The 57671-nt window shown below is 56.9% G+C and carries 54 protein-coding genes (1 of these 54 running past the window's edge); 38 read left to right on the plus strand and 16 right to left on the minus strand.

Translation table 11 applies throughout. The features are described 5' to 3' along the window. Positions 1–300: 300 nt before the first annotated feature. Genes glgX through PH605_RS21560 form a run of 3 tightly spaced genes read left to right on the plus strand, consistent with a single transcriptional unit; the run spans position 301 to position 3867 of the window. Positions 301–2256, plus strand: a complete 1956-nt coding sequence (gene glgX, locus PH605_RS21550) for a glycogen debranching protein GlgX (protein ID WP_142846040.1) — start codon at positions 301–303, stop codon at positions 2254–2256. A gap of 55 nt (positions 2257–2311) precedes the next feature. Next, positions 2312–2800 (plus strand): MaoC family dehydratase, encoded by a 489-nt coding sequence (locus PH605_RS21555; RefSeq protein WP_020809754.1) that lies wholly within the window; start codon positions 2312–2314, stop codon positions 2798–2800. 23 nt (positions 2801–2823) lie between these two features. Beyond that, the gene (locus tag PH605_RS21560) at positions 2824–3867 is read left to right on the plus strand and encodes a DUF2332 domain-containing protein (RefSeq protein ID WP_142846038.1); all 1044 of its coding nucleotides are present in this window, start codon (positions 2824–2826) and stop codon (positions 3865–3867) included. Here PH605_RS21560 and PH605_RS21565 read toward each other — a convergent pair. Genes PH605_RS21565 through PH605_RS21585 form a run of 5 tightly spaced genes read right to left on the minus strand, consistent with a single transcriptional unit; the run spans position 3864 to position 9357 of the window. Further along, a complete protein-coding gene (locus PH605_RS21565; protein ID WP_065657378.1) occupies positions 3864–4418 on the minus strand; it encodes a sarcosine oxidase subunit gamma in 555 nt (184 codons plus the stop codon). The two genes, PH605_RS21560 and PH605_RS21565, sit on opposite strands and share 4 nt — an antisense overlap. Next, on the minus strand, positions 4411–7371 hold the full coding sequence (locus PH605_RS21570; RefSeq protein ID WP_142846036.1) for a sarcosine oxidase subunit alpha: 2961 nt from the start codon (positions 7369–7371) through the stop codon (positions 4411–4413). Before PH605_RS21570 ends, PH605_RS21565 begins: the two co-directional genes overlap by 8 nt. Further along, positions 7368–7682 carry a sarcosine oxidase subunit delta gene (locus tag PH605_RS21575; RefSeq protein WP_003508553.1) on the minus strand — a complete coding sequence of 105 codons (315 nt, stop codon included), beginning with the start codon at positions 7680–7682 and terminating at the stop codon, positions 7368–7370. The genes PH605_RS21570 and PH605_RS21575 overlap by 4 nt, the downstream gene beginning before the upstream one ends. An 11-nt stretch (positions 7683–7693) precedes the next feature. Continuing rightward, entirely contained in the window at positions 7694–8104 is a 411-nt protein-coding gene (locus PH605_RS21580) for a hypothetical protein (protein ID WP_161987979.1), read from the minus strand. Continuing rightward, entirely contained in the window at positions 8104–9357 is a 1254-nt protein-coding gene (locus PH605_RS21585; protein WP_059756984.1) for a sarcosine oxidase subunit beta family protein, read from the minus strand. The genes PH605_RS21580 and PH605_RS21585 overlap by 1 nt, the downstream gene beginning before the upstream one ends. A 316-nt stretch (positions 9358–9673) precedes the next feature. On the opposite strand from PH605_RS21585, the gene rpsU reads away from it, so the two are divergent. Continuing rightward, complete coding sequence (rpsU, locus tag PH605_RS21590) at positions 9674–9901, plus strand: 30S ribosomal protein S21 (RefSeq protein ID WP_003508541.1); 228 nt, start codon at positions 9674–9676, stop codon at positions 9899–9901. A gap of 133 nt (positions 9902–10034) precedes the next feature. Beyond that, on the plus strand, positions 10035–10931 hold the full coding sequence (locus PH605_RS21595) for a tetratricopeptide repeat protein (protein ID WP_003508539.1): 897 nt from the start codon (positions 10035–10037) through the stop codon (positions 10929–10931). 72 nt (positions 10932–11003) lie between these two features. On the opposite strand, the gene PH605_RS21600 is transcribed toward PH605_RS21595, so the two are convergent. Next, positions 11004–11270, minus strand: coding sequence for a DUF6074 family protein (locus PH605_RS21600; protein WP_035239160.1), 267 nt, complete (start codon positions 11268–11270; stop codon positions 11004–11006). A gap of 340 nt (positions 11271–11610) precedes the next feature. Here PH605_RS21600 and PH605_RS21605 point away from each other — a divergent pair, with 340 nt between their 5' ends. Both PH605_RS21605 and PH605_RS21610 read left to right on the plus strand, forming a co-directional pair. After that, on the plus strand, positions 11611–11889 hold the full coding sequence (locus PH605_RS21605; protein WP_065657382.1) for an exopolysaccharide production repressor protein: 279 nt from the start codon (positions 11611–11613) through the stop codon (positions 11887–11889). Positions 11890–11999: 110 nt separating this feature from the next. Beyond that, complete coding sequence (locus PH605_RS21610) at positions 12000–12989, plus strand: glycosyltransferase family 2 protein (protein WP_065657383.1); 990 nt, start codon at positions 12000–12002, stop codon at positions 12987–12989. A 194-nt stretch (positions 12990–13183) separates the two neighbouring features. On the opposite strand, the gene PH605_RS21615 is transcribed toward PH605_RS21610, so the two are convergent. Both PH605_RS21615 and PH605_RS21620 read right to left on the minus strand, forming a co-directional pair. Further along, entirely contained in the window at positions 13184–14152 is a 969-nt protein-coding gene (locus PH605_RS21615) for a polysaccharide pyruvyl transferase family protein (RefSeq protein WP_142846033.1), read from the minus strand. Positions 14153–14204: 52 nt separating this feature from the next. Beyond that, positions 14205–15170, minus strand: coding sequence for a glycosyltransferase family 2 protein (locus PH605_RS21620; RefSeq protein WP_078053654.1), 966 nt, complete (start codon positions 15168–15170; stop codon positions 14205–14207). A 118-nt stretch (positions 15171–15288) separates the two neighbouring features. Between PH605_RS21620 and PH605_RS21625 the strand changes: the two genes are divergently transcribed. From PH605_RS21625 to PH605_RS21670, 10 genes are all read left to right on the plus strand, one after another. Continuing rightward, a complete protein-coding gene (locus PH605_RS21625) occupies positions 15289–16767 on the plus strand; it encodes a lipopolysaccharide biosynthesis protein (protein ID WP_142846032.1) in 1479 nt (492 codons plus the stop codon). 371 nt (positions 16768–17138) lie between these two features. Beyond that, positions 17139–18287, plus strand: a complete 1149-nt coding sequence (locus tag PH605_RS21630; RefSeq protein WP_142846031.1) for an acyltransferase family protein — start codon at positions 17139–17141, stop codon at positions 18285–18287. 4 nt (positions 18288–18291) lie between these two features. Next, complete coding sequence (locus PH605_RS21635; protein ID WP_065657387.1) at positions 18292–19083, plus strand: glycoside hydrolase family 16 protein; 792 nt, start codon at positions 18292–18294, stop codon at positions 19081–19083. A 61-nt stretch (positions 19084–19144) separates the two neighbouring features. Further along, complete coding sequence (locus PH605_RS21640; RefSeq protein WP_142846030.1) at positions 19145–20326, plus strand: glycosyltransferase family 4 protein; 1182 nt, start codon at positions 19145–19147, stop codon at positions 20324–20326. 17 nt (positions 20327–20343) lie between these two features. Further along, on the plus strand, positions 20344–21342 hold the full coding sequence (locus tag PH605_RS21645; RefSeq protein ID WP_142846029.1) for a glycosyltransferase family 2 protein: 999 nt from the start codon (positions 20344–20346) through the stop codon (positions 21340–21342). Beyond that, positions 21339–22283 (plus strand): glycosyltransferase, encoded by a 945-nt coding sequence (locus PH605_RS21650; protein ID WP_142846028.1) that lies wholly within the window; start codon positions 21339–21341, stop codon positions 22281–22283. The genes PH605_RS21645 and PH605_RS21650 overlap by 4 nt, the downstream gene beginning before the upstream one ends. Then, complete coding sequence (locus tag PH605_RS21655) at positions 22283–23278, plus strand: glycosyltransferase family 2 protein (RefSeq protein ID WP_142846027.1); 996 nt, start codon at positions 22283–22285, stop codon at positions 23276–23278. Before PH605_RS21650 ends, PH605_RS21655 begins: the two co-directional genes overlap by 1 nt. 66 nt (positions 23279–23344) lie before the next feature. Next, on the plus strand, positions 23345–24250 hold the full coding sequence (locus PH605_RS21660; RefSeq protein WP_142846026.1) for a UTP--glucose-1-phosphate uridylyltransferase: 906 nt from the start codon (positions 23345–23347) through the stop codon (positions 24248–24250). A 108-nt stretch (positions 24251–24358) separates the two neighbouring features. Continuing rightward, entirely contained in the window at positions 24359–26707 is a 2349-nt protein-coding gene (locus PH605_RS21665) for a polysaccharide biosynthesis tyrosine autokinase (protein WP_065657393.1), read from the plus strand. 245 nt (positions 26708–26952) lie between these two features. After that, the gene (locus PH605_RS21670; protein WP_142846025.1) at positions 26953–27897 is read left to right on the plus strand and encodes a 2-hydroxyacid dehydrogenase; all 945 of its coding nucleotides are present in this window, start codon (positions 26953–26955) and stop codon (positions 27895–27897) included. 17 nt (positions 27898–27914) lie between these two features. Here the strand turns inward: PH605_RS21670 and PH605_RS21675 are convergent, their stop codons facing one another. Next, the gene (locus PH605_RS21675; protein ID WP_142846024.1) at positions 27915–30890 is read right to left on the minus strand and encodes a hybrid sensor histidine kinase/response regulator; all 2976 of its coding nucleotides are present in this window, start codon (positions 30888–30890) and stop codon (positions 27915–27917) included. Positions 30891–31254: 364 nt separating this feature from the next. Between PH605_RS21675 and PH605_RS21680 the strand changes: the two genes are divergently transcribed. The 3 genes from PH605_RS21680 to PH605_RS21690 all read left to right on the plus strand — a co-directional run bounded on the left by PH605_RS21680 (position 31255) and on the right by PH605_RS21690 (position 34415). Beyond that, a complete protein-coding gene (locus tag PH605_RS21680; RefSeq protein ID WP_065657396.1) occupies positions 31255–32253 on the plus strand; it encodes an ABC transporter substrate-binding protein in 999 nt (332 codons plus the stop codon). 220 nt (positions 32254–32473) lie between these two features. Continuing rightward, complete coding sequence (locus PH605_RS21685) at positions 32474–33361, plus strand: ABC transporter permease (protein WP_035263623.1); 888 nt, start codon at positions 32474–32476, stop codon at positions 33359–33361. Further along, entirely contained in the window at positions 33354–34415 is a 1062-nt protein-coding gene (locus tag PH605_RS21690) for a quaternary amine ABC transporter ATP-binding protein (RefSeq protein WP_065657397.1), read from the plus strand. Before PH605_RS21685 ends, PH605_RS21690 begins: the two co-directional genes overlap by 8 nt. Here PH605_RS21690 and PH605_RS21695 read toward each other — a convergent pair. Further along, a complete protein-coding gene (locus tag PH605_RS21695; RefSeq protein ID WP_142846023.1) occupies positions 34407–35651 on the minus strand; it encodes a TIGR03862 family flavoprotein in 1245 nt (414 codons plus the stop codon). The genes PH605_RS21690 and PH605_RS21695 overlap by 9 nt on opposite strands. A 53-nt stretch (positions 35652–35704) precedes the next feature. On the opposite strand from PH605_RS21695, the gene PH605_RS21700 reads away from it, so the two are divergent. The 3 genes from PH605_RS21700 to PH605_RS21710 all read left to right on the plus strand — a co-directional run bounded on the left by PH605_RS21700 (position 35705) and on the right by PH605_RS21710 (position 37735). Next, positions 35705–36292 carry an IMPACT family protein gene (locus PH605_RS21700; RefSeq protein ID WP_142846022.1) on the plus strand — a complete coding sequence of 196 codons (588 nt, stop codon included), beginning with the start codon at positions 35705–35707 and terminating at the stop codon, positions 36290–36292. Between the two features lie 139 nt (positions 36293–36431). Then, entirely contained in the window at positions 36432–37100 is a 669-nt protein-coding gene (locus PH605_RS21705; RefSeq protein WP_142846021.1) for a pseudouridine synthase, read from the plus strand. An 8-nt stretch (positions 37101–37108) separates the two neighbouring features. Continuing rightward, entirely contained in the window at positions 37109–37735 is a 627-nt protein-coding gene (locus PH605_RS21710; protein WP_142846020.1) for a class I SAM-dependent methyltransferase, read from the plus strand. Here PH605_RS21710 and PH605_RS21715 read toward each other — a convergent pair whose 3' ends face one another. Then, a complete protein-coding gene (locus PH605_RS21715) occupies positions 37736–37921 on the minus strand; it encodes a hypothetical protein (RefSeq protein ID WP_003508485.1) in 186 nt (61 codons plus the stop codon). A gap of 184 nt (positions 37922–38105) precedes the next feature. Between PH605_RS21715 and PH605_RS21720 the strand changes: the two genes are divergently transcribed. Next, positions 38106–39332 (plus strand): PQQ-dependent sugar dehydrogenase, encoded by a 1227-nt coding sequence (locus PH605_RS21720; RefSeq protein ID WP_065657403.1) that lies wholly within the window; start codon positions 38106–38108, stop codon positions 39330–39332. A 104-nt stretch (positions 39333–39436) separates the two neighbouring features. Further along, positions 39437–40453, plus strand: a complete 1017-nt coding sequence (locus PH605_RS21725; protein ID WP_065657404.1) for a DNA topoisomerase IB — start codon at positions 39437–39439, stop codon at positions 40451–40453. A gap of 3 nt (positions 40454–40456) precedes the next feature. Here PH605_RS21725 and PH605_RS21730 read toward each other — a convergent pair whose 3' ends face one another. Together PH605_RS21730 and PH605_RS21735 are read right to left on the minus strand one after the other, a co-directional pair. Further along, positions 40457–41179: a response regulator transcription factor gene (locus PH605_RS21730; protein ID WP_003522116.1), complete on the minus strand. Its 723-nt coding sequence runs from the start codon at positions 41177–41179 to the stop codon at positions 40457–40459. Between the two features lies 1 nt (position 41180). Continuing rightward, positions 41181–42377: a GAF domain-containing sensor histidine kinase gene (locus PH605_RS21735; RefSeq protein WP_142846042.1), complete on the minus strand. Its 1197-nt coding sequence runs from the start codon at positions 42375–42377 to the stop codon at positions 41181–41183. Positions 42378–42469: 92 nt separating this feature from the next. On the opposite strand from PH605_RS21735, the gene PH605_RS21740 reads away from it, so the two are divergent. Then, a complete protein-coding gene (locus tag PH605_RS21740) occupies positions 42470–44206 on the plus strand; it encodes a recombinase family protein (protein ID WP_142846019.1) in 1737 nt (578 codons plus the stop codon). A 12-nt stretch (positions 44207–44218) separates the two neighbouring features. Here the strand turns inward: PH605_RS21740 and PH605_RS21745 are convergent, their stop codons facing one another. Together PH605_RS21745 and PH605_RS21750 are read right to left on the minus strand one after the other, a co-directional pair. Continuing rightward, a complete protein-coding gene (locus tag PH605_RS21745) occupies positions 44219–44437 on the minus strand; it encodes a hypothetical protein (protein ID WP_142846018.1) in 219 nt (72 codons plus the stop codon). Positions 44438–44468: 31 nt separating this feature from the next. Next, entirely contained in the window at positions 44469–44834 is a 366-nt protein-coding gene (locus PH605_RS21750; RefSeq protein ID WP_271040161.1) for an endodeoxyribonuclease, read from the minus strand. A gap of 900 nt (positions 44835–45734) precedes the next feature. Here PH605_RS21750 and PH605_RS21755 point away from each other — a divergent pair. Beyond that, positions 45735–48068, plus strand: coding sequence for a DEAD/DEAH box helicase (locus tag PH605_RS21755; protein ID WP_142846016.1), 2334 nt, complete (start codon positions 45735–45737; stop codon positions 48066–48068). A 257-nt stretch (positions 48069–48325) separates the two neighbouring features. Here PH605_RS21755 and PH605_RS21760 read toward each other — a convergent pair whose 3' ends face one another. Continuing rightward, positions 48326–48721, minus strand: a complete 396-nt coding sequence (locus tag PH605_RS21760; RefSeq protein WP_142846015.1) for a hypothetical protein — start codon at positions 48719–48721, stop codon at positions 48326–48328. A 130-nt stretch (positions 48722–48851) separates the two neighbouring features. On the opposite strand from PH605_RS21760, the gene PH605_RS21765 reads away from it, so the two are divergent. From PH605_RS21765 to PH605_RS21815, 11 genes are all read left to right on the plus strand, one after another. Then, positions 48852–49064: a hypothetical protein gene (locus PH605_RS21765; protein WP_142846014.1), complete on the plus strand. Its 213-nt coding sequence runs from the start codon at positions 48852–48854 to the stop codon at positions 49062–49064. Beyond that, complete coding sequence (locus PH605_RS21770) at positions 49064–49516, plus strand: hypothetical protein (RefSeq protein ID WP_142846013.1); 453 nt, start codon at positions 49064–49066, stop codon at positions 49514–49516. The genes PH605_RS21765 and PH605_RS21770 overlap by 1 nt, the downstream gene beginning before the upstream one ends. Then, complete coding sequence (locus PH605_RS21775) at positions 49485–49976, plus strand: hypothetical protein (protein WP_142846012.1); 492 nt, start codon at positions 49485–49487, stop codon at positions 49974–49976. The genes PH605_RS21770 and PH605_RS21775 overlap by 32 nt, the downstream gene beginning before the upstream one ends. Further along, the gene (locus PH605_RS21780; protein WP_142846011.1) at positions 49936–51393 is read left to right on the plus strand and encodes a hypothetical protein; all 1458 of its coding nucleotides are present in this window, start codon (positions 49936–49938) and stop codon (positions 51391–51393) included. The genes PH605_RS21775 and PH605_RS21780 overlap by 41 nt, the downstream gene beginning before the upstream one ends. A 46-nt stretch (positions 51394–51439) precedes the next feature. Continuing rightward, the gene (locus PH605_RS21785) at positions 51440–53749 is read left to right on the plus strand and encodes a portal protein (RefSeq protein ID WP_142846010.1); all 2310 of its coding nucleotides are present in this window, start codon (positions 51440–51442) and stop codon (positions 53747–53749) included. A 3-nt stretch (positions 53750–53752) separates the two neighbouring features. Beyond that, positions 53753–54013, plus strand: a complete 261-nt coding sequence (locus PH605_RS21790; RefSeq protein ID WP_142846009.1) for a hypothetical protein — start codon at positions 53753–53755, stop codon at positions 54011–54013. A 58-nt stretch (positions 54014–54071) separates the two neighbouring features. Then, positions 54072–55055, plus strand: a complete 984-nt coding sequence (locus PH605_RS21795) for a hypothetical protein (protein ID WP_142846008.1) — start codon at positions 54072–54074, stop codon at positions 55053–55055. A 41-nt stretch (positions 55056–55096) separates the two neighbouring features. Then, complete coding sequence (locus PH605_RS21800; protein ID WP_142846007.1) at positions 55097–56032, plus strand: SU10 major capsid protein; 936 nt, start codon at positions 55097–55099, stop codon at positions 56030–56032. Between the two features lie 94 nt (positions 56033–56126). Further along, positions 56127–56468: a hypothetical protein gene (locus PH605_RS21805; protein ID WP_142846006.1), complete on the plus strand. Its 342-nt coding sequence runs from the start codon at positions 56127–56129 to the stop codon at positions 56466–56468. Next, positions 56468–57046, plus strand: a complete 579-nt coding sequence (locus PH605_RS21810) for a phage adaptor protein (protein WP_142846005.1) — start codon at positions 56468–56470, stop codon at positions 57044–57046. Before PH605_RS21805 ends, PH605_RS21810 begins: the two co-directional genes overlap by 1 nt. Continuing rightward, positions 57040–57671 carry the start of a hypothetical protein gene (locus PH605_RS21815; protein WP_142846004.1) on the plus strand. Its footprint extends 877 nt past the window's final position, so the window shows 632 of its 1509 coding nt (coding positions 1–632); the start codon lies at positions 57040–57042; its stop codon lies off the right edge, out of view. Before PH605_RS21810 ends, PH605_RS21815 begins: the two co-directional genes overlap by 7 nt.

Below are 57671 nucleotides of genomic sequence, written 5' to 3' on the forward strand. Positions count from 1 at the left end.
CTCATGCACCGGCGACGCACCGATCGGCTTCTCGACCCGCCACCAGACAAACCCAGAAACCAAATCCAGATGGCCTTCCAATGGCCGCAAATTTAAACCGGACAGTAGTGGCCTTGTGCCGAGGATCTGCCAACGCATCGTCCAATCAATGCGTAGCAGATGCTCGGGACAGGCCCGAGCATGACGGAGGAGAGGTTTTGGGTTCGCCATCGATCACAGGCGGACGCATACCCGCCTTCCATTAACGGCCACCTTCTACCCTTACGAAGAAGAAACAACTATCCCCCGGAGAGACAGACCATGCAGACACCTTCCGTTTTCCCCAAAGGCGCAATCCAGACGGAAAACGGAACGGAATTCACGGTCTATTCCCGGCACGCCTCGCAGGTCGATCTCTGCCTTTTCGATGCTAACGGCGAGAAAGAAACGGCGCGTTTGCCGATGGCGCGCGGTGAAGATGACGTTCACCGGTTGACCGTCTCCGATGCCGGCCCCGGCACGCGATATGGCTTTCGCGCTCACGGCATTTACGCTCCCGAACACGGCCTCTGGTTCGATCCTGCAAAGCTGCTGCTCGACCCCTATGCCACGGAGATCGACCGCCCCTTCCGGCACGATCCCGCACTTTACGCCTTTGGTGCGGAGACCGGCGGGATCATGCCGAAAGCGATTCTTTCTCAGCATGAGCCGATCAGGCGTCAACCGCCGCTTTTTGCCGAAGGCGGGCTGATTTACGAACTCGCCGTCAAATCCTTCACCCGGCTGCATCCTGAAGTGCCGGAAGAGATCGGGTGCACCGTTGCCGCACTTGCCCATCCCGCCATTATCGCGTACCTGAAAAAGATCGGCGTCGATGCGGTGGAGTTGATGCCGATCACCGCCTGGATCGATGAGCGCCACCTGCCGCCGCTCGGCCTTTCCAACGCCTGGGGTTATAATCCCGTCGGCTTCATGGCGCTCGATCCGCGCCTCTGCCCCGGCGGCGTGCGGGAATTGCGGGATACGATTGCGGCGCTGCATGCGGAGGGCATCGGCGTCATTCTCGATCTGGTCTTCAACCATACGGGCGAAAGCGATATCGAAGGTTCGATCCTGTCGTTGCGCGGGCTCGATAACCTCACCGCCTTCCGCCACCCGCCGGGAAAACCGGGCGTGCTGGTCAACGATACCGGCACCGGCAATACGGTTGCCTGCGACCATCCCTATATTCGCCAGCTCATCGTCGATTCCCTCCGACATTTCGTTCTGAATGCCGGCGTGGATGGCTTCCGTTTCGACCTCGCGCCCGTACTCGGGCGAACGGCCAATGGCTTCGACATGGCAAGCGAAACGCTCGCGGCCATGCATTCGGACCCGGCACTTTATGACCGCCTGCTGATCGCCGAACCATGGGATATCGGCCCCGGTGGATATCAGCTGGGCAATTTCCCCGAAAGCTTTCTGGAGTGGAACGACCGCGCCCGCGACGATATGCGCCGCTTCTGGCGCGGCGACGCCGGCACCATCGGGGCGCTGGCAGATGCGCTTTCCGGGTCTTCGCCGATCTTTTCCCGCCATGGCCGCTTGAACAGCCGCAGCGTCAACTTTCTCGCTGCCCATGACGGTTTCACCCTGTTCGATCTCGTCAGCCACGAACACAAGCACAATGAGAAAAACGGCGAGAACAATCGCGACGGCCACAATGAAAACCACTCCTGGAACAATGGTTTCGAAGGCCTGACGGATGATCCTGCCATTGTCGCCGCCCGCATTGCGGATGTGAAGGCGCTGCTTTCCACCCTGTTCGTCAGCCGCGGCGTCTTGATGCTGACCGCCGGCGATGAGGGCGGCCGCAGCCAGCATGGCAACAACAACGCCTATTGTCAGGACAATGACATCACCTGGGTCGACTGGTCTTCGCTTGTGCCCGAACTGATCGATCACACGGCATTTCTCGCAGCGCTTCGCAAACGCTTCGGCGTCTTTTCCGAGACCGGCTTCTTTTCCGGCAGCGGCGATGTGACATGGCTTGCCCCGGGCGGGGAGCCCATGACGATTGCGGACTGGGAAAGCCCGAATGGACCCGCCTTCGCCATGGTGCTTTCAACGTCGGACCGCGAAACGGGCGTCGAGGTCGAGCTTGCGGTTCTCATCAATCGCGGTCGCGAGATCGTTCCTTTCACGCTGCCCGGCGATGGCTGGCATGCGATCGGCACGGATTTCGGCAATCCCGCCTTCCTGCCCGCCCGTTCCGTGGTGTTTTATCTGCGCAGTTGATCCCTTCGCGTCGCCAGCCGTATAAGTCCCTGGAAACAATGCGGACGGAGGTAACATGACAAAAGAAATTGCGCTGGCGGAGATGAAAAATCTGGTCGGCACGGAAATGGGCGTCTCCGACTGGATTACTGTCGATCAGACAATGATTGACGCTTTCGGAAAGGCGACGCTGGACGAACAATTCATCCACACTGACCCGGAGCGCGCCAAAGCGGAAAGCCCCTTTGGCGGCACCATCGCGCATGGATTCCTGACGCTGTCTCTGCTTTCGGCGCTGAATTACGATGCTCTGCCCCGCATCCGCGAACAGACCATGGGCATCAATTACGGCTTCGATGCCGTTCGTTTCGTTACGCCGGTCAAAAGCGGTGCGCGGGTGCGCGGCCGCTTCACGCTGGCGGAGGCGCGTTTTCGCGGCGCGGCCATGTTGATGACGACCTATGACGTGACGGTGGACATCGAAAACGAGAAAAAGCCGGCGCTTACCGCGCGCTGGACCACCATCAGCCAGTTCAACCCGGAGGACAGGCCGGAAGACGCCTGAAACTGCCGCAAGGGAGAGACCGCATGCATGACGAAGCCGTAAGGAATGCGTTTCTCGTGCAGGCAAGAGCCTGCGACAGCCTCGGCTCGCCCTTTACCGCGCGGCTCTGCCGCACCATGGCAGCAAGGCTCGACCGCCATACCGAGGTGGGCGAGCGGATTTTATCCTGGCCGGGCGATGTCGGCCCCTCGGGCGATTCCGTTCCCCTCCGGCTGGCGGGCGCCCTGCATGCGCTCGCCATCGAGGAAAAGATCGCGCCGCTTGCCGATATCCCGCCGGAAGACGAAGAAGCGCTCTGGCAGGCCTGCGCCAGCGCCCTGCGTTTTCATTCCGCCTTCATCCTCGAAAGATTGAAATCACCGCCGCAGACCAACGAGGTTCGGCGTTCCGCCGTTCTGCTGCCGGGCTTTCTTTCGATTGCGGCACTGACCGGCAAGCCGCTGGTGCTTTCCGAAGTCGGAGCCAGCGCTGGCCTCAACCTGCAATTCGACCGTTACCGATATCGCCTCGGCGATCTCGCCTGGGGTGAGCAATCCGATGTTTTCCTGTCACCGGAATGGCGCGGCGACACGCCCGCCCATGAGCGGATCGAGGTTATCGAGCGCGCCGGCTGCGATCTCAACCCGCTCGACCCATCATCCGCCGAAGATCGCCTGCGGCTGATGTCCTATGTCTGGGCCGATCAGACAGACAGGCTGGAGCGAACCGCCGCCGCCCTGCGGATAGCCGTGGAACATGGTCTGCATGTGGAGAAGGCGGACGCGGTCGACTGGCTGAAATGCCGCCTTGCCACGCAATATGCGGGTGCTGTCCACGTCGTCTATCACTCAGTCGCCTGGCAATATCTGCCCGATGAACTGAAACAGGAAGGCGAGGCTGTGATTGCCGAAGCTGGAACCCGCGCCACGCCGGATGCCCCGTTTGCCCGGCTGCAAATGGAGGCGGATGCGACGCCGGGCGGTGCCGCCATTACCCTGCAGATCTGGCCGACCGGCGAGAAACAGGAAATCGGCCGAGCCGATTTCCATGGGCGGTGGGTGGAATGGCGGGGGTGGATGGCCGGTTAAACCGCCACGTCCTCAGCCGCTTCCTGCAACAGCCCGCCGACATATTCCGCAAAGGAACGCCAGCATTCCACCCGGAACGTATCGTCCGCCGTGCGCAGCAGCACCACTTCCGCCTTGCCGAAAACGGTGCGCGAGCACGCGCCGACCGGGAACTTTGCGAGAGAAAGATCCTGCGGGCAGCCGGCATTGAGTGCCGCTTCCGCACCGGCACCGGAGACGATGACGGCCGTATTGCGGTGGGAAATATCGGTTGCAGAAAACAGGCCGGAAACGCCGGCGAGAGCCGCCATCAGGTCGCTCTCGCCCTGATCAATCACCAGCCATTCATCCGGGCCGAGCCACAAAGCGGACCGCAGGCCCGAGGTGACGGAGCTTTTCGGGCGGGCCGGCAGGGCAAGACCGAGCGCTTCCGAAAGTGCCGGCAGGGCGCTTTCCCGGGCGCGCAGCGAGAGCCGCGAGGCGGAAGCAGCAGGTTTCAGCGAAACAAAGGGAGAGCCGCCGTGAAAATCCTCGAGCACGGATTTGCGTTTTGCGTGAAGTTTGTCAGCCATTGAGACGGGCTCCTTCCTTGTCGAGGAAGACCATGTCGGTCACTTCGACGGCAATGGTTTTATCGGCGAGCGGAATATAGAGCGTTTCGCCCATCCGCGCCCTGCCATCCGCCACCAGCGCAAAAGCGATGGAATGGCCGAGATTTTCCGACCAGTAGGCGGAGGTGACATGGCCGAGCATGGTCATGGGTTTCGGCTGGTTCGGATCGACAACGATCTGGCCGCCCTCGTCCGGAACGGTCAGCCGGTCTTTCGTCTTCAGGCCGACCAGCTGTTTGCGGCCGGAGCGCGTGAGATCGGTGCGTTTCAGCCCGCGAATGCCGACGAAATCCGTCTTCTTCTTGGAAACGGCCCAGGCAAGCCCGGCATCGTCAGGCGTCACCGTGCCGTCCGTATCCTGCCCGACGATGATATAGCCCTTTTCCGCACGCAGGATATGCATGGTCTCGGTGCCATAAAGGCAGCCGCCGACGGCTTCGGCCCTTTCGCGGATCGCCGACCAGACGGCCGCGCCGTAATCGGCCGGAACGTTGATTTCGAAACCGAGTTCGCCTGTGAAAGACACGCGGAAAAGCCGTGTCGGCACACCGCAGAAGGTGCCTTCGGCCACCGCCATATGCGGGAAGGCCTCCGGCGAGAGATCGATGCCCTCGACGAAGGGCGCGATAACCTCGCGCGCCTTTGGCCCCTGCACGGCAATCACGGCCCATTGTTCGGTAGCCGAGGTGAGCCAGACATTGAGATCGGGGAATTCGGTCTGGAGATAATCTTCCATGTGCTGGAGAACGCGCGGCGCGCCGCCCGTGGTGGTCGTCACATGGAAACGGTCTTCGGCAAGACGCCCGACGACGCCGTCGTCGTAAACGAAACCGTCTTCGCGGGTCATGATGCCGTAACGGCAACGGCCGGGTTTCAGCGTGTCCCAGGCATTGGTGTAGATGAGGTTCAGGAACTTCGCCGCATCCGGGCCGACCACTTCGATCTTGCCGAGTGTGGAGGCATCGAACACGCCGACGCTTGTCCGAACCGTCTTGCATTCGCGGTTGATCGCCTCATGCATGTCCTCGCCCGCCCGCGGGAAGAACCAGGCGCGTTTCCAGTTGCCGACATCCTCGAACACCGCGCCGGCAGCCAGCTCTTCCTCGTGCATCGGCGTCTTGCGGGCCGGGTCGAACAGCGCGCCGCGCGAATGGTTGATGAGCGTGCCGAAGGTGACCGGCGTATAGGGCTGGCGGAAGGTGGTGAGACCGACCTTGGGCAAATCCCGGCCAAGCGCCTCCGATGCGATGGCAAGGCCGTGCATATTGGACATCTTGCCCTGATCGGACGCCATGCCATTGGTGGTGAAGCGCTTGATATGCTCGACGGAATGCATGCCTTCGCGCACGGCAAGGCGGATATCCTTGGCGCAGACATCGTGCTGGAAATCGATGAAGGCCTTGACGCCGGTGCCCTCACCCGCGCCTTCGGCCGCACCGATCATGCCGCCTGTCCAAATCCTTGCATTCTCACCGGAAAACTCCACGCCGCCGCCACCGGCAGCCGCAGCCTCGGCGATCAACGCGGAAAGATCGTCCGTGCCGTTGCAGGCGCCGATGGAAACACCGTTCTGCACATGGATATCTGGCAGGAAACGCTGGTTAGCCGCGTCAAACTTCAGCTTGCCGCGCGATTGCGAGAAGAGATGCACTGATGGCGTCCATCCGGCCGAAACCACCAGCGCATCGATGGCGATCTTGCGCTTGTTGGAACCGCCATTGCGGCCAACTGTCATGGAAGACACACGCAGGCGGCCGGCGGTATTGTAAACGCTATGGCCCGCCAGCACTTCGATGCCGAGCGCCCGCGCCTCATCCAGCAGGCGCTGATGCGGGTTCTCGCGGCAATCGACGATGGCGGCGATTTTCACCCCGGCCTTCTTCAGATCGAAGGCCGTCTCATAGGCCGAATCATGGGCGGTGTAGACCCCGACATTTTGACCCACGGCGACGCCGTAATGGTTGAGATAGGTACGTGCGGCCGAGGCCAGCATGATGCCGGGGCGGTCATTATTGGCAAAGACCATGTGACGTTCGATCGCACCCGCCGCCAGCACGACCTTTTTGGCGCGCACCTGCCACAGCCGCTCGCGCGGCTGGTGTCTGGCGGGCGTGGCGAGATGATCGGTCACCCGCTCGGCCAGCGCCACGAAATTGTGGTTGTAATAACCAAAAGCGGTGGTGCGGGTGAGAACCCGCACATTGGGCAGGGACTTCAGTTCGGCAAAAACCTTCTGCGCCCATTCGTAACCGGGCAGACCGTCGATAACCGTGCCAGTGTCGAAACGCAGCGCGCCGCCGACTTCGGCATTTTCATCGACCATAATGACGCTGACGCCGGTTTTCGCGGCAGCAAGCGCCGCCGTCAGACCAGCGACGCCGGCACCGGCCACCAGCACATCGCAATGGGCATAACGACCGGAATAATGATCCGCATCCGGCTCGCTCGGCGCCTTGCCAAGACCGGCGGCGCGGCGGATCAGCGGTTCGTAAACCCTGTGCCAGGCGGCCTTCGGCCACATGAAGGTCTTATAATAAAAACCGGCCGCGAACATCGGCGACAGGAGATCGTTGATGGCGCTCAGATCGAAGGATAGCGACGGAAAGCGGTTCTGCGAGGCGATGATCGCGCCGTCGAACACTTCCTGCACCGTGGCACGCACATTGGGCTGCTTGCGCAGACTGTCGCGGGAAACGTCGATCAGCGCATTCGGCTCTTCCGGCCCGGCGGAAAGGAAGCCGCGCGGCCGGTGATATTTGAACGAGCGGCCGATCAGATGCACGCCATTGGCCAGAAGCGCGGAGGCGACCGTGTCCCCCTCCAGCGCCTGATAAATCTTGCCATCGAAGGTGAAGCGCGCGGTTCTGGCCGGGGTGAGACGACCGGCCCCCTTGATACGATAATCGCCGCTCATTGCCCGGCTCCCTTTTCTGCGGAAAGGACCGTCTCAGTATCGGGTTTCGGCTCACCCGCCTTGTAGGTCATCAGGAATTTGTCGCTGACCGAATCGCGGGCGGCGTTGAAGAAGCGGCCGCAGCCGTGAATGTGACGCCAGCGCTCGAAAACGAGGCCCTTGTCATTGTCGCGAATGAAGAAATATTCGGCGAAGGCCTCGTCGGAAATATCGGCGATGTTTTCCGGCCGGGCGATATGGGCTTCGCCCGCCCAGCGGAATTCCAGTTCGGAACGGTCTTCCCCGCAATAGGGGCAATGGATCAGAAGCATCGTCGCTCCACCTAGAGAGAATTTTCCGGAAGGATCGTTCCGGCGGGTTGGTCACACAGCCGCTTTCCCATGGCTACGAAAGGGGAAAGCCGCTTTAAAAGCTGCTCGAAATTATCGAAAGGGCGTAGCGCCGAGGCCCGGCCCATATTGACGATGGCAACCGCCATCATGTCGGTGTCGATCGCGAAGGGGTAATCCTGCCCGCCATCCTCCTTCTCACCGACAAAATAAACCATCTTGTTCGCGAGACTTGGAGCGCAGAGAAGCAGGCCTTTTTCCGCCATGAAGGGCCAGTCTTTCTCACCCTGCATCTTAGCAATCTTCTGGCTGCGAAAATCCCTGGCCTCGGGAATGACGCTGCCGACGGGCACGGGCACGGCCGCGCCTGATATGTTGATCGCAAGCATGGCCGCCGCCAGCATCAATGCGCCACCGCGGCAGCGGCAGCCTCATCAATAAGACGGCCGGTGCGGAACCGGTCGAGCGTCAGCCCCGCCGCCAGACGATGCGGTTCACCCCGCGCGATGAGATGCGCGAAAAGATTGGCCGAACCCGGCGTCGCCTTGAAGCCGCCCGTACCCCAGCCGCAATTGACGAAGAGGTTCTGCACCGGCGTCACGCTCTGGATCGCCGAGCGGTCGGGTGTGTTGTCGGTAATGCCGCCCCATTGGCGCATCATCTTGACGCGGCGGAAGATCGGGAACAGCTCGCAGATCGCGTCGAGCGTGTGGGTGATGATCTGCAGGCCGCCGGTCTGGGAATAGGAGTTATATTGATCGGTACCTGCGCCGATGACCAGCTCGCCCTTGTCGGATTGCGAAATATAGGCGTGGACCGTGTTGGACATCACCACGCAGGGGAAAATCGGCTTCAGCGGTTCCGAAACCAGCGCCTGCAGCGGGTTGGAATGCAGCGGAACGCGCACATCCGCCATTTTCATGATGACGGAGGAATGACCGGCGGCGGAAACGCCGATCTTCTTCGCACCGATGAAACCGCGATTGGTTTCCACACCCGTCACCGCCCCGTCCGGCCCGCGGCGAATGCCCGTAACCTCGCAGTTCTGGATGATGTGCACGCCGCGGTCGGAGGCCGCGCGGGCATAACCCCAGGCCACAGCATCGTGGCGCGCCGTGCCGCCGCGGCGCTGGAGGGCAGCGCCGTTGATCGGATAACGCGCATTGCCTGATATATCGAGCGGCGGGCAATAGGCTTTCGCCTGCTCCGGCGTCAGCCACTCATTGTCGATGCCGTAAAGACGGTTGGCATTGATATGGCGGCTGAAGGACTGCCGGTCATGAATATTGTGCGACAGCATCATCACGCCGCGCGCCGAATACATGACGTTGTAATTGAGATCCTGGCTCAGGCCTTCCCACAGTTTCAGGGAATGCTCGTAAATATCCATGCTCTCTTCATAGAGATAGTTGGAGCGGATGATGGTGGTGTTGCGGCCGGTATTGCCGCCGCCAAGCCAGCCTTTTTCCAGAACTGCAACATTGGTAATGCCGTGTTCCTTGGCAAGATAATAGGCAGCCCCCAGCCCATGGCCGCCGCCGCCAATGATGATGACATCGTAATCCTTGCGCGGCTCGGGCGAGGCCCATTGCGCATCCCACCCCTTATGACCCCTGAGCGCCTCACGCGCCACGGCAAAAACGGAATATTTGCGCATTCGCAATCTGCTCCTCAAGAACCGGCCAGAAGCCGGAAACATGGCTCCGGCCCTTATCATACACATGGCAAATCGGGATGGGAGGCAATATCCATTTTGCGACGCCGCAATGATTTTGTTTCGACATCACAGGCAGAATTCCGGGCAAGCCGCATTTTGCTGGGTGATTATGCGCTACCGGCTGGACTTGGCTCAAATGATCTGTTATTGCACGTCACCAATCGCCCGGCTCGACAGCCGAACGAACGATTTTTTATTTGCGTGCGAATGCCTTATTCACATAGCAAATTAACCAAACCAAAGGAACGGGTTTAACGTGCAGGTACTAGTCCGCGACAATAACGTTGATCAGGCGCTCCGCGCCCTGAAGAAAAAGATGCAGCGCGAAGGCATTTTCCGTGAAATGAAAATGCGCGATTACTACGAAAAGCCCTCCCAGAAGCGCGCTCGCGAAAAGGCTGAAGCCGTTCGCCGCGTTCGCAAGCTGGCACGCAAGCGTGCACAGCGCGAAGGTCTGGTTGCAGGCCCCCGCGCAGGCCGTTAATAGGCCGTCTTTTGGACGTTTTTGAATGCTTGTTGGGCGGGGGCGATCAATTCGCCGCCGCTCTTTGTGTTTGTGGCCGGAGAACGCTCTTGAAAACGACCGTGAGACCGGCCTGCGAGGGAACCCACACCGAATGATCGCTGTCGACGCCTGTGTTGTGAAAAACTCCGATGCCTCCACGCGCCGGGTGCCATTGAAAAACAACAGAGGGTTCCGCGCTTCTCTGGTCGTCTGTACCGTCCTTGCCGGTCTTTCCGGCTGCGCGACATCCAACCAGACGGAGGATGTGTTCAGGATCGACCGTGCCCAGGGTTCGCAGGAAAACATCGCCTCGCTTACCTCGGTCATCAACGCCAATCCCCAGGATCCCGAAGGCTATAACGTCCGTGGCTCGGCTTACGGCCGCGCCGGCGATTCGCGCCGCGCCATCGAGGATTTCAACAAGGCGCTGCAGCTCAACCCACGCTTTTATCAGGCCTATGCCAACCGCGCGCTGGTCTATCGCAACTCCGGGCAGCAGCAGCAGGCCCTGCAGGACTACAACGCCGCCCTGCAAATCAATCCGAGCTACGATGTGGCGCTGATCGGCCGCGGCAATCTTTACCGCCAGTCCGGACGTGTGAACGAAGCCTTCAACGATTTCTCCCGCGCCATCGAGCTTGAAACCACCGATGGACGTGCCTGGCACAATCGCGGCCTGATCTACCAGCTGCGCAACCAGCATGCCCAGGCCATCGAGGACTTCTCCAAGGCAATCTCGCTGTCGTCGACGTCGCCCGAGCCCTATAATGGTCGCGGCCTTTCCTATGTCGCCTTGAACGACGATGAGAACGCCTTTGCCGATTTCAACCACGCCATTTCGCTGGATGGCAATGTGGCGGAATCCTGGGCCAACCAGGCGCTTGTTTATGAGCGTCGCGGCGAGATGGCCAAGGCCGCCAAGTCCTATGGACATGCGGCCCGGCTCGACCCGAAATACAAGCCCGCACTCGATGGCGTTGCCCGCACACGCGGCGCCGGCGCTTCCTGATCAAACGGGCATGAACAAAAAAGCCGGCAGGTTTGACACCTGCCGGCTTTTTTTATGGAAAACGCTGAGGCCTCAATGGCTGTCGCGGCGCGCCTCTGGCGTGGCATCGCCCGCCCACAATTCAGCCTGCACAGCGTTTTGAAATTCCATGACCTCGCGCCGCATGGCAGCGTCCTCATAGCCAAGCGCCATCAGACGGGCGGCCAGCTCACGGCACTCCCTGCGCCAGAAATCATTCGCCTCCACACCATGCAGCCGGTCGAGCATGGTTGCACATCTTTTTACGTCGGCAATACGGTTCTTTGCCGGAAAGGCGATTACTTCTGAACTCGTTGTCACGCGGGCACCTTGCTCTTGCTGAGGAATCAATACCGACTTTTTAAAGGCGAGATGGTTAACGAAGTCTGCAGAGGGCGTAAGACAGCCGACAATGGCCGCAAGAGAACGATTTTATGTCTCTAAAAAGCAGGAAATCGCCTGGTAAGGCAGCCCCGATTGGGGGAAGTCATCGATTACCGAGGAATTTACCAATCAAGATTACCGAAATTTCATGCCGCAACCGTTAGAAGAAGTATATGTGTGTTGAAACAGCACCGGTCTCATCGTATATTTCTTGCAAAGAAGAAAAATGCCGCAGCGCAGTCAAAAATGGAGAAATCGTTCTCGGGAGGAGAGCACCATGTATGCACCTCGTGTTTTTTTCAGCATGATCGGTGCATTGCTTACCTTTGCGGTTGCGACATATTTCATCCACGGCTCGTTCTATACGGCATTCATCCAGACCCTCATCTGCGCGGTCATTCTGCAAGTCGGTTATTTCATTGGGATTGTCGTCCTGGTCGCCCGGGAAAAGCGGCGGCTGCGCGAAACCTTCGCGCGGGATCGTGGTGCCGAGGCAATGCAGGCGGACGCCGTAAAAAGCCCGCCGCCGCACGGTGCAAAACTGACCGATATGTGAGCTTTCACGCAGCTTCATTTACTGCGTCGCAAAAAAATCGCTTGCATCCATACCCGTGACACTTTCTGCTGGCCAAATCCTGACGGTTGGTCAAAGCAGAAGGACAATACATGGTGAGCGGTTCACAGCCCATTTGCGTCATCATCGCTGCGAAAAATGCATCCGAAACGATCGATATCGCCATACGTTCCGCCCTCGGGGAGCCCGAGGTCGGCGAAGTGGTGGTGATCGACGATGGTTCCACCGACACGACGAGCGATGTGGCGCATGCGGCGGATGACGGCACGGGCCGTCTGCGGGTCGTGCGATTCGAGGTCAACCGAGGCCCTTCGGCTGCGCGCAACCACGCGATCTCTATTTCATCGGCGCCGCTCATCAGCATTCTCGATGCGGACGACTTCTTTTTCCGCGGCCGTTTTGCCGCCATGCTGGCCGACGATGACTGGGATCTGGTGGCCGACAATATCGCCTTCATCCAGCAATCGGTCCCCGGCGCATCCTCCATGCAGCCGGCCCGATTCGAACCGCAGGCGCGGTTTCTGTCGCTGACGGAATTCGTGGAAGGCAATATTTCCAGGCCCGGCGTTGAACGCGGGGAAACCGGGTTTCTGAAGCCGGTCATACGCCGCGCTTTTCTTGACAAACATGCACTGCGTTACGATGACGGCCTGCGGCTCGGTGAAGATTACGAGCTTTACGTGCGGGCGCTGGCCGCCGGCGCGCGTTACAAGGTCATCCGTCATTGCGGTTACGGCGCGATCGTGCGCGGCAACTCGCTGAGCGGCCGCCATCGCACCGAAGATCTTCGCCGCTTATACGAGGCGGACAAGGCCATTCTCGCCGGCTGCCGGCTTTCGGCAGAGGAAACGGCGATCATGCGGGAACACGAAAAACACATCCGCGCCAAATTCGAGCTTCGCCATTTTCTCGATGCGAAAAAGCAGAAGGGAATGGGCGGCGCGCTGAGCCATGCCCTTGCGCGGCTCCCCGCCCTGCCCGCCATCACGCGCGGCATCTGGAGCGACAAGACCGCCCGATTCCGTAAATCGCCGCCGGTGCGGGACGTGCGTTATCTGCTGGACGGTACGCCGGTTTCGTAGGGGAAAAGACGACCTGCGCCAATTCCTCGCCGTCATCCTCGGGCTTGGCTTGTCCCGAGGATCTACTCACGTATCGTATGATCGGTCGGTTGCAGATGCTCGGGACAGGCCCGAGCATGACGATAGAGACCCTAGAGGATGGCATCCTCAAGCGAAGGCGGCAGAAAATTCTCTGCCGCATCCACTCTTCACCCTCAGAGATAATCCCGCTTCACCGTTTCCAGAACGGCGGCGAAACGCTCCTTGCGCTCTTCCAGCCGGCCATCCGGGCTGAGACGCGGCTCCGCGCGGCTTGCCTGCCAGAGCGCCAGCGTGGAAGGTGCTGCCAGCACCTGCTTGGCCAATTTGCGCAATGACCGAGGCTGCGTTTCCTGCGGCCGCACCAGCACGTCGCCCTCATGCGCCGGGCCTTCCTGTGCCGGAACGGAACCGGTCTCGGCAATGACGGGGCCGGGCGGCGGCGGGAAGCTCATGCCCCAGAAGCGCGAGCCCTTTTTCGCCGCCTCGGCGCGGGTTGAAACGGGCACATAGCGCGGCTGATATTCGACACCCACGCTGCCGGCCCAGTCGCTCCATTTGAAGCTGTTGATCGACGGCGAGGTGCTGACCGCGACCCATGGCACGCGGAAGGCATCGGCAAGAATTGCGCCATGCATGGATTCGGCCACGATGAATTCCGACTGGGCGATGGCGCGGATTACCGCTTTCGCCTCGCCGCGCGGGTCGAGATAGGTCAGCCCCGCCGGTTCGCAGACGGTTTCCCACATGCCGAATTCCGCCGATTCCCAGTGCGGAACGAAGGTTTTCTTGTAGAGCTTCGGCAGGCCTTTGAAATCGGGCATCTCGGTCACCATGACGGCCGGATCGACAATGCCCTTTTCGGGCGCGAGCCCCAGCTTCGCGGCGGTTTTTTCGCCGCGCACGCAGCGAATATCCCAGAACTCGGTGCTGGTATCCGGCACCGCGCCATAACCATAGCCGCTGCCGATCACCAGCTTGCGTTGCTTTGCGGGCAAAAGAACGTCGTTCAGCACGGTGCCGACGCCGACGAGCATGACGTCGTCATGCACATCGCGCAGGCCCGGAAGCAGAAAATCCCACAGCCACAGGTTGAGATCGTCACCGAAATTTCCGTGATGAGATTCCCAGTGGTAAGGTTTCATGAGGTCACTCCTGGGTGAAAAAACATATAAATTCTTGCGGGCGAGAATTCGCTCATCTGGAGCGGACGATTTTTCCAGCACCGAGCTCGAACGCGGCGCGCAGCAGTGCCGGATCGCGCATCGCCCATTTCAGGAGCAGTCCGAATTCGGGTGCCTTGCGCCGTTTCAGATTGCCCGCCTGGCTCCACAGCGCCTGTTTGCGCGCCGTGTTTTTATAGGAAGCGATGGAGGCGACATCGTCCGGCCGGCGTGAAAAACGCCCCTCCAGCGTATCGAGCGCCACCCAGGTATTGAACTGCTGGCGCAGGAATTCCGGCGAGGTATTGTCGATGCTGTGGAAGATATTGACCCCCATTCCGCGCATCGCGCCGGCGTCGTCACAGAGCAGTGTCCGCTTCGATGCGAGGATGGAATCGCAGAAAAACAGCACGTCTTCCGCCGCCAGACGAAGCGCCGGGTCAAAGCGGATTTTCTCAAAAAGAGGACGGCCGATCACCATGCAGGAGAGATGCAGGAAGCTCCAGTTGCGCAGCATCACACTTGCCAGATCCGGCAGTTCGATCAGCAGCGGCCTCTCGGAAAGCCTTGCCGCACCCTCATTCTTCTCCAGCTCGGAAATGGCGAAATGATAATAGAATTCGTCACTTGCCTGCATGGATGCCCAGTAGCACTCGCCGCCATAGGTCTGAAGCGCAAAGGCCGCATTCTGCAGATGATCGGGTGTCCAGATATCGTCGGAATCAAGAAAGGCGACATAGTCGGTGCCGTCAGGCACATTGTCCAGACCGGTGTTGCGGGCGCCACCCGGGCCGGCATTGGCCTGTTTAATGACGAGAATCCGGTCTTTCTCACCCTGCGAAAGTTCCGCAAGTTCCTGATCGATCGGGTATGGCGATTCGTCATCGACGATGACAAGATCGAAATCCTGGTAAGTCTGCGCAAAAACCGATGCGAGTGCACGTCCCAAGACACCGTGCTGCTTTTGGTAGTAGGGAATGACGACAGTAAATCTTGCCATTGTTTCGCCCCTTGCGTTGATCAAGAAGTGTCGGGCCCGATCCTAAAAGCGGCCCCGATGGTATCGGCAACTCCCAACCGGCTTTCCTCCCGCCGGCCTCCAGAAACAGGATGCTTGTATGCCCCCAGCGCCAAATGTAAAGACCATCACCACGAATGTCGGCTGGAGCGTTTTATCAAAAACAGGGACATTCGGGCTTAAATTTGTCACGGTCCCAATTCTCGCAAGACTGCTTTCCCCGGAGGAATTCGGGGTGGTGGCGGTAGGACTAACGGTTGTACAGTTTCTGACGATGATCGCCGGCGCGGGGCTGACCTCTGCCCTCATCGTCGAAAAGGAAGAGGATATGGAAACGATCCATACCGTCTTCTGGGCCAATCTCGCCATCTCCTGCACCATGGCCGCCGTCCTCTACATCTGGGCAGAATTTTTCGGCGGACTTCTGGGTGCTGTTGAAAGCGCCTATCTGCTGCGCATCATGGCATTCCTCATCCCGCTGCAGCTTGCCGGCGATGTCGCCTATTCGCTGCTGGCGCGACGGATGAATTTCAGCAAGGACGCGCTGTGGAGCATGGCGTCGGAAAGCATCGCGGCCATCGTCGCGGTCGCGCTCGCCTTCATGGGCTTCGGCGTCTGGGCGCTGATCATCCAGCTTTTTGCCGCAGCCCTCATCCGGCTTGTCGGGCTTTACGCCGTTTCCCGCTATTGCCCGCGTTTCGTCATGAAACCGCGCCGGCTGGTGCCGCTTCTCGGTTTCAGCTCGGGGTTGATGGGCTCGGAAATCGCCAATTTCGTTACCTTCCAGTCGCCTATGGTGGTCATTGCCCGACACCTGGGTCTGGCCGATGCCGGCGCCTATTCCGCCTCCAACCGCTTTGCCAGCATTCCCAATCAGGTGGTTCTGTCGGCCGTCATGGGTGTCCTGTTTCCCGCCTTCAGCCGCATGATGGACGACCCACAACGCCGGCGCGATGCGCTGATGTTCAGTACGCAGGTGCTGACCGTGCTCCTGGCGCCGATGATGTTCGGCCTCTGGGCCGTGGCGGAGCCGGCCATGCTTGTCATCTTCGGGCAGAACTGGGCCTATGCCTGGCCGGTCCTCGGTCTGCTCGCCCTGTCGAAGGCCATTCTGACGCCATGCAGCACCTTCATCCCCTATCTGAAGGGGGCAGGTTACGGCCGCGTGCTGTTCTGGTCGGCAACGATCCGCGCCATCGTCACCACCGTCGCGGTCTGGCTTGCCGCGCTTTATGGCACCCTGATCGACGCGATGGTGTGGCTCTGCATCGTCAATGCGGTAACGCTGGTCGCCTATTCATGGGCCGTCTTCAAGGCGAGCGATACGCCCTTCTTCCGAGGCCTTTATGTCAGCAGCCGGCCGATGATCGCGGCGCTGGTGATGGCCGTTGCGGTGCGTTATCTGCTTCACGTTCTGGCTGAGCGCGTTCCCAATGCCACGCTTCAGGTTCTCATCGGCGCTGCCGTCGGCGGCCTCATCTATGCGGTGCTGATCCTGCTGACAGAACGGGCGCTGCTCGGGAAAATTCTCGGAATGGTCAAATCGCGGCGCATGCGGGATGCCGCAACTCAGGGTTAGTTCAACCGCAGAAAAACGCGCCTCATTTCCGCCGTTAACCGGCCTTTTCCGCGGTGATTTCCTCACCGCGGCAGGGCGGGATGGCGGTTCTTTTTGCAGCGCAATATCACGACAAATGACAATTTCACACGCTTAGGCGATTTTTAACGATGGCGATATTTATAAAAATGCCAGTAATTTCAGATATTTGAATTTTTACAGCAACAGGAATGACCGGAACGCCAGACATTCACCCGCAAAATCTAAGCTTGTGTTTTTCCCGCGTCGCCACATTTTATCCCAAAGTCGAAACCAGACTTTCCAGTGCGGGCTTAAGTTCGCTCTGGTTGCAACGCGGCGTGGGTGGACGCCGCCCAATAGGGGTGACTGATGTGACTGTCGATCAGAACCTATCCTCCCGTATCAATTTGATGCGCATATTGCTGATCTCCGGGATCGTGTTCGTCCATGTGCCGCACGATGCCGAAACCAGCCCTTTTCTCGGCCTTTACGGTTTCTTCGACTGGCTGCGGGTTTTCCTCGGCGATGCGCTGTTTCGCATCGGCGTGCCCTGTCTCAGCGCCATTTCCGGTTATCTGCTGTTTCGCCGCGGCATGAGCGGTTTCGATTATCCGGCGACGATCCGTTCTAAGTCGAAAACCGTGCTGCTGCCCTTCCTTCTGTGGAACGGCGCGCTGTTTGCCGCGGTGCTGCTTATCCAGCTGTTCGACCTTGGCGTCGGCTATTTCCCTGATCTGTGGAATGCCAGCCCGCGGGAAATCATCAGTCACGGAACGGCGCTTGAAGAGCTGCCGGTCAACGTGCCGCTATATTTCCTGCGTGATCTCTTCGTCTGCATCCTGCTGTCGCCGGTGCTTGCCTTTCTGATGCGCCGTTTCGCGCTGCCGACGCTCGCGATCCTGCTCATCATCACCGCCATGCCTGATTTGACGATCTTCATCGTCCAGAAGAAATCCATCCTTTTCAGTTTTTCGCTCGGCATTGCACTTGCGCTGCACCGGGTCGACGTCAAGGCGCTCGATCCTTACGCCGTGCCAATCATGGCGCTGACCTTTGCCGCCTCGGCCATATTGGCGACGGGACTTTATTTCACCGGCCCGGAATTCACCTTCTGGCTCAACATGTCGCGCAATCTGCTTGCCGTTTTCGGCGCGCTCGGTTTCTGGGCGTCTTCCGCCCTGTTGATCCGCAGTCGGCTTGGCCAGCGGCTTGCCGAAACCGGCAGCCTGAGCTTCTGGATTTTCTGCGCCCATTATCCGCTGCTCGTCATCATGTGGATGGTATGGAACAAGGGCGGGCCGGATTTCTACCCCGCCTTTTATATCAGCGCGACGCTTTCCGCCTTCGTCATTCTGGTGATCAGCAATTCCCAGACCCGCAAATACCTGCCGACCGTCTATGCCGTGCTGACCGGAAGCCGCAGCGGCAAAGGCAAGACGAAGGCCGACTTTGCGGCAAAACGGGCCGCCATGATCGGCCCGCCGACATCCGAAACGCTTTATTCGCAACGACAGAGGTGAACCAATGACAACATTTGTCACCCGCGTTCAGACACGCATTCTTCTCGCCGCGGCCCTTCTGGCTGCTCCCTTTGCGACGCCGGGCCAGGCGCAGGAAGGCAATGGCGCATCCTTCATCGAGAACTTCGATTCCATGGACAGAAGCTTCTGGTACGTTTCCGACGGCTGGAACAATGGCGCGCATCAGAACTGCACCTGGTCGAAGAAACTGGCGACGGTGGAAAACGGCCAGCTGACACTCGGTTTTGAAGAAGCCAAGGCCGGCGACCGCAAATTCGCCTGCGGTGAAATCCAGACCAAGGGGCGCTATCGTTACGGCACCTATGAGGCACGCATGAAGGCTGCCACCGGCTCGGGCCTCAACTCCGCCTTCTTCACCTATATCGGCCCGACCGACAAGAAGCCGCACGATGAAATCGACTTTGAGGTGCTGGGCAGGAATACGGGCCAGGTGCAGCTAAACCAGTATATTTCCGCCAAGGGCGGCAATGAGAAGCTGGTGCCGGTGGAAGGCGGAGCCGATGCCGGCTTCAACGATTACGCCTTCGTCTGGGAGCCGCAGCGCCTGCGTTATTACGTCAACGGCAAGCTCGTCCATGAAGTGACGGATGAGACGAAAATCCCGCAAAACGCCCAGAAGATTTTCTTCAGCCTGTGGGGCACCGACACGCTGAAGGACTGGATGGGCAAGTTTTCCTATTCCGGCGCGACGCAGATGGTCGTTGATCGTTTTGCCTTCACGGCGCTCGGCGACAAATGTCAGTTCCCGGAATCCATTGCCTGCGCCCTCAACTGATTTTTTTGAACCAAACCGTCATCCGCGGCGTCTCTGACGCATGAACCAACCGGACCCTTGCATGACCCATGTTCTATATCTCGCGCATGATCTGTCGGACCCCGCGATTCGTCGGCGGGTGCTGAGCCTGCTTGCGGGTGGGGCGCGGGTGACGCTGGCGGGCTTCCGGCGCGGACAGAACCGACTGGCGGAGATCGAAGGCGTCGTACCCGTCGTGCTCGGGGAAACCGCCGACGGGCAGTTTCTGCAGCGCATGGCGGCGGTGGCTAAAGCCAGCCTCTCGCTCGGCAAAACATTGAGCGGCATCCCCGCCCCCGACGTCATTCTTGCCAGAAATCTGGAAATGCTGGCGCTGGCAAAGCGGGCCATGTCGATCTATGCCGGACAGCCGGCGCTGGTTTACGAGTGTCTCGACATTCACCGCCTGCTTCTCAACACGGGCAAGCCCGGACAGGTGCTGAATGCCGCGCAGCGTTATTTCGCACGCGACGCCAAGCTGCTGATCACCAGCTCTCCGGCCTTCATGGAGCATTATTTCAAGCCCGTGTCGGGCCTCGATCTTCCCGTCCTGCTGCAGGAAAACAAGGTGCTGGCGCTCGATGCGGCCGTTGCCGCCACGCCGCAACCACGCGCTCCCGCCCCAGGCGAACCATGGAAAATCGGCTGGTTCGGCGCGCTGCGCTGCCGCAAATCGCTGGAAATCCTTGCCGAATTTGCCCGTCGAATGGAGGGCAAGGTCGAAATCATCCTGCGCGGTCGGCCGGCCTATTCGGAATTTTCAGATTTCGACGGCTTCGTGGCCGCTGCCCCGCATGTGCATTTCCATGGGCCTTACAAAAACCCCGAAGACCTCGCCGCGATCTACAACGAGGTGCAGTTCACCTGGGCGATAGACTTTTTCGAGGAAGGCCAGAATTCCAGCTGGCTGCTGCCCAACCGGCTTTACGAGGGCTGCCTCTATGGCGCCCTGCCGATTGCGCTGGCCGGCACGGAAACCGCCCGTTTCATCGAAAAGCGCGATATTGGCTTCGTCCTGCAACATGCAGGCGCTGACGATCTTACCGCATTGTTTAACCGGATGAACCCGCAAACCTATGCGGACGCCTTCAACACCCTCGCGGCACTCGACAGGAAACAATGGCTGACGGACCGCGACGATTGCCGTCTGCTGGTGCAGCAACTGTCCTCTCTCGCCAAATCCGCTTCCGGCCATGCCCGTGAAGCGCAGTTTTCACCCGTGTAGTGCGTAGGGGGTAAATCATGGAAGGTCTTGGTCATTCCGGCATCAGAACGCTGATCGTCATTCCCTGCCTCAATGAGGCGAAGACGATCAAAGGGCTGCTTGTCAAATTCACCGGCGCGATGCAGGGGCGTCTTTTCCGCATCGTGGTTGCCGATGGCGGCAGCACGGATGGAACCCCCAATATCGTTTCCGCCTTTGCGGCGGCGGATGACCGCGTGACGCTTCTTCCCAATCCGAAGCGCATCCAGAGCGCCGGCATCAACCTTGCCGTCGCCACCTTCGGCGAGGATTTCGATTACCTCATCCGCATCGACGCCCATGGCGATTATCCCGATGATTATTGCCAGCGGCTGATCGAGGATGCCGAGCGCACAGGTGCTGATTCCGTCGTCGTCGCCATGGATACGGTCGGCCACGGCCTGTTCCAGAAGGCGACGGCCATCGCCCAGAATTCCAAGCTCGGCAATGGCGGCTCCAAGCACCGCGAAGGCGCGAAAGGCCACTGGATCGACCATGGCCACCACGCGCTGATGCGGATCGCCGCTTTCGATGCGGTGGGCGGTTATGACGAGAGCTTCAGCCATAATGAGGATGCCGAGCTGGATTTCCGCCTGCGCAAATCCGGTTTCCGCATCTGGATGACCGACAAAACCCGCATGACCTATTATCCGCGCGCCAGCGTCATGCCGCTCTTCAGGCAATATCTCGCCTATGGCCGTGGCCGGGCGAAGAACCTCCTGAAACATCGCTCGATCCCGAAAATCCGCCAGATGATCCCGCTCGCCGTGCTGCCGGTTTTCATCCTCGCGCTGCTGTCGCTTGTGCATTGGGCGGCACTTATTCCGCTCGGCCTCTGGATCGCCGCATGTGTGGGTTATGGCTTGTGGATGGCAATAGGTCAGAAAAACCCATACGGCCCGCTCGCCGCCTTTTCGGCAATGGTGATGCATCTGGCCTGGTCCACCGGCTTCTGGCTGGAACTCCTGAAATTCCGGGGAAGAAAGGCTGTCTCATGACCGACAACACCGTCACCCGCCCACATGATTCGAAAACCGTCGATATCGGCATCTGCACCTACAGACGTCCGGCGCTGGTTGCCACACTTCTGTCACTCTTCGAACTGGAGGTGCCGGAAGGCGTGAAAGTTCGGCTGATTGTTGCCGATAATGACGAGGAGCCGAGCGCCAGGGCGAGCGTCGATCGCCTGCGCGAAACAGCACCCTTCGAGATCACCTATGTGCATTGCCCGAAATCGAATATTTCGATTGCCCGCAATGCCTGCCTATCGGAATGCAAGGCGGATTATCTGGCCTTCATCGATGATGACGAGACCGCTCCGCCGAACTGGCTGGCTGCCCTTCTGGAAAAGGCCGATGAAACCGGTGCGGAAGCCGTTCTCGGCCCCGTAACGGCGGTTTACCGGGACAATGCGCCGGGCTGGATGAAACGCGGCGATTTCCACTCGACAGTTCCGGTCTGGGTCAATGGCGAGATCATCACCGGCTATACCTGCAACACATTGCTCAAGATGGATGCGCCCTCGGTGAAGGGCCGGCGCTTCGCGCTGGCGCTCGGCCAGAGCGGCGGTGAGGACACCCATTTCTTTTCGCATCTTCACGCCGCTGGCGGCCGCATCGTTTTTGCGGAAGACGCCATGCTGTCCGAACCGGTGCCGGAAAATCGCGCAAGCTTCATGTGGCTTGCCAAGCGCCGCTTCCGCTCCGGCCAGACCCATGGCCGCGTGCTGGCGGACAGGAAACCCGGTATACGCCGCGTGGTGCAGGTGCTGAAGGCAGGTTCGAAAGTGCTGTATTGCGCCGTCTTCGCCGCCTTGAACGGCTTCAACGCCGTGCGCCGCAACCGTTATGCGCTGCGTGGCGCACTGCATATGGGCTCGATGAGCGGCGCTTTCGGCGTGCGTGAAATCCGCCAGTATGGCGCGGTGGAGGCGACCTGATGGAGAACCTTGCCTCGCCGCCCGATATCAGCTTCGTCATCGCCGCCTATAATGCCGCCGATACGATTGAAGCCGCCCTTCAAAGCGCACTCGACCAGCAGGGTGTAACGCTGGAAGTGATCGTCGTCGACGACCGCTCCGCCGATGACACCATTGCGCTCGTGGAAGCTATCGCCATCATCGATCCGCGCGTCCGCCTGCTTGCTCTTGCCGAAAACCTCGGTCCGGGCGGGGCACGCAATGCCGGTATCGAAGCCGCGACCGGACGCTGGATCGCCGTGCTCGATTCCGACGATGTCATTCGCCCGGAGCGCTCCGCCTGCATGATGTGCCGGGCGGAAGCCGCCAATGCGGCGATTGCGGTCGATAATCTCGATGTGGTCTATACCGACGGCAGGCCCATGGAGACGATGTTTCCGGAAGAATTTCTGGAGGAACGGCCGGTTCTCACGCTTGAGGACTTCATTTCCTCCAACATCCTGTTCCGCGCCACCTTCAACTTCGGCTACATGAAACCGATGTTCCGGCGTGATTTCCTCAATAACGAGGGGCTGCGCTTCCGCGAGGACATCCGCATCGGCGAGGATTACATCCTGCTCGCCTCGGCGCTCGCCGCCGGCGGTCTCTGCGTCATCGAACCGAAGCCGGGTTACATCTACAATATCCGCGAAGGTTCGATTTCGCGCGTGCTCGAACTTCATCACATCGAAGCGATGATGCGGGCGGATCAGGAATTCCTGAGCCATTACACATTGCTGCCGGCCGCCATGGATGCGCAGCAGGCGAGAGCCCGCAGCCTGCGGCTGGCGCATAATTTTTTGACATTGGTGGAAAACATCAAGAGCCGCTCGGTACTCGGCGCCTTGAAGACCACGATAAGGGATCCTGCCGTGCTGGGACATTTGCGAATGCCGATTGCAGTGCGGCTGAGGAGGCTGCGGGACGCGATGTTTGCGCCCGCAGCGAATACAGGGGTGAAAAGACAGATTTCGTGAATTTACGCGTGGACGAAATCTGCGCGGGGACTGGGGACAGATCAAACCTTGATGAAGGAGAACGCGATGGACCTGAACAAAACTGTCAGAAAAGCCGTCATTCCCGTAGCTGGCAACGGCACACGGTTTTTGCCCGCCACCAAGGCGATGCCGAAGGAAATGCTGACGATCGTGGATCGTCCAGTCGTGCAATATGCCGTTGACGAGGCCATGCAGGCCGGCATCGAGCACATTATTTTCGTGACGAGCCGCAACAAGACCGCCATCGAAGACTATTTCGACAGCGCGCCGGAACTCATCAACACGCTCACCCGCTCCGGTAAGACCGTGCAAGTATTGCAGCTGGAAAAGATGCTGCCCGTTGCCGGCACCGTCAGCTATACGCGCCAGCAGGTGCCGCTCGGTCTCGGCCACGCCGTCTGGTGTGCACGCGAACTGGTGGGCAAGGAGCCTTTCGCCCTGCTGTTGCCTGATATGGTTTCCTATGGCGCACGCGGCTGCATTGCCGGGCTGATGGAACTTTACGATGAAGTCGGCGGCAATATTCTCGGTGTCGAGGAATGCCTGCCGGAAGAAGTCTCGTCCTATGGCGTCGTCGGCGTCGGCCAGAAGGTCAATCATGGCTTCGCCGTCACCGAAATGGTCGAAAAGCCGGAACCTTCCAAGGCGCCTTCGAATTATTACCTGAATGGCCGTTACATCCTGCAGCCGGAAATTTTCGATATTCTCGCCAGGCAGGAACGCGGCGCGGGCAATGAAATCCAGCTGACCGACGGTATGAAGCGGCTTGCCGAAAAGCAGTCTTTCCATGCGCAGAAATATAGCGGCCGTACTTTCGACTGCGGCAGCAAGCAGGGCTTCATCGCCGCCAACGTCGCCTTCTCGCTGCTGCGCGCGGACATGGAAGCCCAGGTTCTCGCTTCGGTGAAGGAACTGGTGGCGAACCACGAAAGCCGCGTCCAGGCGGCCTGACTTTAATCGCGCCGCCGGGGGAGGCGGCCGGCGCACCAATAACGGGAGGCGGGAAGGCGAGCATGTGTTCGGCTTCCCGCGTACCATTTTAATTCACAAGGTAGGTCCATGCACCACAAGACCTTTAAATCCAACATCGGTTTTCCGGAGTCCGGCAAGGATTCCGATACGTTCATCGACCTCGACCGCCTGTGGGCCGCCGTGGTGCGTCGCGCCAATGTCATTGCCGCTTCGGTCATCGCCGCCGTGGTTCTGGCCGGCCTTTATCTGGTGCTTGCGACCCCCGTTTACACCGCGATGACGCAGGTGCTCCTGGATGAAAGCCTTTCCCGTTATGCGGAAGAGGAATCGCCGGTGCCCGCCGCGCAGATCGTCGACAACCGCATCGCCAGCGCCGTGGAAATCTTGAAATCCAAGGAAATGGCGCTGACGGTGGTCGACAAGGCCAAGCTCGATGAGAACGACACCATCGTCAATCCGCCGATGTCGCCGGTCGAACTCGTCAAATCCTCCGTGCGCGGCATTCTCGATCTCGTCCTGCCGGGCGATCCGCCGGTCTCCGAAGCCGCAATCCGCGCCGGACGCCGCGAAAAGGCCGCCGCCGTGCTGCAGCAGTCGCTGACGGTGGAACGTGTCGGCCGCAGCTCGGTCATCGCCATTTCCACCCGCTCGACCGACCGCCAGCTCGCTGCGCAGATCGCCAAGACCTATGCGCAGGCTTATCTTACCGAACAGCTGAACGCCAATTTCGACGCCAGCGAACGCGCTTCGGTATGGTTGCAGGAACGCATGACGGACCTCAACCAGCGCGCCCAGGCGGCTGAACTGGCGGTGCAGAAATTCAAGTCGGACAACAATATCGTCTCCTCGCGCGGCGAGCTGATGTCCGAAGGCCAGCTTGCCGACCTGAACGGCCAGCTGATCGCCGCGCAGGCCGATGCCGCGACGGCCTCTGCCCGTTACAACCAGTATAAATCGATCATCGACCGGGGACCGGATGCGGCCGTCGACAATGCCGTCGTTTCGGCCCGTGACACCGATAATTCGGTCATTCAGGATCTGCGCAAACGCTACATCACCATTTCCGACCGGCAGCAGGGCATCGTCCAGCAATTCGGCGCCGACCATCCGCAGGCGGTTGCGCTGGACGCCGAGAAGAAAGAGGTTTCGCGGCAGATCTATCAGGAACTGCAGCAGCTTACCGGCAGCCTGAAGAACGAATACGACGTCACCAATTCCCGCGTGCAGTCGCTGCGCGACAATATCGACCGGGTGGCTGGCCGTAATTCCGAAGCCAACATCACCATGGTTCAGCTGCGCGAACTTGAGCAGCGGGCAACCGCGCTGCGCACCCTCTACCAGTCCTATCTCGGCCGCTTCGAGGAGGCTTCCCAGAAGCAGTCGCTGCCAATCGCCAAGGCCCGCATCATCTCCGAAGCCGGCCTGCCGACATCGCCTTCCAGCCCGAAAAAGACCATGACCATGGCGCTTTCGGTCGTTCTCGGCCTGATGCTGGGCGGCGGTATCGCAGCCCTTCTCGAATTCCGGGATCGCTTCTTCCACACCGGCAATGATGTGCGTGACAATCTGCGCATGCGTTTTCTCGGTTACCTGCCCTTCATCGGTGAACGGGGCGTGGAAAACGCCAAGCCGGGCAACAGCGCCGCCACCCCCGGCGGCGAGAATGCGACGCTTGACGAAAGCGGACAGGTCTCGTTCCAGAAAATGCTGCGCCTTGCCGTCGACAGCCCACGCTCCAGCTTTGCGGAGACGCTGCGTAACGTGAAACTGACGGCAGATGTCGTCATTCAGGAGCGCCAGTGCCGGGTCATCGGCGTCATTTCCTGCCTGCCGAACGAAGGCAAGTCGGTCGTCGCGCTCAATCTCGCCGGGCTGATCGCCTCCACCGGCAAGCGCACGCTGGTCGTGGATGCGGATATCCGCAATCCCGGCCTCAGCCGCATGCTGACGACACGGCAATCCGCCGGCCTCGTCGAAGTGGTGCTCGATGAAGTTCCATGGACGCAGGCGGTGAAGGTGGATACGCGCACGAAAATGGGCATCCTGCCGGTTTCCACCAGCAACCAGTTCGCCCATTCGAGCGAGCTGCTGTCTTCCTCCGGCATGCGCAAATTCATCGACTCCGCGCGCGAGGCCTGTGACTACATCATCGTCGACCTTGCACCCGTGGTTCCCGTCATCGACGCCAAGGCCTTTGCGCCGCAGGTGGACGGTTTCGTCTTCGTCACCGAATGGGGCAAGACGCCGATCCAGATGGTGCAGAACCTGATGGCCAACGAACCGCAGATCGCCAACAAGACGCTCGGCATCGTGCTGAACAAGACCGACATGACGGAATTGCAGCGTTATGCCGGCCCCGGCGGTTCGGAGCATTATCACGAGAAATTCTCGGCCTATTACGGCGATGCGAAGCCGCCGGTAAAGGAAGATGCGTAATGGTGAAGATTTAACAGGCCGGTTGCATCCACACTCCGTCACCCCGGCCCCGAGCCGGGGTCCAGCCAGCCCAAGTCCTTGGGCTGAAAAGAAGTCTTGACGCCGCGCAGACGCGCGGCGGCTGGATGCCGGATCTAGTCCGGCATGACGGAAGAATCACAAATTCCCCCATTCCACCCATGGCATTGCCCCCTGAAATTGCGCATTTATGGCATGAAGCTAAAATCGCAAGCAGGATCAGTCCCATGCCATCACCCATCGCCTTTGTTTCACGGATGAATGCGGAAACGGAAGCCGTCTGGAAAGAGGCGCTGCGCGCCGCAATGCCCCAGGAGGAAATCCTTTCCTTTTCCGAATTGACGGGCGAACAGCGCCGGGCAGTGGATTTCGCCATCGTCGCCAATCCCGATCCGGCCGATATCGCGGCACTTCCGGGCCTCAAATGGATCCACAGCCTGTGGGCGGGTGTCGAGCGACTGGTGCTGGAACTGGGCGATAAGGCACCCCCCATCGTTCGGCTGAAGGACCCGGAGCTTTCCCGCGTGATGGCCGAAGCCGTGCTGGCATGGACCTATTATCTGCAGCGCGACATGCCCGCCTATCGCGAAAACCAAAAAAAGGCGCTCTGGCAGGAGCTGGACTATCGCCACCCCGGCGAGATGACCGTCGGTCTCCTCGGCCTCGGAGCCCTCGGCACGGCTGCGGCGGAGCGCCTCATCCATGCCGGTTTCAACGTTGCAGGCTGGAGCCGTTCGGCCAAGGTGATAGAGGGCGTGGAAACGCTGACCGGCGATGCCGGGCTGCAGGCATTGCTGGAAAAGAGCGACATTCTCGTCTGCCTCGTGCCCCTTACCGATGCGACGCGCGGTCTTCTTGATGCCACCCGTCTCGCCGCAATGAAACAGGGCGCGGCACTCATCAATTTCGCCCGCGGCGCGGTCATCGTCGCCGATGACCTGATTGCGGCGCTTGATTCCTGCAGGCTTTCGCACGCTGTTCTCGATGTCTTCGAGCAGGAGCCGCTGCCCGCCGCTTCCGCCTTCTGGCAGCATCCCAAAGTTACGGTCCTGCCGCATATTTCCGCGCCGACAAGCCGGGAAAGTTCGGCCCGGATCGTGGCCGGCAATGTTCGCACATGGCGGGAAACGGGCGGGCTGCCGGAGACGGTCGACATGGCCCGCGGTTACTGAACCGGCGGCAAGGCGGCCTATTCGGCCGCCACCGACTTGCCCGTGTGGGCCTGTTCAACGGCGGAGACGATCTGCTGTTCGTCGTAAGGTTTGGTCAAGAGAACCGCGCTTGCCGGCGCTCCTTCCGGCAAATGGCTGTCGCCCGTCGCAAACACAATGGCAATCCCCGGCTTGCGGCGCAGGGCCTCCACCGCCAGTTGGCCGCCCTTCATGTCGGGCAGGCCGATATCGGTGACGAGAACGTCGATCTGATCCGCTTCGATAGCTTTCAGCGCCTGCGCCGCATTTCCGGCCTCCACGACGGCAAAGCCGCTCTCCGACAGCATCTCCGTCGAATTCATCCGGATCAACTCGTCATCCTCGACCAGAAGAACGCGTATGGACCGGTTTTGATTTTCGACCGCCCTGACCGGCTCGGAAAGCTTGGAAGAACCCGGAGCCGATGTCGGCCGCGCTCTCGACAGCGAAACCTGCTTGCGGTTGGCGATGACGTGGCGAATGCGCCGCGCCAGCGCTTCGCGCGTATAGGGTTTGGAGAGAAGCTCCACCCCGGCATCCAGCTTGCCGCCATGCACGATGGAGTTTTCGGTGTAACCCGAGGTGAAGAGAACGGCGAGATTGGGCAGCCGTTCCTGCGCGCGGCGCGCCATTTCCCGGCTTTTCAACGGTCCAGGCATCACCACGTCAGTGAAGATGACATCGATCGGAATGCCGCTTTCCACCACCGTCAAACCGGCCTGTGCATCGCGGGCGGTCAGCACGCGGTAGCCGAGATCGCTCAAGGTCTCGACGACGGTGTTGCGCACTTCCTCGTCATCTTCCACCACAAGAATGGTTTCCGTGCCGCCCTCCACGGGGCCGGTCGGCATCACCACTTCCCTGTCCTCATCGGCGGCGGAGCGCGGCAGATACATCTTCACCGTCGTTCCCTGCCCCACCTCGCTATAGATGTTGACGTGGCCGCTGGACTGTTTCGCGAAACCATAAACCATCGAAAGCCCGAGACCGGTGCCCTTGCCTTCCGGTTTGGTCGAGAAGAACGGCTCGAAGACCTTTTCGAGAATCTCCGGCGACATGCCAGAGCCGGTATCGGTGACGGCGAGCATCACATATTGCCCCGCCGAAACTTCCGAGTGCTTGCGGGCATAATCGCGGTCGAGAACCGCATTTCCGACCTCGATGGTCAGCTTGCCCTGCCCTTCCATGGCGTCGCGCGCATTGATGGCCAGATTGAGAAGAGCATTCTCCACCTGGTTGGGGTCGGCATAGGTGTTCCAGAGACCGCCCGAGGTGATGACCTCCACCTCGATCGCCTCGCCAAGCGAGCGGCGAAGCAGATCGTCCATACCGGTCACGAAACGGGCGATGTTGATGACACGCGGCTCCAGCGCCTGGCGGCGGCCGAAGGCCAGAAGCTGGCTGGCCAGCTTTGCGCCGCGATGAACGCCGGCAAGCGCGTTTTCCAGCCGCCGCTCCGCACGTTCATTGCCCATCACATCCTTTGACAGCAATTGCAGATTGCCGGCGATCACCTGCAGCAGATTGTTGAAATCATGCGCCACGCCGCCGGTGAGCTGGCCGATGGATTCCATTTTCTGCGCCTGCTGTAGCGCCTTTTCGGTCTGGCGACGCTCGGCCATTTCCGCCTCGACACGCGCCTCAAGGCTCTCGTTCAATTGCCGAAGCTGCTCTTCCGCCCGGATGCGGTGGCGAATTTCGCGCTCCAGATTGCTCGCATGTTCCTTGAGGGTATTTTCGGCCCGCCGCTGTTCGGTGACATCCGTATGGACACCGACCCATTCGGCAATGGCGCCGGCCTTGTCGAAAATCGGCACGCCACGGATCGCGAAAGTGCGGTAGACGCCGTCATGGCGGCGCACCCGATGTTCCCAGATATAGGTCGACTTTTCCGCGACCGCTTTGTTCCAGCTGTCGACAGACCCCTGCCTGTCGTCGGGATGAACCGCTTCCGCCCAGCCAAACCCCTGATATTCTTCCGGAGTCTGACCCGTCAAAGCGCTCCAGGCGGGTTGCTCGCCCAGCATCATTCCTTCGGCGCTGTTGGTCCACAGCACGCCGTGCACGGCATCCACCGCAGCGCGGAAGCGATTGTTGCTGATGAGAATTTCCCGCTCCGAGCGCTTGCGCTCCTCGATATCGATGATCAGCACATAGATGCCGTCGATGGAGCCATCGGCAATGTAACGCGGAACATAGCGGATTTCGGCGGCGCGCGTGCTGCCGTCCGGTCTGCTGATCACGGTATCCGAAACGATCTTTTCGCCGCCGAGTGCGCGGTCGAGATAGGCCCTGCGGGCCTCGAAAAACGCCTCGCCGACGATTTCGGGAACGCTGCGGCCGATCACTTCTTCGGCGCGGCGGCCGAACCATTCCAGATAGCCGTCATTGGCGAATTTATAAACGTAATCACGGTCGACATATCCGACCAGAATGGGCAGGGCATTGGTAAGCCGGCTCAGTTCCTCGCGGCTCTGTTCCAGCGCCTCCACGGCCTTCACCTTGTCGGTATTTTCAAGCACGGTGCATAAAACGCCGTCTACCGTGCCGCCCTCATTGTAGATCGGCGTGTAGAACAGATCGAAGATCACCTCTTCCGGCAGGCCATGCCGCATCAGCGTCATCGGCTGGTCGCGATAGGCCATGACCTCACCGCGAAAACCGGCTTCGAGAATGCGGCTGTTCCAGTCCCATATTTCCGGCCAGATGCCGGGCACGGTTCCGCCCAGCGCCTGCGGGTGATAATTGCCGGCGATCTCCGCATAGCCGTCATTATAGATCATCACATGATCCCTGCCCCACATCAGCACCTGCGGAATGGGGGAATTGACGACGGAATTGGCTTTCTGCCTCAGATTTTGCGGCCAGTCGCAAATAGGACCGAGCGATGTCTTCGACCAGTCGAAGCGGCGCACAAGCTCACCCGTTTGACCGCCACCGATCGGCCATACCGGCGCAGCAACAAGATTGGTCATTCAACATCACCACAAAAACCGAGAGAAAATCTCCCGTAATACAGAACAGGATAAAAGTCCAAGAAAACAAAAACTTCCGCTTATTGTTCCCACGCTTTTCAGAAAATTGAAAAAGTTCCATCGCGGCGTAAATGTCGCAAGGCGAATGCTAAACCATCAAACATTTCAGGACCTTCGTGCCAAAAATTTCTCTAATATATCCCTGCGACCCCGCCTTCGTTTGACAATTGGCATCCTCAATACGCCAGAAATTGCCGCAAACGGGATGGCGACAAAGGAATTATTAAGCCTCAATAAGGGCGCTGGCGGTCGCGGTGCCGTCAGCGCCCGGGTCTTCGCCACACCGCGACCAGAGGGAACAACAATGAAAATACTTTTGGGTGCCACAATTCTTTCCGCCGGCTTCGCCTTTTCAGGCGGTGCGGCCTATGCCGCCGACTGTGGAAACGTGACGATCGCCAGCATGAACTGGCAATCCGCCGAAGTCGCCGCCAATCTGGACAAGCTCATTCTCGAAAAGGGCTACGGATGCTCCGCCGAAATCGTCACCGGCGACACTGTGCCGACTTTGACCTCCATGGCCGAAAAAGGCCAGCCGGATATCGCGCCTGAGGCATGGGTCAGCCTGCAGCCGGAAATCGTCAAGCAGGGGCTGGAGGGCGGCAAGGTCGTTGCGGCCGCCAAGATCCTCTCGGATGGCGCGGTCCAGGGCTGGTGGATTCCGAAATATGTCGCCGACGCCAATCCCGATCTCAAGACCATTCCTGATCTCTTCAAACATCCCGAACTCTTCCCCTCGCCCGAAGACAAGTCCAAGGGCGCCGTGTTCAACGGCCCGCAGGGCTGGGGCGGCACTGTCGTCACCGCACAGCTCTTCAAGGCTTTCGGCGGTGAAAAGGCCGGCTTCACCCTCGTCGACACCGGCTCCGCCGCAGGTCTCGACGGTTCCATCGCCAAGGCTTATGAAGCCAAGCAGCCATGGGTCGGTTATTATTGGGCGCCCACCTCGCTGCTCGGCAAATACGAGATGGTAAAGCTCGAATTCGGAACGGACTATGATGCGGCCGAATGGAAGCGCTGCACATCCGTCGCCGACTGCGCGGACCCCAAGCCGAACGCATGGCAGGTGGACGACGTGCAGACGCTGGTCAGCAAGTCCTTTGCCGATCGTGCCGGCCCCGCCATGGACTATCTCAACAAACGCGCATGGACCAACGCGACCGTCAACAAGCTGATCGCCTGGATGACGGATAATCAGGCGACCGGTGAAGACGGCGCCAAGCACTTTCTGAAGGAAAACGAAGCGCTGTGGACGGGCTGGGTATCTCCTGACGTCGCGGAAAAGATAAAGGCCGCCCTTTAAAAGCCGGCCCCTGCATATCTGCCCGGCAAACGGCGTCCGCCAGCGGCGACGCCGCGCCCGCATCGGGCCTGGAATGCCTCCCGGCTTTCCGGTGGCGATGCGCCGGTTCAACAGAGCGTTCCGGCCTGCATCCTGACGGATGCGCGGCGCTCTGACGATTTTACTCCCGGAGCGCGGAGGATATCGATCCCCGCCTCCGGTTCGTCATGGAGAACAGGATATGGAATGGCTTTTCAAATTTCCGACCATGAATGACGATGCTCTGCGCGCGCTGAAAAAAGTCATCGACGAGGGGTTCCGGGCTTTCACCCGAACCTATGGCGGCGCAATCGAGGGGTTGTTTACCCCCCTTCAGAGCTTCCTCATCTGGGCGGAAAGGCTTTTGATCGGCGCACCCTGGCCGGTCGTTATTCTTATTGTCGGCGCGCTTGCCTGGTTCGGCAGCCGCAGCGCCACCATTGTTTCGCTCTGTTGCGGCATTCTCTTCGCCATCGGCTGGTTCGGCATGTGGGAAGACACGATGAAGACGGTCTCGATGATCTTCGTCTGCGCCGTGCTGTCCATCGTCGTCGGCCTGCCCATCGGCATCGCCATGGCGCGCTCCAACCGCCTGCAGAGCGTGGTCAATCCCGTTCTCGACGTGATGCAGACGATGCCGAGTTTCGTCTATCTCATTCCTGTCGTCATGCTGCTCGGCATCGGCCGCGTGCCCGGCGTCATCGCCGTCGTCATCTACGCCATTCCGCCGATGATCCGGCTTACCAATCTCGGCATCCGCATGGTCGACCGCGACGTGCTGGAGGCTGCCGATGCCTTCGGCTCTTCGAAGCGCCAGAAGCTTTTCAAGGTGCAGCTGCCGCTTGCCCTTCCCACCATCATGGCCGGCATCAACCAGACCATCATGATGGCGCTCGCCATGGTCGTCATCGCCTCCATGATCGGCGTTCAGGGCCTCGGTCAGCCGGTGCTGAAGGCCATTGCCAACCAGTATTTCACGCTCGGCGTGTTTAACGGGCTTGCCATCGTCGGCATCGCCATCATCTTCGACCGCATCAGCCAGGCCTATGGCCTTCGACTGCAAAAACACCGGGAAGTGGCGCATGGCTAGTCAATCGATCGAAATTCGCAGCCTCTACAAGATTTTCGGCCCCAAGGCGGGAGACTATGTCGAACCCGTTAAGGCCGGCATGTCCAAGTCCGATCTCAACGCCAAACATGGCCATGTGCTCGGCCTGCGCGATATCAACATCACCATGCCGGGCGGGCAGATCACCGTTATCATGGGCCTTTCCGGCTCGGGCAAATCGACGCTGATCCGCCACGTCAACCGGCTGATCGACCCGACCGCCGGCGAAATCCTCTATGGCGGCACGGACGTGTGTCGCCTCAACGAAGCGGATCTGCTGGAATTCCGCCGCCACAAGACAGCGATGGTGTTCCAAAAATTCGGGCTGCTGCCGCACCGCAACGTGCTGCAAAACGTCGTCTATGGCCTCGAGGTGCAGGGCGTCGACAAACGCGAGCGCGAAGAAAGGGCAGAGGTCTGGATCAGGCGCGTGGGGCTGGAAGGTTTCTCCAACCATTATCCCAACCAGCTCTCAGGCGGCATGCAGCAGCGTGTTGGTCTGGCGCGGGCGCTGACCAACAATGCCGAAATCCTGTTGATGGACGAGGCCTATTCGGCGCTCGATCCGCTCATTCGCGTCGATATGCAGACGGTGCTGCTGGAACTGCAGAAGGAACTGAAAAAAACCGTGGTCTTCATCACCCACGATCTCGATGAGGCCCTGCGGCTGGGCGACAAGATCGCCATTCTGCGCGACGGCGAAATCATCCAGCAGGGGACGGCGGCCGAAATCGTCATGTCGCCCGCCGACAGCTATATCGAAGCCTTCGTGGAAGAGGTCAATCGCGGCCGCGTCATTCGCCTTGGCGCCGTGGTGCAGCCGGAATTTGCCGGCCAGTCCCGCCTTCAGCTCGATGCGGATATGACGGTTGAAGAGGGCCTGCGCGCCCTCGTCCGGGAAAATGTCAGCAGCGCCACAGTCGTCGGGGAAAACGGCAAATCGCTCGGCGCCGTCACCACCGATGCCATCATGCGCTGCCTCGTCAGAACCGCACATGGTGAGGAAGCAGGCACAGCTGAACGTTTGTCAGGCTGAGCCTTCAAGCCACGCGGCCATGCCCTGTGCGGCGGCCTTGCCGGTTGCGAAACAGGCGGTCAAGAGATAACCGCCGGTCGGCGCTTCCCAATCCAGCATTTCCCCGGCAGCAAATATGCCGGGGAGCTTTTCCAGCATGTAGTTCTCATCAAGGTCGCTCCACGCGATACCGCCGGCGGACGAAATTGCCTCGGCAATCGGTCTCGTCCGCAAAAGCGGTATCTCCGCATGTTTTATTCTCGCGGCGACGAACTCATCCGGCATGGCCGCGATATCGGGAAAGATTTCCCGCAGAAGCCCGACCTTCACCGCCGATAAGCCGGCCGCCTTGCGCATGCGGTTTGCAAAGCTCTCTTTCCGTCCGAGTTTCGCCAGATCGCGGCTGAGGCGTTCCACCGTACGTCCCGGCGCAAGATCGATTGCGAGCGACACTTTGCCCGCCTCTTCCAGCCGGTCGCGCAGCGCGGCGGAATGGGCATAGATCACGCTGCCCTCAATACCATGCTTCGTGATCACGAATTCGCCCTGAAAGGCTCCGGCCGGCGAAATGGTGATGGTGGATTTCACCGCTTCACCGGCAAAACGCGCGCGGAAGATATCGCTCCAGTCAACGTCGAAACCGCAATTGGCGGGGCGGAACGGGGAAAGCGCCACGCCTTTCTCCGCCAGCGCCGGAACCCATGCGGCATCGGAGCCGAGACGCGGCCAGCTTGCGCCGCCGAGCGCCAGAAGAACGGCATCGGCCTTGATGGTGATCTCGCCCTCCGGTGTCGCGAAAACCAGATGCTCACTGGAAAAACCCATCCAGCGATGTCGCGTCCTGATGGTCACCCCCTGCGCCTCCAGCCGGGCAAGCCATGCCCGCAGCAGCGGCGAGGCCTTCATGACGGTGGGAAAGACCCGGCCCGAGGTGCCGACGAACGTTTCCTGCCCCAGCCCCTGCGCCCAGTCGCGCAGCATGTCCGGCGTAAAATCATCGAGAGCGGCGCGCAGCCTCGGTTCCGCATCGCCGAACCGGTGACGGAAGCTGTCGTAATCTTCGGCATGGGTGATGTTGAGGCCGGATTTTCCGGCCATCAACAATTTACGCGCCACGGTCGGCATCGTCTCCAACACCGTCACGGCATTGCCTGCGGCCGAAAGCATCTCGGCCGCCATCAGCCCCGCCGGTCCGCCGCCGATAATCGCGACCTGCCTCGCCTCGCTCAAAACACTCTCCATCGCCATCTTCGCCATTGCGAGCCTTATACCGATTTCCGCATGCGAATATATGCGATATTGAAACGCCCATGTTCACGCTCGACCGCCCCGTCACCTTTTCGCAGGATATCAAGAAAAGCCGCTTCATCGCCTTTGCCGCGCCGGTGGCGGGCGAAGAGGACGCGAAAAACTTTCTTGCGGCGCATTCCGATCCCGACGCGAACCATAATTGCTGGGCATGGCGAAGCGGCCAGACCTATCGCTTCAGCGATGACGGCGAGCCTTCGGGCACGGCCGGGAAACCGATCCTTCAGGCCATAGACGGTCAGGCGCTGGACAATGTCGCCGTTCTCGTCATCCGCTGGTTCGGCGGCATTCTCCTCGGCAGCGGCGGCCTGATGCGCGCCTATGGCGGCACGGCGGCCGCCTGCCTGCGGCTTGGCGAAACCTCGCCGGTCATCGCCTATGTCAGCGCGACGCTCAGTTGCCCCTTCTCCGATCTGGCGCTGGTGAAATCGCGCCTTTCCGCCACACAGAACCTGCGGGTGGAAAGGGAGGATTTCACCGGCACCGGCGCGGATATGCTGCTTTCGGTCCCGGCGGAGGAAGCCGAACGGCTCACCCGGCTTTTAAGCGACCTGACCAGCGGTCGCGTCAATTTGCATATTCCCGACTAGAGTTTTTTCGCTTTTCTTCGGAGCGCGAAAACACTCTAACTCTTTGTTTTGGCGCATTTCCGGACGGAAACCGGGGTCCACTTTTCCTGGAAATGCCCTAGCGCCTGTCCGAACGCGCAATTCGTGCTAAGGAAGCGACATGTCTACAGAGCTTTCCAACCCTGTCTATCATCCGCCACTCGACCCCTGGCTCACCATCGTGCACCACGACGACGATCTGCTGGTGCTGGATAAGCCAAGCGGGCTTTTATCGGTACCGGGGCGCGATCCGGCGCTTTCGGACAGCCTGATGACGCGGGTGCAGAAACAGTTCCCGAAAGCGCTGATGATCAACCGGCTGGACAAGGACACCTCCGGCATCGTGCTGATGTCCCTGAACCGCAAGGCGCATGCGGCGATTGCGTCGCAGTTTGAAAACCGCCAGACGCGCAAATCCTATATCGCCATTGTCTGGGGAGAGGTTGCCGGAGACGCGGGAGAAGTGGACCTGCCGCTCGCCATCGATCCCGAAAACAAGCCACGCCACCGGGTCGACCACGAGAACGGCAAGCCGGCGCAGAGCCTTTGGCGGGTGCTGGAACGATTGCCGCTTCCGGCAACGCGACTGGCGCTAAACCCGCTTACCGGCCGCACCCACCAATTGCGGGTGCATATGAAGGCGCTCGGCCATCCGATCCTCGGCGATGAATTTTACGCCGAAGGCGAAGCGCTCGCCGCCGCGCCGCGCCTGATGCTGCATGCACAGGAGGTCGGGTTCCGCCATCCCGATGGCCGTGACGTCACCTATACCGTACCCTGCCCCTTCTGAGGTCCAAAATGAAGGAACAAAACGAAAGCTTCGTGGTGGATTTTGTCGGCGGTGCGGTCGGGCACCGTTTCCGTTCCGGCGAAGGGCGCGGGCAGGCCCTGCCGAAAGCCGCGGGTTTCACCAAAGGCCGCACGCCAAAAATCGTCGATGCCACGGCCGGGCTCGGGCGGGATGCCTTTCTGCTTGCCTCACTCGGCGCGGAAGTGACCCTCATCGAACGCTCGCCGGACATGCATGCGCACCTCGCCGATGGCATTCGCCGTGCGCTGGAGGCGGGCGGCGCCTACGCCGAGGCGGCGGCGCGCATGACGCTGCTTCACGGAGATTCACGCCAGTTGCTGAAAGAGCTTTCACCTGAGGTGGTGATTGTCGACCCCATGCACCCACCGCGCCACAATACGGCGCTGGTGAAAAAGGAGATGCGGGTGCTCAGAGAACTGGTTGGCTCCGACCCGGATCAGGTGGAGTTGATGGAGGCTGCACTGGAGAATGCGACGAAACGGGTGGTTCTGAAATGGCCGCTCCGCGCCGAGCCGATGCCGGGCATTCGCAAGCCTTCGCATCAGATAATGGGTAAGAACACCCGTTATGATGTCTTCATGATCTTCGGGAAATCTCTCGACCCGGAGGAATGATCAGCGGAAGCTCGGCTTGCGCTGCGCATTCATCAAAAGCTCGTGCCGCGAGGCGAACTCGCCAAACAGCTTTCTGAGCCGGGTTTCCTCGGCCTTGTCCAGCCGGTAACGCCGGCAGAATTCCGCAACGTTGAGAATCGGCTTGGTTCTGTTCCCGTCAATGGTCTTGTTGTCGATGATCTGCATGGCGCCCTCCGTATAACAGAGCCCAAACGTCGCTTGCGCCTTGCGGTTCCTTATGAATTCGCATGGATGAGAAAAGAGCGTGCCGCCTGCACACGGAGTGATCAAGTTTTCTTGAAACTATCGCAGGAAACGAAATCCTCCCCAAATGGTTCTCCGCCTGATGTAAACGATGGAAGGGAGACCCATGTTCCAAACCAACCGATTTCTGAGTTCGACGATCCTGTGTGCGCTGCTCGCCGTGCCGCTCGCCGGTGTTGCGCAGGCCCAGGCCCCGGCCGCCGAAACGAAACGGCCGAATGCGCCGGATCAGAAACCGGCCTTTGAGGGTCAGACCCGCGCGCCGCAGGCCGCCACCCAGCCAAGCGTCGAAAAAACCGTGATCGCGGACGGCCTGCCGCATCTGTGGTCGATGGAGTTTCTGCCCGATGGCCGCATGATCGTCGCGGCCAAGGAAGGCGCGATGCATATCGTCACCGACGGCAAGGCCGGCCCGGCGATCGCGGGCGTGCCTGAGGTGGCATCCGACGGACAGGGCGGCCTTCTCGACATCGCGCTGGCTCCGGATTTCGAAACATCGCGCACCATCTTCTTCTCCTTTTCCGAACCGCGCGATGGCGGCAACGGCACTTCGGTGGCCTCGGCGAAACTGACCGAGGAGGGCGGCGCGGCAAAGCTGGACAATGTCTCGGTGATTTTCCGCCAGATGCCGACCTATGACGGCGACAAACATTTCGGCTCCCGCCTCGTTTTCGGGCCGAACAACGAGCTTTACGTCACCGTCGGAGAACGTTCGGATTCAAAGCCGCGCGTGCAGGCGCAGGACCTGTCGAGCGGGCTTGGCAAGGTCTTCCGCATCGATACGCAGGGCAAGGCCTTTGAAGGCAATCCCTTCGCCAGCCAGCAGAATGCCCTCCCCGAAATCTGGAGCTATGGCCACCGCAACCTGCAGGCTGCGACACTGGATGGTGAGGGCAGGCTCTGGACGGTGGAGCACGGGCCGAAGGGCGGCGATGAGCTGAACCTGCCGAAAGCCGGCCTGAACTACGGTTGGCCGGTCATCACCTATGGCGTCGAATATAGCGGAAGGTCGGTTGGCGAAGGCGTTACCGCAAAGGAAGGCATGGAACAGCCGGTCTATTATTGGGACCCGGTGATCGGCCCCTCCGGCATGGCCTATTATGACGGCGACCAGATTCCCGAATGGAAGGGCGCCTTCATCGTGGGCGGTCTGGTGAGCCAGGGGCTCGTCATCCTGCATATCGATGGCGACAGGGTTGCCACCGAAAGCCGGCTGCCGCTGGAAGCGCGCATTCGCGACGTGAAGGTCGGTCCGGATGGCGCGATCTATGCCGTGACCGAAGAGCGCGGCGGCGGGAACTCGCAGATTCTGCGGATCGCCAAGGCCGGCTGATTAAAAAGACCGGCTGAGAAAACTCACGACTGGAACGACAGGCCGCCGGAACGAAGGTGGCCTGTTTTTCGTTTGCCGCAGCGTGAAACCTGCCGGAAAAAACCATGCCACAACCGCCCACCCGCCTTCTTGCCAAAATCGGACTTGCCTATGTTAACGATCAGGAGCCGGGTATTTCCCGCGAAAAACGCGGACGCGGTTTCTGTTACCGCCTTCCGGGCGGCGAACTTCTCTCCGACAGCGTCGAACTGAAGCGCATCAAGGCGCTCGGCGTGCCGCCCGCCTATAAAGACGTCTGGATATGCATCGATCCATCAGGGCATCTGCAGGCTACGGGTTTCGATGCCCGCGGGCGAAAACAGTATCGGTATCATCCCGACTGGCATGCGCTCCGGGGTGAGACGAAATTCTTCCAGCTCAAAAGCTTCGGCAAGGCGCTGCCCGCCATTCGCCGCCGCGCAATCGCCGATATCGAAAAACAGGATCATGGGCAGGAAATGACGCTCGCAGCACTCACGCTGCTGCTCGATGCCGCCTATCTGCGCGTCGGCAACCGCTCCTATCTCGAAACCAACGGCACCTATGGCGCAACGACATTGCTCAAGCGACACGTCTCTTTCGGTGAAACCATCGAGCTGCGGTTTGCCGCCAAGGGCGGACAGAAGGTGAAACGGCAATTGCGCCACCCTCGCCTTCAGAAAATCCTTGAGGAAATCGCCGATCTGCCCGGCAAGGAACTCTTCGTCTGGCAGGACAGTGAAAACCGGGTGCATTCGGTCGATTCCAGCGATCTCAACGCTTATCTCTCCCGTATCGGCGGTCAGGGTATTTCAGCCAAGACCTTCCGCACATGGGGCGGAACGCTCGCCGCCTTCTGCAACGCGATGGAACATGTGGCGGCGGGTGAAAAACCGAGCATAAAAGGCATGTGCCAGGCAGCAGCGGCGGAGCTTTCCAACACGCCCGCCATCTGCCGCAAGAGCTATGTGCACCCGGCCGTCCTCGATATCGCCACGGAAGAGAAAGCGCAGAAAAAGCTTGGCCGTATCCTGAAGGTCGGGGCAAAGCCCGTCTCCGGCCTCAGGGCGGATGAAAGACGGCTGCTTGCCTTCCTGCCCTGAGGATCAGCGGCTGCCCGCCCATTCCGCCAACTCCCGCTCGGCCCTTTCCAGCGCGCTGTAATTCAACAGCTTGCGCAGGAAAGCGACGGTAACGGCGCGGGTTCTGAGATTATACCGGCCTTCCGCCTCGTCATCGCCGGCTGCCTGATGCACGTTCAGTTTCTCATAGAGGCTTTGCAGCCGGTTCTGCACGCTGCGCAGCGACAGGTTGCGGCGGCGCGCAATCGCCTTGTCGGTGAGGCCGAGAGCGACATCGACAAGGATTTCATATTCGGAATCGGTAAAGCCATGCGCCTTGCCGAGGCTCTTTTCCTGCAGGCCGCGCACTTCCCGGTCGATCACACATTGCGCCTCGATGAAGATGCTGCGCAGCGCCAGCCGCAGGCGGTCATCGGAGGCGGATTTCAGCACGTAGCCATAGGCGGCCCCTTCCGGCACGATGCGGGAAACACCTCGCACATAGGCCTCGTCGGAATAGTTGGACCAGAACAGGATGCGGGTATCCGGCCTTTCCTTCCAGATGGTGCGTGCCGCCTCGATGCCGTTGCGCTCGTTCATCTGCAAATCCATGACGATATGGGCGGCGCGATTTTCCCGCGCGAGCTTTTCGCCGGTTCTGCCGTTTGCCGCTTCCAGCACCTTGTCACATTCCGGCAGCGCGGCACGCACCGCCTCGTTCAGATAGGCGCGGTGCAGCGCGTCGTCCTCAACGATCAGCACGTCCATGTCACAACTCCTCCCGCCGGTCGAAAGCGCCTGCCGGCAAGGTGACGGTGATGCGGGTTCCCGCTCCCGTGCCATTGCCGCCAATATCGAATTTCGCCGAAATCAGCCGCGCCCGCGTCTTCATATTGCCGATGCCGAGGCCGCCGGAGGCCCCGCCTTCGCCGCCGCCGCTGCCATCGTCGCTGACCGTCACCCGCAAGCCGCCGTCGATTGCGGTCAGTTTCACGGCAATCGCTTCGGGCTGGGCATGGCGAATGGCATTGTTCACCGCCTCCTGCACGATGCGGAACAGCGATATGGCCACCGTCTTGTCCAGCCTTTCCACCAGCCCGTCCGTCTCATCCGTCACCGACCAGTCGATTGCCGACCCGCTGTCGCGCACGGAACGGTCCACATAGGTCTCGATCGCCTCAACGACACCGAACAATTGCAGGATCGAAGGTTTCGCCTCCTCAATGATCTCGCGCAAATCCTGCATGCAATGCTGCAGGCTGCGCACCACCGGCTCCAGCATCTCGCCCGACAGGTCGGGGGTATGGCTCATACGCTCGATGCGGCGCGCAAGCCGCGTCAGATCCGCCAGCGTCTGGTCGTGCAGATCCATGCCGATGCGCTGCCGCTCGGCCTCCAGCGCCTCGGTCAATTGCAGCGCGCCTAAACGCAGGCCCTCCTCGCGGGCATTGGCGCGCGCCTCCTCGATGGCGGAGCGTTTCGCCTGCTCGGCGGCGCGGATGGCGTAGAAATAAGGCGCCAGCAAATCCGCGACGGCGCGGGCATTCGCCACGTCCTCCATAGTGTAGGCATCCGACTGGTGGGAGGAGCAACTCAGCGCGCCGATGATGTCGCCATGCACCTTCATCGGCACATGCAGGCGGCTATGCAGGTTAAGTTCGATGATCGGGCTCGAAAACGACCCTTCGAAATGAAAGCGCGGATCGGAACAGGCGTCGCCGCTTAAAAGATATTCGACCTCGCCTGACAGCAGTGTCCGGATCGGACTACCGGTCAGAAGGGCGGGCGGCTGCCGGCTCCAGGCGCTGACCAGACCGCTCTCATAGGCAATGTGATATTTGTCATCCAGCTGCTTGATGCAGACATCCATATGGTCATGCGGGATGATGTGGCTGATCTCGGTGGCGACCGCCTGGATGATGGCATTAAATTCCAGCTGCCCGGCAAGCAGCCGCGAAATGCCCATATAATGATGAAAAAGAGCGCTTTTCGGCGTATTCAATTGTTAGTAACCCTCCTCCGGTTACTGATTGGATGCATATCAGCTAGGGCGCGGTAATGGCAAAGGCTTATTCGTACGTTCGTATTTCGAGCAAAGTGCAGGCGAAAGGCGATGGTGTTCGCCGTCAGTTAGACGTGTCACGTGCCTACGCCGAGAAAACGGGGCTGGTCCTAGACGAAGAACTGACCGACATCGGGCTATCTGCGTACCACGGGAAGCATAAAGCCATCGGAGCACTTGGCGGATTTCTGGATTTAGTGGCGGCTGGTAAAATCGAGCCCGGCTCTATCTTGATCGTGGAAAGCCTAGACCGTTTGTCTCGCGAGAACCCTGTTACCGCCCAATCGCAATTGCTTGACATCTTATCTGCTGACATTGACGTGGTCACGCTGAATGATAATCAACGCTACAGCAAGGGTAACGATGCTACCCAACTGATCATATCTTTGACCGTTATTTCTCGGGCACACGAGGAAAGTAAAACCAAATCGTTACGTCTGAAGGCTGCCGCAGCAAAACGTAAAACGGATATACTTGCCGGTCAAAAGCGATACGTCACCAATCCACCGATGTGGCTAACAAACGTTCAGACCAATGGACAGTGGGACTGCGTGGTCAACAAGTTTGGCTCATTTGTGCGGGAGATGTTCGAACTATATGATTCCGGGCTAGGAGGTCATTCGATTGCTCGGCTTTTCAACGAGCGCGGCGTTCCGACCTTCAAATCCAGCACGAGTGATGTTGCTACAAAAGGCGTCTGGTATTCACCAACGATAATGAACCTCCTGAAGCACGAAGCAGCCATCGGGAGCTACCGTGCTGGCGATCAGGTGGCCGAAAACTACTTTCCAGCCGTGGTAGACAGGGATTTGTTCTATCGGGTTCAGGATCGACTGAAATCGCAAAACAATGTTCGTCGTGGCCGCAAAGGCGAGAGCTATACCAACCTTCTGCAAAACCTCGCTGTTTGTCACCACTGTGGTCACGCAATCCGCCTGAACCGAGGCGGTGTCAAAAACAAGGTTCTCTATCTATCCTGCCAAACCCGTTTCATCGGCTCGAAATGCAGCAGTGACGGTCGCAAATTTCTGCCTTATCAAGCCTTTGAAGACGCTATTTTGCGACTAGTGATGGACTACTACATCGATCAGTCAAAAGGAGGAAACAAGTCGAAGGACGCCATACTTACCGACCTCACCACATACCGTCAAAATCGTGGTGAAATGGCAAAGCGCATAGCAAATATACGTGCAAGCGTCGAAACCGCTGAAGATAACGATGATAGAATTTCGTTTATGACTCGCCTTAACGACCTACGAAAAGATACGGCGTCCGTTGATGCAAAAATCGAAGGGCTGGAACGCCAGCTACGTGATTTTGATGAGACTGATAAGGCTGAGAAAAGCATTCACGACGAGATCAGAAGTGAAGTATCAAAATGGGCTTCGATGTCAAAGGATGAGCTATTTATTTCGCGCTCGAAAATTGCCCACAATCTGCGGCGGGTTATTACTACCGTTCAAGTCGATGTTCCTAAAAAGCAAGTTATCGTCGCTGTAGGCGGTCTTATCCGCTGGTGGATCATTGGTGCGGACGGAACCGTGCGAACTACGGGCGATTGGTCTACCCTACCCTTCGATATCCTCGTAGCACGTTCGAAGGAGTTCTTTGGCGACAGGATAGACGTGAACGCTATGCGGGCTGTCTACGACCGGATCGATGTCCCAAGGGCAGATCCTGCCTTGTGGGACAACGAACGGGCAGCTCGTGGATTAGCAAGAAGCCCCCGTTAGGAGGCTTTGAAATTATAAAACTGGCTTGAAATTCGGGTCTTTTGGAAAACATTTCATTGTTTCGATTGCTCCCCCGCCGACACGTGCGTGGCAGGTGTAATGCGGTGAAGGGGATTCAATTTCGATCCAACGTGCCGCAGAAAAATTGAAATTCTTTTCGCCATTCTGGAAATAATATGTACATCCGCTGATGGTCGCGAAGATAACGAAAATAGCTAAGAACGGTTTCATCTAAAAACTCCTATGGTTGATCCATAGGTATTTACGCCTGCACCCAATCAATGCCGTTCTTATCGCACCATTGCGCGTATGTCGTTTTGCTCGATTTCGTTATTCGTTTTGTCGAATCATAGAAAATCATAACGATACGCCATCCGGGATATTGCTCTTTAATCGCTTTGATTTTCTTTCGATCTGTCGCTCTCCAGAAACCTTTCGTTTCGTAGATCGTGCGTGTCGTATGATCGATCCAGTCGGGGAGATAATTGCTCGTGATCGTATATGGCAACGTGTGCGATTCGTATGTTGCCGTCGCTGGAATATGATGTGATTTCGATATTCTTTCTTCGAATTTATTGCGCATTTTAAATACCCGTTTTGGGGTATTTATCCACGTGGCGACACACAAGGCCGTGTGTGCGTATTTAACCCATCTGGAAGCACCAATCGTTTTTGTCGAGAAATCGATTGTGTGGGCTTGTGTGTTAATTTCTATTTTGTTTTGACATTGTTATTGGATTTAGAATCTTACTGATATGACAGCCCCATCGTGCAGAGCACGACGTGGCGCTTATCTGGCAGACATATGCGATTTACCCCGCGCCGGGATCACCGGCTTGGCCATCGCTTATGTTGATTGGTATGGATATTTTCGGAATTCCAACCTGTCACGATCAGGTCTTATAAGATGGTGTACGTGACAAATACATTCTTCCTTTGAGATGTATATGCACCTGGATTCTAAGGGGGCATTTCACTCAATAAAGAAAGACAAATACCTATGTCACTTCTGACTCTTATTAAGACCTAAAAGTGATAGGCCAGAACCCCGAGAAATAAGGGTTTTCGCCATTTCTTTAAAAGATATTTTTGAAAAACCAGAATCCCAAAAATCATCAAAACGTTAGGGGTCTGGCCCGCCGATAGCCCGAGCGGTAGGTGGCCAGAAACCCCAAAAACGAAAAGAATTAAAAAGAAAAAAGCAGGTCTGGACGTAGGAGCCCGTCTCCGTATCGGCCTGTACCTGCTTGCAACGGGATGCGTAGCATTCCTTGCCAATCAATCATCATATCGAACTAAATTGCATTAAATGAACCGCATCCGGTATATTCGATAAATACATCGTAGGTCTCCATTCCCTACATAATGCGTCCACCCCTACGCATCATAGGCCATCAGCACTTCGACAACGCTGATGGCCTTTTTCTTTTCAAATAAAAAAACGAATTAAATTGCATTAAATGAACCGCATCCGGTATCTTCGATAAATAATTTTATGAAACCTATGTCGAAGTAGGAAATTTATAGAATGGATAATCATATGAATAAACAAAAGACAATTTACACTGTTTCTGCACCTGTTGGTTCTGGCAAGACAAAATCAATGACGAATTATGTTGCGAATATCGTGCAGAAAACGAACAAGCGCGTTGTCATCGCGATGCCGACAATCAAATTGATCGAGCAAGAACGACAAGACCTAATTAACTCCAACCCACACGTCATTCACTCCGGTTCATTATATGGATTTAAAAGCACTACGTCGGCTTTCAAGGATGCACTGTTAGATGTTAGCAAGCGCATCATTATCACGACGCACGCTACATTGTTCGCCGGTATCAACTTCGCAAAAAATGGCGATTTCGAACTCATTATTGATGAAATTTTCGAAGTCGAGAAATTCTATTCAATCTCGTTATCGCATCATAAATCGATCCTGACCGACAATTTGCTAATGCCGCAGTTTGCCGATGGTGAATATAGCCGCGTCATCCCCAATCCCGAAAAGCAGTCCGTCTGGTCTAAAATGATCGACCACCAAGGTGACGAAGTTAGCAAATTGTTTTCGGATTTGTTCGCGGACGCCAAGAACCCTGCGAAGGAAGTGGTTATCAAAACAGCTGATGCAGAGGCATTCAATAGACGTGACAAAAAACTGAAAACCTTCACAGCTACTACCTTCCTGCTCCCCGAAGTTTTCAAGCATTGGTCACACGTAACGATTATGGGCGCATCCATCCCCACCTCGATGCTGCACCATATATGGCAAATGCACGGTATCGATTTTCAGCCTCATCCCTTCATCAAGCCAAAGAAGACCGCACATACGGCGCAGGACGGTGAAAGAGTTGAAATCGCATTTTTGTTCGATGATGTCTGGTCGATTGGTAAATTTCAAAATTATGCGACGGGAACTGAAACGTTGTTTACCGAGATCGGAAAGGTATTGGACGGGCATTTTGGTTCGAAGTACCTTTTATCTGTCAATTCCGATATCGATACCCCCCCATATCGCCGCAAATTCGGACACGGGCAGATAATCGAAACAATCAGCCACGGCTTGAACGAATTCCGTGAAGAAACAAATGCCGCATTCCTGACGGCCTTGAACTATTCTGACTATCAAATCGCGAATCTTGATGGGATTTACGGCTTCGATCAGGCAAAAATCCATATGTGCCGCGCTGTCGAGGTTGCCTACCAGTTCTTTGGGCGCACAAATATCCGTATGGCGGATTCGGATAAGCAATGTCGATTTGTCGTGGCTGATAAGCGAACCGCTGAGGCCGTGGCAGGGATTTTCCAAACAACAAACATCGTCAAGATCGACCACGACATCGTTCTTCGTCCCGCAAAGGTGATGAAGGAAAGAGTTGATGATAAAGACAGGCAGGCAAAATCTCGCGAAATTACGAAGATAGAAAAGGAATTATCAAAGCAGATTAAACGCACACAGCGTCTTCATTTTGGACACGGCCAACACGTTAAAGACGTGTCCCCCATTGCGATGGACGATAGTGCAAAAGGCTTTTTCCGGTGGTTGGATAGCAAGCGTAGTTTCGTACCGGCAGCAAAGTCGCAGACGCCATACATTACTCCATCCGTTACCCGCGATGACGCAAGCCGTCGGAATCCAAATCTTCTGGTAATCGACATCGATGGTACGACGATTTCACCGGATTATGCGTTAGATTTAATCCCCTATACGGCAGGCATCTACAATACATATTCGTGCGACGTGGGCGCTACCGGCGTTTATCGGTATCGCATCTACATTCCTATGACGCACGAGGTGCCGATCTTTTTCGCCAAGTGGATTATCAAGCATATTACGGCGCGGTTGGTGGAGATCGACTCTTCCATCTATGTCGATAAGTTGTCAGCCAAGGATATCTTTTACATTCCGTGCAAGCCCGTATCTGGTAAGAAGGAAGATTACTTCCGCCACGTTGATACCAGCAAGCCGGTCCTCGATCCTACCACCCTAACCCGTAAATGGGCAAAAGACGAACATAAGGCACAACAAGCGCAGCCAATTACGGCTCCTACTCTACCCGCTACCACAGCGCAGACCGGCATCAAGCCTTGGCAGCAAGCCATCCGCCATCATCAGCACGAGGCAGTGATACAGGCTGGTATAGCGAAGTACGGCAATTGCGCCAAAGGGAACGGCAATCGGAATTTTAATGCTTTTGCACAGTTTCTCGTGAGCCAATCCGACATCAACGTCACGGAACTATCACCGTACTTATCCGCTACACATCAGTATTTCGGTAGCGATATAGCCGACCGACGACGCCAAGCAATTGCATTGCCAAATGACGACCATATCCTTCAAATCATTGCAAAAAGGGGAATGTAAATGATGTCGATCTACGGAGTTGACTGCGCCAACGACCAGAGCGATGTGATTGTTCGTAACGGAGGATTTTGAATGATTGAAAAAACATACCCTTGGATCGCAATGTACCTGCTATTGGCAATCTTCTATAAGTTGGAACCTGAACCATTAGCAACCGTTTGGCCGGTCCTCGTCGCAGTCGGCAGTATGATGGCAATTTCATTTTTACGCATAATTCGCGGCAGATAAAAAAGGGGGCTTCAAGCCCCCTTTTTGTTTTACTTCTTCTTGGCTTCACGCAGTTTCCGTGACCGTTCTTCCGAACGCTTAATGATTTGCGCCCTGATATCATCATCGGACTGAATCAACTTCTCTGCAGCGTCCAACAGCTCCACGACCTCCGCTTTGGTAGCGGCTTCAAAATGCGTCTTCCCCTCGATAGAAATAGGTGACGAACCAATACGGACTACGTAACCATCACCACGCCTACTATACCAGTCAGCACGATTTATTTCCGTATTGCGCGTCAATTTGTTCGCGGTTTCGCGTTGTGCTTTCAACTTCTCCAAAAATTTAGATACCGGATCAGCAGGCGTTCCTGCACGTCCAACTGTTTTCGTTGTTGCCTTTGATGCGAACAGGTCAAAGAGTTTCTTCTTATCTACATTAGCCATTTCATCTTCCTTTCAGGTGATATGAAATTCAATGTCACCACATAAATCATAAATAAGTTTACAGTCAATTCGATTTTGCAAGATGAAAATAATTAGATACGAAATACCGCAATACCTCGTCACAAATGATATGCGTGACTACATCGCATCACGTCCTTCATTAACACGCGATGAAGCGATTAGCGAATGGATGACGACCAAATATCGGACTTGGATAGAGGGGACAATCAATCCAGTTGCCGAATTCATCGCCAATATCGAGCCGCCCTATTTCGATGTGACATTCACTAATGAAACCGATGGAAAAACGTTCCTCGCGATAATGGGAGGACGTGAATATTGATGTCAAACCGTGAACGAAAACCACGCGATCCAGATAGCAAATCGCCATATTATGAACCGGTTGCACAGGATCATCGCCGTAGTCCCGAGAACCTTGAGAGGTTAAAAGCGCAGGGTTTTCAGCCGGGGCATCCGCACCACGGAGGCAGAAAGCCAGTTCCTGCAATCCTCAAACAGCGCCTCGGTGATATGGCAGATGATGCCGCCGACGTCCTTTTTGATTTGATGAAAAATTCCGAAAAAGACGCAGTACGCCTAGCCGCCGTACAGTTAATCATCAGCCCCTTTGTTTCAAAAGCCGCACGAAAAATCGAAGTTTCACACGAGCACTCGGTGTCTGACTTACTTCGTTCAGTGAATGATCGACTGGCAGGCCACAAGTCAGCGATGATTGATGTCACCCCTGTCGAGGAAGAAGACAATGATGATGACACCGATGACAAATGGCATTAACGCCAAAAACAACAAGCATAAGAAAATGAATGACATTGTCCTCTCCTACTTTTCGTATATTGCCTCCACCCATTTTGCTTCTGGTGCAGCGGGCGCTGCAGTTCGATATGCGACCAGCAAAGATAAAAACCTGAAAGAAAACATCGCTGGCGGTATCGCGGGTGCATTAACTGCCAGTTATCTCACTCCATTAATTACCGCCTTTATGTCGATTGATGAATCGAGCAGATCGGCAAGCGGTATAGCATTCGTTCTCGGTCTGATCGGTCTTTATGTGACCGAAGCAATAGTCCGCATCATCGGTAACTATTCCAAACATCCGGTAATACCGACCGCCATCTCTCTTGAAGGGATTGCGACCGCAATCAACGTGTCTGCGGAATTATCTACTACTAATAATAATAACAATAAGCAAGATAATGACGACAACAACAGAACTGACGGACAGTCAGAGAAATAAGAAAAAAGCAGCCGAATTAGAACAGTTAATTACACTTTTTCGCAATGACATTGGTTTGTTCGCGAAACAGATCTTCGGGACTGATCTAAGAGAAAAACAGCTCGAATTCGCAAATGCCGTTCGCGATAATAAAGCAATTACGATGCGCGGCGGGGTGGGTTACGGCAAGACGCATATAACTGCTATTCTCGTTTGGTGGTGTCTGATATGCCACAACCGCGTTAAGGTTTCGATTTTCGGACCGTCCGAACCTAATATCAAGGCAGGTATCTGGAACGAACTCCAAATACTTTATCACCGTATGAACCCTGTTTTTAAACAGGCTTTTACAATCACCGCTAAATCTGCATATCGCAACTCTGCCGAAGCAGATTGTTTCGCAGAATACCGCCTCGCTTCGAAGGAGAATGTGTCGGCAGCACGTGGTATTCACGCGGACAACAACTTTGTTTTTGTCGATGAAGCGGATGGTCTTGACGACATAATTTACACAGACGCGCTGATGAACGTTCTCATCAACCCGAATGAAAATGCCAAACTTGTATTGATTAGCAACCCTTCACGAGCCTCGGGATTTTTCTGGCAAACACATAATGATCCGAATGTCTCGTGGGAATGGACAAAAGTCCACGGCAACATCCACGATATGCCCGGCGTCACGCCAGCGCATTTGGCAACCTACGAAAAGCGGTATGGCGGGAAAGATTCCCGCCAATATCGCATTATGGTGTTGGGCGAGTTTCCTGAAGATTCAGCCGAAGGTCTTATTTCTCGAAACCTTGTCGATATCGCCATCAATCAAACCGATATCATCCCGGCAGCAACCGAGCCGTTCATATGGGGGGTGGACCCGGCTGGGGATGGTCAGGACCGCTCCGTTTTATGCATCCGCCAAGGCCGGATGGTACACAAATTCGAAGAATACAATAATCTCGATAGCGTCCAGCTCGCTTACAAAGTCAGAGATGTCTATCAATCCACGCAAGTCAATCAGCGACCAGCCGTTATCGCCGTTGACAGCATCGGCGTGGGCTATGGCGTCTACTCGGCTCTTAAAGAGTTCGGCTTGCCGGTCAAAGATATCAAGGTTTCGAACAAGCCGACCCGACAGCCAGAACGATACCGCAATATACGCGATCAAATCTGGTGGGAATGCAAAGAATGGTTTGCCTCGGAAGACGTGCAAATCCCGAACCACGAGACGTTAATCGCGGAATTGACTTCGATTCAATACAATACCGACAGCGGAAAAATTTGCATCGAAAGTAAGAAAGACCTGAAGAAACGAATGAAAGGCAAATCACCTGACTTTGCAGACGCTCTATGTCTTACTTTTGCGGTTTCTGCGACCAGATATGCGTCTAAATACGGATTTAGCAAGCCACTTACTTATAGCAATCTCGCAGCATACGAATGACGCCATCGCATAAATACTGATATTAATATCGGTATAAGCGACCACAATGGCGAATAAAAATAATAACAAGGTATCGCGTGACGATATCGCGTCCATAATCGGCAAAAAACTACAAACCGCTACATCTTTTGCATCAAGCCAATTGCAATCTCAATACGAGCGCAATCTAAAACAGTATCTTCGTCAGCCAATGCCGGGTGATGACAAGATACGTGGTCGCAGTAAATTTGTATCGAGCGACGTGCAGGAGCGAGTCGGCTGGGCGGTCGCGCAGATTTTGCGAGTGCTGGATGGGCAGAAATCCGTTGTTTATTTCGAGCCCAAAACCGCAACACCTTATGACCAGCAAATCGCCAAGCAGCAGAATGTCGTCATCAATCATATCCTCCGCGAGCGAAACAGCCACGTTTCCCTGCTAACGCCGTGGGTTCAAAACGCGTGTCTGTACGGCCTTGGTGTTATGTATGTGGACTTTTCCGCTAGACGAAAAGAGTCCCTTCCCAAGTTGATGAAAGCCGTCACCGACGAACAATTGGTGCAGATGGTGGCAGACGAAAAGGCGGGCAAGATCGCTATTGTAGAAGCGGGTGAAGAATACCGAAACGAATTTGACCAGCAGTTAATAGCGGGGTTAGCCGCACAAATGGGAATACCCGTCGATCCATCGCAGATCGACCTGGAGTCGCTTCCTGATGCGATCAAAGACCAGTTTATGCCGACCGTCCGCGATATCAAAATCCGCACTATTTCGCACAATCCAGAATTCAAATTCAAAGCGCTGCCTGTCGAAGATTTTATCGTTTCCAGCGATGCTGATATCGACGTGCAGACCGGCGGCATCATTGCTGATCTACAGGGCCATCGGACGCACTTGACGAAAGACCAGTTACTTGAGCGTGGTTATGACGCCGATCTGATCGAAAAACTACCATACGCAGGCAGCAAGACCGATGGCGTAGCGGTAACGCGAGAGAACATTACGACCGGCCAGAACAACCAGCCGACAGGTTCAGAAGTCGAAGTTTACGAAATTTTTTCCGAGATGAAGATCGATGACGATACAACAAGACCGTATCGCATCACCATAGCAGGTAGTACCTCAGCGCCCGTGGTACTCGGCTGGACAGAGGTAACTTGCACTTTTCCATATTCGGCGTTCGTGCCGTTCCCGCTGGCAAACACCCTATACGGCCAAGGCATCGCGGATCGCGTCGGTAACGAGCAAGACCTGATTTCCAAAATCCAGCGGGCGATCCTTGATAACCTGCATATGCACGTCGATCCGATCAAGGTCATCAATCCAGAGGTAACATCGGTTGACGACATTTTGGCGATCCACCCCGGCAAGGTTATCAGATCCGAAGATCCGACCGGAGGCATCAGTTATAACCAGCCGCAATTTGCCGGTATGTCTGCAATGCCTGTGATCGAGCAGATGCAGAACAATATGGATTACGTCACGGGCGTTGGCGGGCAGATGGTTAGCGTCGATCCAGCCGACCTGCAACGTGTCGCCGCAGGTGCCAATGCGCAGCGTGCAAATGCACAGCAAATCCTAATCGAGCAGGTCTGTCGCCATATGGCCGATACCGGTTATCGTTATCTCGTGCGTATTATTATCGATCTATGTGTGCAACATCCTGATCTAGCCGAGCAATATATCCAGCGTCTTTCCGATCAGTATGTGCCGTTCACCATCGATGACTGGTCCTCAGAAATGGACGTAACGACCACTATATCGTTTGGGAGTATGGATAGAGATTATCGAATGTCGATCCTGCAATCCACGCTCCAGAGCCAGATGCAGGCGATGCAGTCAGGTATCGCAGGCCCGCAGCAAATCTATAAGACCCTCGTAGAAATCGCAGAGACCGCAGGTTTACAAGGCGCTGAAGCCTATTATATCGATCCGGCCACATTGCCACCTGCGCCGCCTCCCCCACCTCCAATCGATCCGAACAAGAGTCTTGCAGACGCCGAAATCTTGAAGGCGCAACTCAAGGCACAGGCTGACGAAAAAGAGCGTGAATTCGAGGCTTATAAACTTCGAGTGGAAGATGATTTCCGCCGCGATGAACTGGCTCAGAAACTTGTCATCGAACAAGCCGAAATCGCAGCGAAGTACGGTGCGCAGATCGATATTGCCCGCCTTGAAATGGAACAGGCTCGTGATCGTAAGGACATCGAGTGGGCGATTGAACGCCAGCGTCTCGAAAACGAACGCCAGACACAGATCAACGAACAGAAACAGATGGATATGGCACAGCGTGACCAGATGCTCGCGGAACTACAGATGCAGCAAACGCAGTCTCCAGTCGCTCCGAATATGCCTCCACAATCACCGATGGGAATGTAAAAAATGAAATCATTGAAACGCGAAGAAGTTACTGAACGCGCGCAGCAGGCAAAACGTCTGCTTGATAATGATGATTTCAGTGCGATTATCGACAATATCAAGTCTGATATTTTCGACCAGTTCTGCGGTACGAATGTTCTCGATGCAGAGCGCCGTGAAGAAATCCATAAGGTTTCATACGCAGTCGATTTGCTCCGCAAAAAAATCGAAGCATATATTGCAGCCGAGAAACTTGCTTCAATCGCAGAGAATCAACCGCAATAATCCGACTTTTTGATTCCGATAAATAAAAATAATAATAACATATATGGGATCAAACCTTATGACAGAAATTTCCAATACCCCTGACACAGGGACTGGAATGAGCATCGAAGATGCTGCTCAACATATTGCAACTATGTGGGACTCCGTTGACGACAACGAAACAACCGACACTGTAATTGATGACGACACCACCACGTCCGAAACGACCGATGAAATTGTGAACGATCACCCGGAAACGGAATTTGAGACAACGGATGAAATCGAAAAAGACATCAACGAAGATACATTTTCCGAAATTACCGATGATCGAGAAATCACCTTAGATGATGGCTCCAAAATCAATTACGGTGAACTAAAGAAAGGTTATCTTCGTCAAGCGGATTACACCAAGAAAACGCAAGAACTCGCTGCCGAACGTGAAAAACTTGGCACGATGGAACAGGCGAAAGTGGAAATCCGAAATCAGAGTTTGGCAGAAATTGGGAAAATCAAGCACCAGCTTGCCACCCACTGGAAATATAACTTTGACATTAACTGGCAGCAACTCGCCGCTGATGATCCATACGAATACGCCGTAAAAAAAGAACAGGCGGCTGCGTTCGAAAGTCAGGTGCAGCAGTTGGCTCAACTTGAAACTGCTTTTAAGCAGGAAAACGAGCGTGTTGAACGCGAAGCCTTTGTAGCAAATCAGCAGCGTGCGCGAGAAGAAATCGTCGCGAAATTCCCTGAGTTTGGCAACAAGGAGACCGCGACACCGATCTTGAAGGGTATGACAAAATACCTTTCAGATAATGGTTTCAGTAAAGAGGAAATCGAAGGTATCGCGGATAGTCGCGTACTGTCGATCCTCTATAGCGCGTACAAAGCACAGACCACTGCACAGGCAGTACCCGCCGCTAAAGCCGCTATCGCTGACAAGCCCAAGATCAGTGCACCAGTTAATCGACCACACGGCAACAGCAAAACCGAAGCAACCCGCAAGACGTTTACCGATACAGGAACGGTAGAAGACGCGGCGGCTATGATTATGCAGATGCTTTAATATCAACAACATCAATTATAATAATAACGGAGAAGCCACTAATGGCCGTATTAAAGTCTACAGAAGTTAAAAATGGTCGCGAAGATTTAGGCGACGTAATTTCTAACATTTCGCCAACCAAGACTCCCTTTTTCACCGAAATCAAAAAGGATAAAGCAACCAACACATATCACGAGTTTCTAAATGATAAGCTCGAACCAGCCAATAAAGACAACGCTCAGCCAGAAGCAGGCGCTGCTCCAGAAGCAAATCAGTCCGGTCCCAATCGCCTCGGCAACTATACTCAGATTTTCTCGGAAGTCGCGGAAGTATCCGGCACGTTGGAAGACGGCGTAAACTCGGCTGGTTACAAGTCGGCTATGGCATATCAGATCGCCAAGAAAACCGAAAAGTTGAAAATCGACATCGAGTCCGCGCTTGTCTCGGCTAACGCCAGCGTTGGCGGTAATACCCGTAAACTCGGTGGTCTCGAAGCGTGGCTATCGACTAACGCTGATCACGGCGTCGGCGGTTCCACACCCGGATTTAACGCTGGCCTTGTTGGCGCAGTGACCGCAGGTACAACCCGCCCTCTCACAGAAGATATGTTCAACGAGTTGGCGCAGTCTATCTGGGAAGAAGGTGGTGACCCGTCCAAGGTGATCGTCTCCGGTAGCCTTAAGCGCGCATTCAGCAAGTTTAGCGGAAACGCAACCAAATACCAGGAGCAGGACAAGTCGAAGACAGTTTATGCGGGTGTCGAGATTTACGTCTCGGATTTTGGTACGCACCACATCATCCCGCATCACTTTATGAGCAAGACGACTGTTATTGCATTCGATCCTGCTTACTGGTCGGTATCAACCGCACGCCCGACAAAGAAGACCGAGTTAGGTAGAGTTGGCGACTCGGTTAAGTGCCAGATTCTAACCGAGTTGACGCTATCGGCTAAAAATGAAGCATCGTCCGGCAAGATCGCGGACGTTACAGCCGTATAATAATAACAACAATAATTTATCAAATTAGGCGGGATAACACCCGCCTCTTTTCGTGGATAAATACCTGATAAAAACAACATTATCAGGTACATTGATGGAAACACATAACTTCGCCCTTGATGATCTTGTAGGTCGAGATCGTATCATTTGGGAATGGACACCAGACTATCGCATTGACCTTGTAAGACGCAGCGACGGTATCCACATCGAAACATACTATCTGTCACTCGATGCAGTATTTGCAGAAAACGCCGAAGCCGCCGCAGATTTCAGCGAAACCAGCAAACTTTCTGATTTAGAACGCGCTGCCAATATCCCAATCGGTTTGTACCACGAGTGGAAAAAAGAAGGGATAATTGATGATCCCGACCGGCTCAAACGCCGTCTTAATGACGGTGATTATGCAAAAGTCCGAACCAATAACTTGGTGCTCTGATGATCGGCACCTATCAGCAACTTGTCACCGCAGTACAAGATTATTCGCTTCGTTCAGATGCTCCGATTGATTTGTTTATCCGATTGGCAGAATCCGATATCGCGCCATTTCTCATCCACTATCGTGCGGAAACCGAAACCACCATCAACATCAATGCCAGTAATACGGTTACGTTGCCTGCCAATCACATCAAGACAAGAGCAATATCTGTTGATGGTGTGACCCCCACCCCTGTTGGTATTTTCGATAACAAGATCTACCCCGATCAGATCACATATTACCAATCCGGCAATCAATTAAATTTTCGATCTATCGATAAGTTGAATAAAGCCACCATCGCCTATTACGCGCGTATTCCGGCTCTTTCTTCCATTGATAATACGAACTGGCTGCTGACGTTTTATCCTTCTGTTTATCTCTACGGTGTCCTCTCCCGCCTATACAAATGGGCGAAAGATGCCGAAGCCGAGCAGGATGCAAAAGCGTCGATGATGGAAGCGATTAATGCGCTTCTTGAAGATCATAAGCAAGGCACTACCGTTACCAATCCGATCCAGAGAGAGGTGACGCATTGGTAATAGACATCCCTCTCCCACATTGGCGACCGGACGCAGCCGACCTTGCAAATCCCGGCCTTAAAGTCGCAAAGAACGTCTCACCTGCCATAGGGAATGCTCAAGGCACTGTTACCTATATGCCGCTGAAATCTGCATCACTGTATGCGTCTTCGTCACTTGATACTCCTGCTCGCGGTATGATGCTCGGCGCGGATAGTTTGGGCAATGCGAGAGTTTACGCAGGCACCACAAGCAATCTATATCTCTTCGATCCAGCGACAAATAACTGGCAGATTAAATCACGAACAGGTGGCTATACGACCACCGAGCAAGAACGATGGAATTCTATCCAATATTCCGCGTCAATCATAACCACGAATTATTCAGACAACATCCAGTACATTAATATGGATGAAAACGATAATTTCACTGATTTGACAACCCTTGTACGAGGCCGTCATATCGTATCTCATCGCGGTTTTGTTGTCGTTGCCAACACGTTCGATGCGTTCGATGGAGCGCAGCCATCTCGTATAAGATGGTCGGCCTTAAACAATCCTCTCGACTGGTCTTTTTCTCAAGCAACACAAGCCGATTATCAGGATTTAAGAAACGTCGGTGCGGTTACCGGCCTTATCGCTGACGA

The organism is Agrobacterium sp. CFBP 3001 (genome assembly GCF_027871605.1).
Taxonomy (GTDB): Bacteria; Pseudomonadota; Alphaproteobacteria; order Rhizobiales; family Rhizobiaceae; genus Agrobacterium; species Agrobacterium leguminum.

Coding starts and splice junctions, on each gene's coding strand:
- glgX (WP_142846040.1), top strand. CDS start 301: ATGCAGACACCTTCCGTTTTCCCCAAAGGCGCAATCCAGACGGAAAAC.
- PH605_RS21555 (WP_020809754.1), top strand. CDS start 2,312: ATGACAAAAGAAATTGCGCTGGCGGAGATGAAAAATCTGGTCGGCACG.
- PH605_RS21560 (WP_142846038.1), top strand. CDS start 2,824: ATGCATGACGAAGCCGTAAGGAATGCGTTTCTCGTGCAGGCAAGAGCC.
- PH605_RS21565 (WP_065657378.1), bottom strand. CDS start 4,418: ATGGCTGACAAACTTCACGCAAAACGCAAATCCGTGCTCGAGGATTTT.
- PH605_RS21570 (WP_142846036.1), bottom strand. CDS start 7,371: ATGAGCGGCGATTATCGTATCAAGGGGGCCGGTCGTCTCACCCCGGCC.
- PH605_RS21575 (WP_003508553.1), bottom strand. CDS start 7,682: ATGCTTCTGATCCATTGCCCCTATTGCGGGGAAGACCGTTCCGAACTG.
- PH605_RS21580 (WP_161987979.1), bottom strand. CDS start 8,104: ATGCTGGCGGCGGCCATGCTTGCGATCAACATATCAGGCGCGGCCGTG.
- PH605_RS21585 (WP_059756984.1), bottom strand. CDS start 9,357: ATGCGCAAATATTCCGTTTTTGCCGTGGCGCGTGAGGCGCTCAGGGGT.
- PH605_RS21595 (WP_003508539.1), top strand. CDS start 10,035: ATGATCGCTGTCGACGCCTGTGTTGTGAAAAACTCCGATGCCTCCACG.
- PH605_RS21605 (WP_065657382.1), top strand. CDS start 11,611: ATGTATGCACCTCGTGTTTTTTTCAGCATGATCGGTGCATTGCTTACC.
- PH605_RS21610 (WP_065657383.1), top strand. CDS start 12,000: ATGGTGAGCGGTTCACAGCCCATTTGCGTCATCATCGCTGCGAAAAAT.
- PH605_RS21615 (WP_142846033.1), bottom strand. CDS start 14,152: ATGAAACCTTACCACTGGGAATCTCATCACGGAAATTTCGGTGACGAT.
- PH605_RS21620 (WP_078053654.1), bottom strand. CDS start 15,170: ATGGCAAGATTTACTGTCGTCATTCCCTACTACCAAAAGCAGCACGGT.
- PH605_RS21625 (WP_142846032.1), top strand. CDS start 15,289: ATGCCCCCAGCGCCAAATGTAAAGACCATCACCACGAATGTCGGCTGG.
- PH605_RS21635 (WP_065657387.1), top strand. CDS start 18,292: ATGACAACATTTGTCACCCGCGTTCAGACACGCATTCTTCTCGCCGCG.
- PH605_RS21640 (WP_142846030.1), top strand. CDS start 19,145: ATGACCCATGTTCTATATCTCGCGCATGATCTGTCGGACCCCGCGATT.
- PH605_RS21645 (WP_142846029.1), top strand. CDS start 20,344: ATGGAAGGTCTTGGTCATTCCGGCATCAGAACGCTGATCGTCATTCCC.
- PH605_RS21650 (WP_142846028.1), top strand. CDS start 21,339: ATGACCGACAACACCGTCACCCGCCCACATGATTCGAAAACCGTCGAT.
- PH605_RS21655 (WP_142846027.1), top strand. CDS start 22,283: ATGGAGAACCTTGCCTCGCCGCCCGATATCAGCTTCGTCATCGCCGCC.
- PH605_RS21660 (WP_142846026.1), top strand. CDS start 23,345: ATGGACCTGAACAAAACTGTCAGAAAAGCCGTCATTCCCGTAGCTGGC.
- PH605_RS21665 (WP_065657393.1), top strand. CDS start 24,359: ATGCACCACAAGACCTTTAAATCCAACATCGGTTTTCCGGAGTCCGGC.
- PH605_RS21670 (WP_142846025.1), top strand. CDS start 26,953: ATGCCATCACCCATCGCCTTTGTTTCACGGATGAATGCGGAAACGGAA.
- PH605_RS21675 (WP_142846024.1), bottom strand. CDS start 30,890: ATGACCAATCTTGTTGCTGCGCCGGTATGGCCGATCGGTGGCGGTCAA.
- PH605_RS21680 (WP_065657396.1), top strand. CDS start 31,255: ATGAAAATACTTTTGGGTGCCACAATTCTTTCCGCCGGCTTCGCCTTT.
- PH605_RS21685 (WP_035263623.1), top strand. CDS start 32,474: ATGGAATGGCTTTTCAAATTTCCGACCATGAATGACGATGCTCTGCGC.
- PH605_RS21690 (WP_065657397.1), top strand. CDS start 33,354: ATGGCTAGTCAATCGATCGAAATTCGCAGCCTCTACAAGATTTTCGGC.
- PH605_RS21695 (WP_142846023.1), bottom strand. CDS start 35,651: ATGGCGAAGATGGCGATGGAGAGTGTTTTGAGCGAGGCGAGGCAGGTC.
- PH605_RS21700 (WP_142846022.1), top strand. CDS start 35,705: ATGTTCACGCTCGACCGCCCCGTCACCTTTTCGCAGGATATCAAGAAA.
- PH605_RS21705 (WP_142846021.1), top strand. CDS start 36,432: ATGTCTACAGAGCTTTCCAACCCTGTCTATCATCCGCCACTCGACCCC.
- PH605_RS21710 (WP_142846020.1), top strand. CDS start 37,109: ATGAAGGAACAAAACGAAAGCTTCGTGGTGGATTTTGTCGGCGGTGCG.
- PH605_RS21715 (WP_003508485.1), bottom strand. CDS start 37,921: ATGCAGATCATCGACAACAAGACCATTGACGGGAACAGAACCAAGCCG.
- PH605_RS21720 (WP_065657403.1), top strand. CDS start 38,106: ATGTTCCAAACCAACCGATTTCTGAGTTCGACGATCCTGTGTGCGCTG.
- PH605_RS21725 (WP_065657404.1), top strand. CDS start 39,437: ATGCCACAACCGCCCACCCGCCTTCTTGCCAAAATCGGACTTGCCTAT.
- PH605_RS21730 (WP_003522116.1), bottom strand. CDS start 41,179: ATGGACGTGCTGATCGTTGAGGACGACGCGCTGCACCGCGCCTATCTG.
- PH605_RS21735 (WP_142846042.1), bottom strand. CDS start 42,377: ATGGGCATTTCGCGGCTGCTTGCCGGGCAGCTGGAATTTAATGCCATC.
- PH605_RS21740 (WP_142846019.1), top strand. CDS start 42,470: ATGGCAAAGGCTTATTCGTACGTTCGTATTTCGAGCAAAGTGCAGGCG.
- PH605_RS21745 (WP_142846018.1), bottom strand. CDS start 44,437: ATGAAACCGTTCTTAGCTATTTTCGTTATCTTCGCGACCATCAGCGGA.
- PH605_RS21755 (WP_142846016.1), top strand. CDS start 45,735: ATGGATAATCATATGAATAAACAAAAGACAATTTACACTGTTTCTGCA.
- PH605_RS21760 (WP_142846015.1), bottom strand. CDS start 48,721: ATGGCTAATGTAGATAAGAAGAAACTCTTTGACCTGTTCGCATCAAAG.
- PH605_RS21765 (WP_142846014.1), top strand. CDS start 48,852: ATGCGTGACTACATCGCATCACGTCCTTCATTAACACGCGATGAAGCG.
- PH605_RS21770 (WP_142846013.1), top strand. CDS start 49,064: ATGTCAAACCGTGAACGAAAACCACGCGATCCAGATAGCAAATCGCCA.
- PH605_RS21775 (WP_142846012.1), top strand. CDS start 49,485: ATGATGATGACACCGATGACAAATGGCATTAACGCCAAAAACAACAAG.
- PH605_RS21780 (WP_142846011.1), top strand. CDS start 49,936: ATGACGACAACAACAGAACTGACGGACAGTCAGAGAAATAAGAAAAAA.
- PH605_RS21785 (WP_142846010.1), top strand. CDS start 51,440: ATGGCGAATAAAAATAATAACAAGGTATCGCGTGACGATATCGCGTCC.
- PH605_RS21790 (WP_142846009.1), top strand. CDS start 53,753: ATGAAATCATTGAAACGCGAAGAAGTTACTGAACGCGCGCAGCAGGCA.
- PH605_RS21795 (WP_142846008.1), top strand. CDS start 54,072: ATGACAGAAATTTCCAATACCCCTGACACAGGGACTGGAATGAGCATC.
- PH605_RS21800 (WP_142846007.1), top strand. CDS start 55,097: ATGGCCGTATTAAAGTCTACAGAAGTTAAAAATGGTCGCGAAGATTTA.
- PH605_RS21805 (WP_142846006.1), top strand. CDS start 56,127: ATGGAAACACATAACTTCGCCCTTGATGATCTTGTAGGTCGAGATCGT.
- PH605_RS21810 (WP_142846005.1), top strand. CDS start 56,468: ATGATCGGCACCTATCAGCAACTTGTCACCGCAGTACAAGATTATTCG.